Raw genomic sequence first — 52,522 nt, forward strand, 5'->3', positions numbered from 1 at the left:
TGGTGTTGATGTTGCTGTTGCTGTTGCTGTTGCTGTTGCTGTTGCTGTTGCTGTTGCTGTTGCTGTTGCTGTTGCTGTTGCTGTTGCTGTTGAGTTTGATTTTGACGTTGTTTTTGAATTTTTGCAGTTCCCATGTGTCGATGCCGTTTGTGCGGTACAGAAAATGGAAGCAGAAGAGCCGATGTCTGAGCCGAAGGCGAGTTTCGGATCTTCCCATTTTTTGTACCGCACAAACGGGCACCCCGCAGGGGCGTCGACGCCTGGGTCGCCTTCTTTTGCTTCCTTTTCTTGGCGAAGCAAGAAAAGGGAGTAGCTGCCGGGCTACCCCCGGCCTGCAATAGCAAATATCGTGTGCAAGTCAATAAAAACCAAACTTAAAAATATCGTTTCTTTTTTTATGCGTTGATCGAAGGCTGAATGTTGGGCTGGTAAAGCGCAGCCCAACCTACATTTATTTCAATGCGTCAGTCGCATGCCATTACTTAAACTGATAATTCAACGACAGCTTCACTATCCTCCCCAAAAAATTATCTTAATAATTGACCCCATAATTCCCGCGCGGATCATATTCATGCTTATGATTGACTGGTTGATACAACTGCCTATCATGCCACCCACCTGACCAAAGGTGTAGACCGGCAATTTGCTGCACAAGCCCGGATTGGCGGCACAGACTGCGGCAGCCTGGTCCTGATAGGCCATGTGCCAGCCAAAGTAAGTGTGTCATGACTGTCTCACGCATTTTCATTTTCTGTCTTTCATGTTCCTGGTCTCTGCTTGGCTGACATATCTGGAATCTGAATATGTTTTCTAATCAAAATCACTCAGGTGTCTGGCAAACTCTTGTGGAGCATGGCAGACATGATTCGACATGAAAAAGTCTAAGTCGTCTGCGAATGTCACGCCATCGACATATTTTCAACTTCACGTTTAGCTAAATTTGATGGTGATGAAAGACCTTATTTGTAACGGAGTGAATAAAGCAGGCAAGTACACAAGGGATGCTTTTTGAACTACGGTAAAATCCAGGCCTTTGATGCTTTAGTGGGCTTTCACAGTGAAAATCGGAGTGCCTGCCATGTGCGCGGCGATCATGGCAGCGTTGCAAATGCTCGCGATAGCCCCGCTATCGCTGTGCTTTGCTCCTTGCCCTGATTCGCCGGGCACATGTCCTTCACTCTCGATTTCACTGTGACAGTCCACTAGCCGTCGCCAAGCAGCCCCCCCCTCAAGTAAACTGATGACACTTTATAAAAAAAACAAACTGGCGAAGGTTCTGACTGCGACAGCCAGACATCATAAGCAAGTTCTGCGCACCCTCTTGCTGGGCACACTTTTCACCGAAGCCACGTGGGTAAATCCGGCGCTGGCACGGGCAATTGCAGCGCCAACGAAACCAGCAGCTACCAAGCCTGCGCCCGCTACGCCAGCAAAGCCCGAAATCAAGGCTGAAACCAAGCCAGCATCGCCGCCTGAAGTCGAAGCTCCAACGGTCACCGTCTCTGCCGAGCGCCCCAGCAACCGTATCGACCGCCAGGTCTATGATGTTAAATCTGATGTCAGCAGTACCAATGGTTCGGCGGCTGATGCCTTGAACAATGTGCCCTCAGTCAATGTAGACCCGGATGGCACGGTCAGCCTGCGTGGCAGCACCAAGGTGCAAATCCTGATTGATGGCAAGCCATCTGCCATGCTGCAGGGTGACAACCGCGCGGCCACACTGGCAGCCATGCCTGGGAATGATATTGAATCGGTCGAAGTCATCAATAACCCCGGTGCGCAGTTCGGCAATGAGGCAGGAGGTGGCCCCATCATCAACCTGGTCATGCGGCGCACGCGCCAGCCGGGTGGCTTCGGTGTCATCAATGCCAATGGCGGTTCTGCGGGTCGCTACAATACTGCGCTCTCTGGCAGTTATCACGAAGGTGCATGGGGCATACAGGGTGGCGTCAATTTCCGCCATGATGGTCGCAATTCTGTAGGCGATGCGGTACGTGACCGCATCGATGGCATAGGCGCGGCGACACATAACACCCAGACTTCCAGCGCAAAAGGTTTGAATAATTCTTCCGGCCTGAATGCTGCGCTGACCTACAACCTGGGTGCCAAAGACACTCTGGGAGCCAATTTTTCTTACACTGCGCGTAACAATGACCAGCAATCTGAAGATCACTACCTGACCTTTAACAAGGATAATGCCTTGTTCAGTGATTATGTACGCACCACCCAGCGCAAGGGTGACGGCACCAGCTATAGCTGGGGTGCGCGTTTTGACCACAAGGGGGACATCAGTGGCGAAAACCTGAAACTGGATTTGCGGGTATCGTCATCCGAGAATGCCAGTGTCAGCAATTATGCCAATGTGTATGCAGTCAAACCCGAATTGATGTCCGACAGGTATAACCTGCAAGACAATAGAAGCAATGTAAAGCTGGTCGACTTCACGGGTGACTATGAGCGCCCGCATGACAATGGCCTGGTCAAGCTGGGTTATAAAATCGCCGACAATAAGAGTGAATTTGATACCGGCTATTTCGATATCAACCCGGTCAGCAATGCCCGGACTGTCAACACAACCAGAACCAATCGCTACAGCCTGGATGAAGGGAATCTGGCCCTATATGGCTCATACCAGTTGCGCTTGAATGAGCAATGGGGGGTGCTGGCAGGTTTGAGGACAGAATATACCCACATCGATGTGCGGCAGCTAAGTGCCAATATTGGGGCGACAAATCATTACCTCAGCTATATCCCGAGTTTTTTTGCAAGTTACAAACTGTCGGACGATACCACCCTGCGTTTCAGTTATGCCCACCGCATACGCCGCGCCGGTGCGAATGAACTTAACCCCTTCGTCAGCTATCGCGACGAACTGAATGCCTCCAGCGGCAATCCCGGACTGAAACCTACCCAGACCGATTCTTTTGAGCTTGCGTATGAAACACGCGTTGACAAGCTCGATGTCAATCTCAGGGCCTATTATCGCAAAGAGAGCGACTCCATCATCTATCGCCGGACTTTTCTCAAAGACGGTGTCTTGCTGACCACGCCAGACAATGGTGGTGGCAGCCATACCCGTGGCCTGGAGTTCACCGTCAGCGGCAAGCTCACCCCCAAGTTTTCCATCAACACCAGTGGCAATCTCTTGTTGGGTGAACAAACCTATATCAACGCTGCCGGGCAGGATGTCCACAGGCCATCTACTTCCCTGAGCGTGCGCGGCAGGATCAATTATCAGATCACTGACGACGATCACCTGCAACTGAGCCTTAACACCCAGGGCCGCACCGTGTCGGGCGAGGGTTATCGCCAGCCCAATTCCACGGCCAATTTCAGCTATCGCCACAACATCACCAAGAGCCTGAATCTGGTCGTGAATGTGACGGACATCTTCAATTCCAACAAGACTGAAACCCAGGTCGATACTGATATTTTGAAAGAAAGTAGCATACGCCGCTATGATGGCCGCCTGATCTACGTCGGTTTTTCTTACCGTTTTGGTGGTGTCACGCCTGGTGGCAATTCGCGCCCTCCCCGAGGGTAATAGCGAGAGTGATAGCCGAGGTGACAAATCAGAAGGCAAATAAAGCGACAGCTTTGCTCTTTCGCAACGATCTTCTACAAAGCAAGCTCTGGTTTTGAGTTAAAGTTATGGAAACGCTATATCTGCTGCCACGGCGGGATGTAGTGAAAATTTGACATAGATCAAATGTTTTGTGACCGACCATGACATCTTGAAGCTGGCTGACCATGCATCTGTTTCAGTAATGACAATGCAGCATAAGCAGCACTGGATGCTATGGAGGCCATCGCCATCATAACGAGACAAACAAGATAGAAGCCACCATGCGTATTTTGCTAGCGGAAGACGATAGCGTCCTGGCCGACGGCCTCACCCGTTCGCTGCGACAATCCGGTTATGCCACAGATTGTGTCAACGACGGCGAGGCGGCCGATACTGCCCTGACTACCCAGGATTTTGATTTACTGATACTCGACCTGGGCTTGCCCAGACTCAGTGGGCTGGAAGTCTTGCGCCGCCTGCGGGCGCGCAACTCACGTCTGCCGGTGCTGATATTGACGGCGGCAGATTCGGTAGAGCAAAGGGTCAAGGGCCTGGATCTGGGGGCCGACGATTACATGGCCAAGCCCTTTGCCCTGTCCGAGCTGGAAGCACGGGTGCGTGCTTTGACGCGCCGTGGTGCTGGTGGCGGGCCTACCGTCATCAAGCATGGGCCGCTGACGTATGACCAGGTCGGGCGGATTGCCTATATCCATGAACAGATGCTGGATTTGTCGGCGCGTGAACTGGGCTTGCTGGAAGTATTGCTGCAACGCACGGGGCGGCTGGTATCCAAGGAACAATTGGTCGATCACCTCTGTGAATGGGGTGAAGAAGTCAGCAACAATGCCATCGAAGTCTATGTCCACCGCCTGCGCAAGAAAATAGAAATTGATGGCGTGCGCATCGCCACCGTGCGCGGCCTGGGTTATTGCCTGGAAAAATTCTTTGTCCCTGCTGCCCCTTCCGGCGCTGCACAAGTTGCACCAGCGACGCCAGCTACACCGGCCACTACAACTGAGCAAAAATGAGTGTCCCGCCAGGCAGTGCCGACAGCGACGCAAAAGCGCCTGACAGCACGGCAGGCAAGCAGCCGGAAGAAAAAATCCAGCGTTCATTGTTTGGCGAAATCCTCGACTGGATGCTGGCTCCGCTCCTGTTGTTATGGCCCATGAGCATCGCCATCACTTATCTGGTGGCCAAGTCCATCGCCAACCAGCCTTTTGACCGGGCGCTGGAAGACAATGTGCTGGTGCTGTCACAGCAAGTCAAGGAAATTGACGGGCAAACCATTACCCAGCTCAGCAATCCGGCCCGTGATATTTTACGTGCCGATGATCTCGACAATATCTATTTCCAGATCAAGGGCCTAAAGGGCGAAGTCGTCGATGGTGACCGCGACTTGCCTGCTCCAGCAGAAGATGACAAACCGCCCGCAGGCAGCGTGCAATTCAGGAATGCTGTCTTGCGCGGCATCGACATACGCATCGCCTATAGCTATATCGACCTCAACAGGACGGGCAAGCGTGGCCCCAACAAAGACCCGCACCTGGCCCTGGTGCAAGTGGCAGAGACCCTGGAAAAACGCAGCCTGCTGGCCAATGAAATCATCAAGGGGGTGATACTGCCGCAATTCATCATCTTGCCGATTGCCCTGGCCCTGGTCTGGTTTGCCCTGAGCCGTGGCTTGTCGCCACTGGCAGAGTTGCAGCAACGGATCAGGGCGCGCAGGCCGGATGATCTCAGCCCCATCGACTCGCGGCATGTGCCGGAAGAGATTACGCCCCTGGTCAAATCACTCAATGAAATGCTGGAGCGGCTGGCGCAAACCATCGCCATCCAGAAACGCTTCATCGCCGACGCTGCCCACCAGATGAAAACCCCGCTGGCGGGCATGCGCATGCAGTCCGAACTGGCTTTGCGTCAGACTGACCAACATGAGATACATCAGTCGCTGGCCCAGATAGCCACCAGTTCAGAAGCCGCCACCCGCCTGGTGAATCAATTGCTGACACTGGCCCGCGCAGAAAACCTCGCCCCCACCAACCAGCCACGCGAGCAAATCGATCTCAACATCCTGGCACGCAATGTGGTGCAGGAATGGATACAGACATCCTTCGCAAAAAAGATAGACCTGGGTTTCGAGCAAGACAAGAATGCCGTGCTGATCTTTGGCAGCCCGCTGATGCTGCGTGAAATGATCAGCAACCTGATCGACAATGCCTTGCGCTATACCCCGCAAGCACATAGCGTGACCGTGCGCGTACGCATAGACCATGACGAAGCATTGGCGATACTGGAAGTGGAAGACAATGGCCCTGGCATACCGCCAGCAGAGCGCGAGCGCGTGTTTGAACGCTTTTACCGCATCCTCGGCAGCAATGTGCAGGGCAGTGGCCTGGGCCTGGCTATCGTGCGCGAAATCGCCAGTCAGCATGATGCCCGCATACAGATACTGGATAATCCGCAACCGCAAGACACAGCTTATCCTGGCTGTCTGTTCCGTATTTCTTTCCAGTTGAATCCCTATGATGAAGTAGCCATGGAAGGTTTGTCATGAGCAATCAAGCAGACAACGCAGGTAGCGTCAGCAAACACTACTGGCGTCACACCAGGAGGCTGACCACAGTTTTGCTGGTGTGCTGGGGCGCATTGTGCTTTAGCGTATTATTTTTTGCGCGTGAATTATCAGCACTGACTTTCTTTGGCTGGCCTTTTTCCTTTTACATGGCAGCCCAGGGCCTGACGCTGAGTTTTGTCATGATACTGGCTATCTATTCCCTGGGTATGCACTGGATAGGCCGCAAGCAAACGGGACATTGATCACATGCCACAAAAACGCTTCACCCAAAGACTGACGCTGTACTATTTGTGGTACACCCTGCTGTTTTTCATCTTCCTGATCAGCCTGGCGATACTGGAAAAAGAAGGCGTGCCGCGTGCATGGATAGGTTATCTCTTCATGTTCGCCACCATCGTGCTGTATGCTGGCATAGGCGTAGTCAGCCGCACGTCCGACATCAGCGAATATTATGTCGCCGGGCGGCGCGTGCCTGCCGTCTTCAATGGCATGGCAACCGCCGCCGACTGGATGTCTGCCGCCAGCTTTTTAAGCCTGGCTGGTGGCCTGTATCTGCAGGGTTTTGATGGCCTGGCCTACATCATAGGCTGGACTGGCGGCTTTTGCCTGGTAGCGATGCTGATAGCCCCCTATCTGCGCAAGTTTGGGCAATACACTATCCCTGACTTTCTCGGTGCGCGCTTTGCTGGCACACCTGAAAATAATATGGTCAGGATCATCGCCGTGTTTGCCACCGTGTTCATCTCTTTCATTTATGTTGTGGCACAAATCTATGGGGTGGGCCTGATCACATCGCGCTTTACTGGTGTGGATTTTTCGGTGGGCATCTTCCTGGGTCTGGCCAGCATTTTAGTGTGCTCCTTCCTGGGTGGCATGCGTGCCGTCACCTGGACCCAGGTGGCGCAATACATCATCATCATCATCGCCTTTTTAATTCCGGTGGCCTGGCTTTCGGTCAAACACACCAATAACCCGGTTGCCCCCTTGTCATATGGCGCCGTGCTGCCAGAACTGGTCAGCAAGGAAAAGAGCTTTCAGTCAGACCCCAAGGAGCAGGAGGTGCGCGCTATCTACCGCCAGCGCGCCGATGAACTGCAAAAGAAAATACAGCGGCTGCCACTCTCCTGGGAAGAAGACCGGCTGGAACTGCAACACAAGCTGGAAGAATTAAAATCTGGCAACGCCTCGCTATTGGAGATCAAGGCCGCTGGACGGGTGCTGGCAAACTATCCAAAATCACCACAAGAAGCGCAAAGCCGCTGGAGCGATATCCGCAATAATTATCTGAACAAGGCGCAGCCCGGTTTTTCCAAATACACGCCCTATGCGGCCAAAGACAAAAACGAATCCGACAACAAGCGCAACAACTTCATGGCGCTGGTGCTATGCCTGATGATGGGCACAGCCGCCCTGCCCCATGTGCTGGTACGTTACTACACCACGCCCACCGTCAAGGAAAGCCGCGACTCGGTATTCTGGTCGCTGTTCTTCATCATGCTGCTGTACATCACCATCCCGGCCCTGGCGATTTTGGTCAAATATGACATCTACAACTCCCTGGTCGGCAGTGAATTCGCCAAACTGCCCTCCTGGGTTACTTACTGGGCCAATATAGACCGCAACAACCCGCTGGTGAATATCACCGACATCAACCGTGACGGCATTGTCCAACTGGCCGAGATCGTGCTCGATGGCGACATCGTCGTCCTGGCTACGCCAGAAATCGCTGGCCTGCCCTATGTGGTATCTGCCCTGGTCGCCGCCGGTGGCCTGGCCGCCGCACTGTCCACTGCCGACGGCTTGTTACTGACCATATCAAACTCACTGTCACACGACATCTATTACAAAATCATCGACCCACAAGCCTCCACCCAAAAGCGCGTGACCATCTCCAAATTGCTTTTGCTGGTAGTGGCGCTGGTCGCTGCTTATGTGGCCTCACTCAAACCCGCCGATATCCTGTCACTGGTGGGCGCTGCCTTTTCGGTCGCCGCATCCGCCCTGTTCCCGGCGCTGGTGCTGGGCATATTCTGGAAACGCGCCAACCGACAGGGTGCCATCTGCGGCATGATCACCGGCTTTGTCATCTGCGTGTTCTATATGCTTTACACCCACCCCCTGTTCGGCGGCAATCCCGCCAACCAGTGGTTCAACATCGCCCCGATATCGGCAGGCGTTTTCGGCGTTCCCGCAGGTTTCATCACCATGCTGGTGGTCAGCTTCTTTACGCCAAAACCAGACCAAAAGACGCTGGAACTGGTGGATTTTATACGGCAGCCTTGAGTTTGCGCGCCTCAACCCAGGACACTGAGTGCATGCACCTTTCAGTGAGCTTAGCGCATGATTTTAAAATTTTTGAATCCTTTTTCGATTTGCCGCCCTCTGTCCATTTATTCTCATTTAGATTTTTGGATACCACACATGCGCTCATCTCTGCTTGCCCTATGTATGATCCTGCCTCTCAGTGGCTGCAGCCAACTGAAAGCAGTTAAATTTCTCGCACCTCAGTCGTTTGGGTTTGTACAAGTCAGCCCGAATCTTTATGTCGAAGTGGGTACCGATCGAGCCACGCAAACCCGCTTGCAGGACGACATGCTGGTGGCGGAAAAAGCCCTGGGCACGGTGTATGGCAGCGTCTTATCCAAACCAGTGGTCCACGCCTGCATGACGGAGCAATGCTTGCGGTCATTTGGTGGCCAGGGCACGTTTGCCAAGGCATATGGAAACCGCATCCTGCTATCCCCGATAGGTCTGAACTGGCACTTTATCGCCCATGAATGGTCGCATGCAGAAATGATTAAACGCTTGGGTTTCCGTGCCTGGAAAGAAATGCCGCAATGGTTTGATGAAGGCTTGGCTGTGATGGTGAGCGAAGCGCCCGTGCATTCCGAAGCGCACTGGCAATACCTGCAAGCCCAGCATGTCGCCCACCCCAGCCGCGAAGAACTTTACAGCTTGCGCAGCCTGAGCGCCTGGAATGCGGCAGGTACGCGCTACAGCGACAATAAAAATACTGAGCGCCGTGCGCGTGGCGAAACGGAAATCCACTCCCTGTACACCACCGCTGGCCACGAAGTGCGCACCTGGTTCCAGCAGGCGGGAACCGCGAACTTGCTGATCTTGATCTCCAAACTCAATGAAGGTAATAAATTTGATGCGATTTACCATCCATGACACGATGAACTGAAACTGATTCCAGCAGCTACAGATCTGCCTGAGCATGGAATGCAACGTGATACTGAGATGTTTATCGAGTAACAGTATCTATTAGCCAGCAAGCCTGAAAATATGGACAAGTCGTATCCAAGACCTGTCCCAAAATCGTGTTGTTCTCTACAGCGGCGGCCAGGCAATGAGTCTCCAAGGGGAAATCGAATATGCTAGCCGATGAATCCGATCAATGATGATAAGATTATTGACCATTATCCGAAGAATCACGAAATGAAAACGATAGCAGAGCTTTTGCTGGCGAGTTTAGAGAGGCAAGCAAATGTAGAAAAAATAGAATACATTCCGGAATGGCCTTCACCGTGCGCAATTCTGCCAGTTGACAACGAAGGCTTAGTCGCGTGGCACCCAGTAGCGATCGAAGGCGACACCGCGTTTAGCGCCCTTGACTTAAGACCTGAAATAGCAGAGTTTTTTACCAGCTATTTTGGAAGACCCATATACGCAAATCACTCTGGCGAAGAGTGCACTATCTATGCGAGCTGGAATCAAGACGAATTAAAGTCGGCAGCAAATAATGTGCAACTCATGTTGCAAGAAGACGCGCCTATCTGCATAGCCACCACCAATTCCGACTTCTACTTCGGTGTTTGCAACACGACTGGTACGGTCTGGTTATGCGAGCCCGGCTACCCACCTATGCGCCAAGTAGCAGAATCTCTGCAGACCTTTTTATCTGAAGATTGAAACTTTATGTAGTAAGTAGAGGCGACTAGGGCGTTATCGCCCGCCGGGTTTGAAATGCATGAATGTCAGACCTGACCCCTCGCCCCATTGACCCCTCGCCCCATTGACATTTTGAGTTTTACCACTTTATTTCCCATCTGCTGCCAAACGTACACCATCGCGTGTCATGTAACAGTCAACGAAACCAGCGATCTCGCCTGGTGCATATATCGTCAAGAATGAATCATTGGTCGCCACAGTAAACGTGATGCTATTGGTGTTGTCGTCACAGATAGCGTGAACCTCGACACTCTCACCGGGTTAAATGATGAAGTATTCTGAAAGTGGCTCCAGCAACACTTTAACCGGCTGATCGATACCTGTTTTAAGGACATGTCTGTATGAGATTGTTAAATCCAACAAAAATACATTTCCATACGGAAATATTTCGCTTATTCTCTCATCTGTGCAGTACCGCTAGAACTCAAGTGGCAAATTGAAATCGAAAAAATCGCCCTCAAAGCTTGCTTGAATTTTCGCCACTCCCGTTGCCCATCCCCCGCAACGAAAAATGTAATCATCAACGGCCCAAATCCGCCGCGTTGTTAGGCCGCGTTGAAATTTGATTAGGTCACGTCCGTACCATTTTTTCGCATTTTTTACCGGCTGATAAATATAGCGAGTATCAGGTATTCTGATTACTGATATTTTGTCGAGACTCCCTATAATCTCGCCCGCATTTAATATTCTCAATTTTCCTTGATACACCTTTCAACCTATCAATATGACCCTGCAAGCGAACAGCCACATGGAAGTACTTTCGTTCACCCTTGGCGACGAAGAATACGGTACGGATCTGCAGAAGGTGCAGGAAATCCGGGGTTATGACGCCGTTACACAAATTGCCAACATGCCGGACCATTTCAAGGGCGTGATCAATCTTCGCGGTGTGATCGTACCGATCGTCGACATGCGCATTCAGTTGAATCTGGGTACGCCTACATATGACCAGTTCACGGTCGTCATTATTCTCAATTTCGGTGCGCGGATCATTGGCATGGTCGTGGATAGTGTGTCCGATGTCATAACGCTAACGCCTGATCAGATCAAGCCAGCCCCTGCGATGGGCACCAACATTAGTTGCGATTATTTGATTGGCCTTGGCACAGTGAATGAACGGATGCTCATCCTCGTCGATATTGCCCGGCTGATGTCGCAGGTTGATATAGGACTTCTCGAAGAAGTCGCAGCTTGATAATGCAATGAGCCGGTTTTTTGTATTAAAATATTAACGATTGGAAGTGACATGATGACGAATGAAGCGCGTGGTATGACGGTGAGGACACGCATCTGGGCTGGCTTTGCCTTGGTTTTATCAATGATGATCGTTCTTACGATCATCGGGATCGCGCAGGTCAACTCGATTTCCAAAGGCCTGACCACGATCGGGGATGTCAACAGCGTCAAGCAACGCTATGCGATTAACTTTCGCGGTAGCGTCCATGATCGGGCAATCGCGTTGCGCGATGTGATCTTTGTCCCAACCGAGGCCGAGCTGCAGCCTGTTCTTGAGAAAATTGCCAGCCTCTCGGCAGACTATGAAAAGTCCGCAGGGCCGTTGGACAAAATGTTTAGCGAGCGAACCGACATCAGTAGCGAGGAAAAGCAGATCCTGGCAAGCATCAAGGAAACAGAAGCACGTACGCTCCCCCTGATTAAGAAAGTCGTCGAACTGCGTCGTGCTGGCGAGAGCGAGCAAGCCAAGCAAATAATGCTAGCTGACGCACGCCCTGCTTTTGTGGAATGGCTTGGTCGCATTAACAAGCTCATCGATTTCGAAGAAAACTTGAATCGTTCCGAATCGGCGTCTGCACGGGGTACTGCCAGTGGTTTTCAAACACTAATGATGATTATGTGCTTCGGTGCGCTCATCGTGGGTGCAGTTGTCGCTACTCTCATTACCCGTAGCATCATGAAGGCGCTCGGCGGCGAACCCAGTAAAGCTAGTGCAATTGCCCGCAGCATCGCATCAGGCGACCTTAGCGTTATTATTAGCCTCGACTCTCGCGACCAGACAAGCGTATTGTCAGCAATGAAGGAAATGCGTGACAGTCTGGTGAGTATCGTGGGGCGTGTGCGCAGTGCAACCGAGTCGATTTCAACTGGCTCATCGGAAATTGCATCTGGCAACCTAGACCTGTCTCAGCGTACCGAGCAGCAGGCATCATCACTTGAGAAAACCACTACTTCCATGGAAGAGCTGACAGCGACGGTGAAACAGAATGCGGACAATGCGCGACAAGCAAATAAACTGGCTGTAACTGCATCGGGTGTAGCGGTCAAGGGTGGCGAGGTTGTGGCCCAAGTTGTTGACACGATGGGGTCGATCAACGATTCCGCCAAAAAGATCGTCGATATCATCGCGGTCATTGACGGCATCGCTTTCCAGACAAACATTCTTGCCTTGAACGCAGCTGTCGAAGCGGCGCGCGCGGGTGAGCAAGGGCGTGGTTTCGCCGTCGTCGCGAGCGAAGTGCGCAACCTTGCGCAACGCTCTGCTGCAGCTGCCAAGGAGATCAAGACCTTAATTGGCGATTCCGTGGAGAAAGTCGACGCCGGCAGCAAACTGGTGGCCGAAGCCGGCAGCACCATGGGTGAGATCGTCGGCAGTGTCAAGCGGGTGACCGATATCATGGCTGAAATCATGGCTGCCAGCCAGGAGCAGAGTGCCGGTATCGAACAGGTGAATCAAGCTATTGGCCAGATGGATCAAGTCACGCAGCAAAATGCAGCGCTGGTGGAAGAAGCGGCGGCAGCGGCCGAATCGATGCAGGAGCAGGCTGACCAATTGGCGCAAACGGTCGCGATTTTCAAGCTTGATAGCACTTCACAGTTTTCAGTCGAAGCTGCTCCGGCTCGCCCTGTAAGGTCGACTGCATCGATTCGCAAGGAAGGCCCGGTTGCCCTTCCGGCTTCGCCGACCCAAGCAGCTCGCAGGCAGGCAACAAAGAAACTCGAAGCAGTCGCGCCGGCTGGAAATGAATGGGAATCGTTTTAAAGGGTCTTGTTAAATCACAACTTGCCCGAGAACCTCATCACTAGACGAGGGCGCAAAAGCTGCAAAAGATGTGGTCTTACGTTCATACATTTTCTTGGTTTGAAATTGTCGTAATGTAAGACGTGACCCAATCTTTCTGACCCTATCTTTCTGGGGGCTAATGGGTGACCCTATCTTTTTGGACCCTATTTTTTTGCGGGTTGGGCAGCGTGCTTCCGTCGCCGAATTCCAGCGTGACGTGGTTGGTGTAGGCAAAGACGCCACAAAAACCCGTGCTAGATGCAAAGAGAACAGGCGCAGGTCTTCAAGCAGGTTCTCGACCCTGTTCATGCATCAGCCCCCCCCCTAGAAAGGCGGTGCGAAACTCCGGTGCGGGTTCCCGGTTGGAATAGATGTAGAGCATGACCCCATTTGGATCGCGCAGCGCAAAGCCGCGGTCACCCCAAGGGTGATCCTCGGGTGGAGTGTCAGGGGTGAGGCCAGTGACCAGAAGTTCGTTGTAGGTATCATCCACATCGGCAACGCAGAAATTATAGGTCAGGCCCGTGGGGTCACAAGCTGGCTGCTCGTGCTGTGGTTCCATGAATTGCAGCGACAGTCCAGGGCCGAATTCGAGGCTGATGAACCAACCGCAATCAAACACGAGGCGGGCGCCGAAATGTTTAATGTAGAACGCACGAGAGGCGGCGACATGCGGTGTGGTAATGGCGGGAGAAGCTGTTGTTGGTTGCATTGTGGCCCCCTCAGGCGATTGCTGTCATGTCGGAGCAAAGCTCGACCAGGCCGCCGCTCGGGTCTCGGACATAGCCGACGATCTGCCCCCACGGTTTGGCCGTTGGCGGCGACAGCGGACTTGCCCCGGCCGCGACCGCTCTATCCCATGACGATTGCGGATCGTCGCAGATCAACGCGATTTCCACCGCCTGGGCCAGATCACTGACACGCAGGGGGCGAATGGCCAGCCCGTTCATCTCGGCCATCTCTTCACTCGCGAAGGCCAGGGTGGTGTCGCCGGTTTCCATCTCGGCATATTGGTTACTTTCATGGAGAAACCGCAGCGGCAGGCCGAAGGCCGCCTCGTAAAAGGCGATGGTTGCCCGAACATCTGGGACATAAATAATGGTATAGCCGAATCTGACTGTCATAGGGACCTCCTTGTTCATTTCCCCAACCATACCAGCGGCGCCGCTGCCGGTCTTGTAAAAATCAGACATCAATCGCCAAGTGTGACCAGTGTCACATCCCCCATCCGGGCAGGCGAAAGCCCGCCAAAATCGCGTAAAGCGTGGGTCATATGGGCCTGATCGGCATATCCCGCCTCAAACGCCGCTTCAGATGGGCGCAGGTGATGGTCGCGAAGCAGGCGCAGTGCGCGGTGAAACTGCAAAATCCGGGCATAGGATTTGGGTGGCAGGCCCGTCGCATCGCGCACGATCCGCTGAACCGTCCGGGTGCTGATGTCCTGCATGCGCGCTATATCCTGAACCGCAAGTCGGCCACCGGAAGCATGGAGCGCGCTTAGAATGCGCAGGGTCTTTATGGGCGGAAGACTGTGCCCAAGCGCAATGCGATGTTGCACGAAAGCAACCAGCCGGCCCGGCAGATCGTCCGGTGAAGTCGCCTCTGCACATAGATCGGCAAGCTGTGGGCAGGCGCCGATCGCCGCCTCACCCATAAGGTTCCCGTCCCGCAAAAGCCCAGGGCTCAGCCCCAAAATGGGATAAAAAAAGCCCGGACGCAGTCGGATACCAGCAAAGCCCATACCCGGTTCCACCACAACATCATAATGCCGGGTCGTCGGGCCTGTCACCACAACGGTGATGCTATTGATCGGACGTACCTTGGCGCAGAACCGTAAAATGATATCACAACGCCCGTCGGGCAAAACCCGATGGGCGCGGGCCTTGTCAGCTACTGACACCCAGACCGCTTCGATCCCACGGCCAGGATCGGCTCCACTCGAAAGCTCGGTGTAGCGTGAGGGGTGCGGGCTGCATGATATCGGGGTTTGCATCAAGGCTCGGCTCCGGATGGCGTCGAAATGGACATCCTATCATTTGATTTGTGTCGATGAATGATGTCAGCGACCGTATTCTTGCTGATCCCGAGGTGACGCGCGACCTAGCGATCAAAATAGGGGCACCCATTAGCCAGCGATCAAAATAGCGTCAGGTCTCTTAAGAAACAAAATTAAGTCCTTGATTTAACTGGGTTTAAATTCGCAGTCTTCATTGCTGACGAGTTTTAAACCCAGTTTTTCGGCCTTCTTTGCCAGATGATGAAGTACACGTTCACGATAGCGTTCTTCATAATATTGCTGTCCTTGATCAGTGTACTCTTCACCTTTTGTCAGCATCATGTAGATAAGCCTTGCCAGCTTGTGTGCAACGGCAGTAATGGCTTTCGCTTTGTCCATGCGGGAGCACAAGCGGCGATAATAGGCCCCCAATGAAGACTTGCTGCTACGCAGGGGGGCTGCCGCCAGTTTCAGTGACAGACCGGCGCGATTGGCGACCCGACATTCAAGTTCCTATGATATTCATCTTTAAGAGCCAAGACTTTAAGGCGAGGTAATTTCGCTTTACAACTTTCGGACTTTCACTATGCGCTGGCAGATAAAATTCCGTTTCTGCACTGAAATCAACCAATATATTTATGACATCTTTTTTCACCCATTCAGGCAAAGAATTCCACAGATCAAAATCGATTTCCTTTTCACGACCAAAATGCAGCACAACTGCATGAACCACCTCACCCGAAGTACAAAATCCATCTAAATACAACTTCAGTATCCCCATTAATTTTTTCTCAAAATCAGTTTTTACCATGTTCGCCCCTTTTATCGTTCTTAGCGGCGCGTAATCTCCCGCAGGGCTGGAGATGTATGACCCTTGGTCTTCGCCCCGCGTCTGCTCGATAACAGCAAAAGCCTGTAATGTCTCTTTCCTGTCCATGGCGGATTTAATTCTTTCAAAAATCCAAACAGCACCTTTGTCGGTATAGGTCAAATCAATTGGTTCGTCGCCCGGCTCAAATACCCACACACAATTTGGTGTAGTTTCGCAAATATGCTTGATGACTTCGTCGAGGCGTGTGGATTTGACCTCATCTGGTTCAATCCACCCGTTAACCTCTGTTTCTAACATATTCAAGTACTCACCGTGCAAAACAAAGCAATGCCAGTCAGGCAGCCCTTCTGGGACAAATTTAGCCAACCATTTAGGAACTGGCCTTGGCTCGATAGTAATAAATCTGCCAAGTCGGTACGCGACAGGATCAACAATCCCCGCCTCCTTTAGCTGCTTTGCCCCTATAGTTTCCGTTTTGTCGAATGCCCAATTTGCAAAATTCGGCACTAGAACTGTAAGCATTGCATCCATATAGATTTTGTCCAATGTCTGTATCGCAAATGGTAGTCAGGCCTTACATTACGACAAATTCAAACTGGCCACTTTGCCGTTTTGGAAACCCCGGATGTTCACCTATAACTTGGAACAACAAGAAAATCCGAGAACTGTAGTCCCGTCTGTTAAAACGAAGGTATATGAAATCTCATTGTCATTTTCTGCGCTAAACATTGTTCCGGAAACCTCAAATGGTGGTACATCTTCCTTGCTAGACGTCACTGTCATCACAACTTCGCTCTCGTCGCTCACCTTACCCACAAATTTTGCATAGATGTCGGAGTCCTTGGTGCACACATCTCCAAGGCACATCACACCTGAGATATCAAAATTATCTTCACTCACTTCAAAGTATGCTTGGCCTCTAGTGACAAGCCAACGCCCTTTAAAATCGACACCCATAAACCAATTCCAATTAAATTCCATATCGTCCTGAACTCCGCATTCAATTAACCACGACAACCTGACACACAGCCACTATCTTTCGCCATGTCGAGTACGCTATACCATCTTAAAATTTTTTTGCTTCTTGTTCTCAACTGTCCTCTGATAGTTCTATCGAGGACGCTTGTCACTCTGTATAAAAAGGGTCATAACAATGCGAGCAAGTTAAAGACTGCAATGACTCTATTGCTTGATCACAGCTAGTCGTACTGCATTTGTGAATATTTGGATATGGCTTTTCCATCTGAGGCCACCGACACGCCACAGACTGCTTTGTCAAACATAAATCCAGGAAACAAGAAGGTGTGGCCTTTATCTTCTACTGATCCGTAATGAAGAGCACCTCTTTTACCTAATTTTTCTTCAAATTTTGTGACTGCAAGAGAAATGTCTGAGCCCGGTTCAATCGCGTCGCAGAAAGCCTGCGCCTCTCTTTCAGCAGACCAGTTTATATACCCCACCAGAGCAATCAAAATTACTGGCACTGAAATTATGGCAAAGGCGGATTTCACAAACATGGAGTAGCGCCTTCTGACCGGATCTTTTTTATTGACTATAAAGCTCATTTTTCAGCATTGACTTTCGAATCTAAGATTACGCAATCTGATCGTGGCTGTGCATTGATTCCCGAAAACCCCGATCGATTTCAAACCTATTCATGTTGTGAACATCTTGTGATTTTTTCTTCGTAGAATTCACCTTCGGACAATTTCCATATATAACTCTCTGTCCCGTCTTCATGATCTGCATGAAATATTCCTTTCAGGTAGTCGGTCGCCCTGTCTTTTGTATGAATGATTTCTTTTGAGAGTGTTTTTAGCTGATCTCTGATGTAGCTGAGGCGCTGGATTCGTATATCTGCACCATAGAAGATGTAATGCGTCCAGTTGATATGCGTGTCTGGTATTACCCAGCCCTGGTTATACATTTCTGCTCCTGTTGCATCGAATCTGTAATCCCCAGCTTTATCAATGAAGGATGAAATGACTGCCTTGATCTGTGGGATAGACTCTTCACGGTATTCTATCCAGCCTCTGACGCATATATATGTTCCCATGCTTTTTCAGTGCAGCCTTGACGAAAATGCATATTGTACTATTGTCAGTTCACCTCCCTGAAAGACAAAAAAACCACGCTGCTGCTAAGCGCAATGTGATCTGGCACGTTTCTCAATATGCTGTATTGGAACCGTAACCACGAGTTAGGACAATCTGCAATAAAAGTATCCGCCTGTTGCCGTCAAAAGTTAGGGAAAAACACCCATGAGCGGCCCTGCCTTGCCTCAATCAAATACATCAACCACAAGCTCAGGCGGACAGGTATCACTGGCTTAGAACCTATTTCCGTACATTTTGTTAAGTCTCTGCGCTGAAGCCCTGTAGGACGAAAAGCCAAAAAAGTTCTTATACAAATTAATGCTTTACTTTGATAAATCCATTGATATACTCCAATTAACATCCAAACACCATCCAATTACCATCCATGTGGATGAGAATGCAAAGTTAAAGAAAAAATATGACTGTCACCGACATACGTGCCAAGGCTAGCGATACTGAAAAAATTACCATCAATCTTGGCCTGGTCGACCTGGGTCAGGTTGATTTGCTGGTACAGGAAGGTTTCTATTCGAACCGTACTGACCTGATACGCACAGCGATACGTAATCAGTTGCTGACTCATGCTGAAGTCATACGCCAGACAGTAATACGCAAGAGCCTGGTGCTCGGTCTGCAGCATTACACGCGGGCCGATCTAGAGGCCATGCGGGATGCAGGGCAGCGTTTGCAAATACAGGTATTGGGGTTGGCCAGTATTGCAGCCGATGTCAGCCCCGAGCTTGCCGTGGCGAGTATCGAATCTATTTCTGTCCTGGGTGCATTCCAGGCCAGTAGCGCGGTAAAAGCCGCGCTGGCAGACCGCATTCTTTGAATGCACAAGTCCGCTTCATATGCACCAACATTGAAAGTAGAACATGAATTTTAATCAAGACCTGCTGGCCCGCATGCGCATGGCAGGACAATCCTGGCGCGATGCACAGGCATTTGCCGTGCCAGTTAAGGGCAGCATTAATCCAGAACAATTGCAGAAATTGACTGCCGTCACAGAACTGATACAACGTACTCTTAACGATCATTTGCCAGGACTTGCAAAAGCAGATACGCATGCAGACATACATCGCACAAGAGCAGACAATGCAAAGTGGGAGCAGTCGCTGCATGACATCAACCCACGGCCTGCAAAGAAACACGATGTTCAGGCACGAGGCGAAGCTGCGCCTCAGGCAGATGTCATTGATGTTGACACTCTACATACCAGGAAAAGTGATAAAAGTGATGCTGGCCGCTTCATCAGCGGCAGCTACGCCAACGCCCATGGCAAGCGCGGCTATAAACTGTATGTTCCCTCCAGCTATGCTGGAGATACCAGGCAGGCCCTGCCGCTGATCGTCATGCTGCATGGCTGCACGCAAGGGCCAGATGATTTTGCCACAGGCACAGGCATGAATCTGATAGCAGAGCAGCAGCAATGCATCGTTGTCTATCCGGCTCAGGACCAGGGCGCAAACACGTCGAAATGCTGGAACTGGTTCAAGGCTATGGATCAAAAACGCGACCAGGGTGAACCTGCCCTGATTGCTGGTATTACCCGTGAAATCATGGCTGATTATCATGTCGACGAGAGACGCGTGTTTATCGCTGGCATGTCTGCTGGCGGTGCTATGGCGGCCATCATGGCAGATGCCTATCCTGAGCTGTATGCCGCAGTTGGCATTCATTCTGGCCTGCCATTTGGCGCAGCAAACGATTTGCCGTCCGCCCTGGCAGCCATGCGTGGTGCTGCCAGCCAAAGCAAGAAGCCTTCTGCAGGCGCGGCAATACCTATCATCGTCTTCCATGGCGATCAGGATCACACCGTCAACAACAAGAATGCCGATCACATCATGACACGTTACCTCGACCATAGTCAGGCAAGGTCATTACAGGCACAAGAAGAGAACGGCAGCGGGAAGAACGGTCGCCGCTACACACGCACGCGCTACGCTGGCGATGTCGCATCCCAGCCAGCCCATGCTGAACAATGGGTCATCCACGGAGCTGGTCATGCCTGGTCAGGCGGTAATAGCCAAGGTAGTTATACCGACGCTTCAGGGCCAGACGCCAGCCGCGAAATGTTGCGCTTCTTTCTCTCGCAAGCGAGCAACATCAAACCCGACTGAAAAAATTATCCGCAATAGCAAAATCACTCGCCAGAAGGGATAAGAAATAAAGCCTTATGCACTGATATGCATAAGGCTTTATTTCACTATACAGTTCTACTTATTAAAGCGATGGGCGCACAAATTTTTCACGAGCCCACATGCGCGTTTTTGCTGCCGCCACAAAGTCTTTCAACTTATCCGTGGATATGACAGCAGCATCTTTATTGATGCCTGCTACATTCAGCAGGATCTCGCCACCCGCATCATAAGCAATCGCTTTCAAGTGGCTAAATGCATCCCTGACAAAGTCGCAGGCCGCCATATCCCCTACCAGTTTTTTTGCCGATTCGTCAGTGAGAACAACAACGATGGCATCAAATATCACCGACGGGCTGCCTGCCAGTTGTCCATCTATTTTGGCTTCTGTGCCATCGGACAAATGTACGCCATTGATACGAGGTGCGATGATCTTGCACTTGGCATCAGCGCTGGCCACAGCAGCTTTTACTTTTTCCAATATCTTGGCATCTGAGCCTTCGGCAATGAGTACACCGACCACACGACCTGCCAGGGTGGCTTTCATTTTATCGATCAATCGCAAGGCTGGTGATACGGGCAAATCCTGTACTGTTACCATGGTGGCAGGTGCCGCGGGTAACTCCTTGATGCCCAGGCCATGGGCCAGGCGTTGTGCCAGTTCTTCATCGATATGCCGCATATGACCGACCATCGCCAAACGTATATGCGGATGCTCGACTTTTGACAATTCAAAGACCAGTGCCGCAATAATATGTGCTTGCTCTGTTTCGTCCTGGCTGGCAAAAAATTGACGTGCCTGGCTGTAATGATCTGCAAAACTTTCAGGGCGTATCCGGCCTTTGTCACCTGCCACAGGCTCTGCCACGCTGTTAAAACCTGTCAATGGCTGTTCGCGTGGCGCGTCCTTTGCCAGCGTGTTTGGCTCATACGCAACCCTGCCTGTAGGGCGCGCCATTTGCATATGACCATCACGCTGGTGATTGGCCAATGGACACTTTGGTGCATTGACAGGAATCTGGTGAAAATTAGGTGAACCCAATCTGGACAACTGCGTATCGAGATAAGAAAATAAACGCCCCTGTAATAATGGGTCATTGGAGAAATCAATGCCGGGGACTATATGCGATGGGCAAAACGCCACTTGCTCTGTTTCTGCAAAGAAGTTATCTGGCCACCTGTCCAACACCATGCGCCCTACGACAGTCAGTGGCACCAGTTCCTCAGGTATGAGCTTAGTGGCATCGAGATGATCAAACGGGAATTGATCTGCTTCTTTTTGCGTGAATAGCTGCACCGCCAGTTCCCATTCAGGGAAGTCGCCTGCAGTAATGGCTTCAAAAAAGTCACGCCTGTGGAAGTCAGGGTCAGCACCGGCAATTTTAACTGTCTCATCCCAAATGGTGGATTGCAACCCTGCTTTTGGACGCCAGTGGAATTTCACGAAAGTGGCTTCTCCATCCGTGTTAACGAGCCGGAAAGAATGCACGCCAAAGCCCTCTATCATGCGCAATGATCTTGGCAGTGTGCGGTCTGACATGATCCACATCACCATGTGCATGGCTTCTGGCGTCAGTGAAATGAAATCCCAAAAGGTATCATGTGCAGTTGCTGCTTGCGGGAAGCCACGATCAGGTTCCATTTTTACGGCATGGATAAGATCAGGAAATTTAATGGCATCCTGGATAAAAAAAATTGGAATGTTATTGCCTACCAGATCCCAATTACCTTCGGATGTATAAAATTTGACTGCAAAGCCGCGTACATCCCTGGGTGTATCAGCAGAACCAGAGCCACCAGCTACTGTAGAAATGCGTGTAAATACCGGTGTTTTGAGGCCAACTTCAGTCAGGACTTTAGCCGTGGTATATTTTTCCAGCGAATGCGTCAACTCAAAATACCCATGCGCGCCAGTACCACGCGCATGCACGATACGCTCAGGTATACGTTCATGATCGAAATGGGTAATTTTCTCTCTTAAGATGAAATCTTCCAGCAGCGTCGGTCCTTTGACACTGGCTTTCAGGGAATTTTGATTATCTGCAATGACGAGACCTTGATTGGTCGTCAATTCTGGATCAGTTTTCCCAGCAATCTGATGTAGTTCCCCCCCATTGCCAATCAAGCTTGTCGTCAGATTTTTTGCAGCCTTGATTTCGGCTGGGGCTATGCTCGTGTTAGTTTTAGACATGATAGGCATTCTACAAAGGATCGATTTAGACGCGATGAAAATCAGGCATTGATCAGATGAACGCTTAATTTTTACTACTTTGACGATAGACCAAAATAACGTAATCATTTGTTCGGAAGCACACATACAGATCAAAGATTACATAGAAATTACGTATTATTTTCTATGATTTTTTTCGGGACTTTTCGTTTCAGGTTTAAAAAAAGCGGACTGCTTTTCGCAGTCCGCTCTTGCAATAAAAATTTCCTATTGCTCTTACAAGAAGTCAAGAAACACTTGCCTCGGATGTTGACTTGATATCCTCGGCTTCCGCTTTTTTGTAGATGTCTTTTGCGATATTGGCCTGATCAGAATTATCGGTATGAACTGAGATTAGAACATTGCCACCGCGAATCTTCCCGTCATACAGTTTTGCTTCATATTCAGGGATGCCCATACCGACCAGGCCGCCTATGATGCCCCCGGCAGCGCCCACCAATGCAGCACCACTCAAGGCGGCCATGATAGGTCCTGCAGCGATGAAAGGCCCCACGCCAGGGATTGCCAGCGTACCTATACCTGTCAACCAGCCCAATATTGCACCTACCCCCATACCAGCCGCCCCCCCAGTGGCAGCACCCTCAGGCAATTTGGTATTTTGCTCGTGTGCAAAATCACGTGTACCAGTCTGGTCAGGAAACAAGACTGAGATATCACCGCTGGGAAATCCTGCAAGTTTCAAATTATCGACAATAGTTTCTGCCTGAACACGATTTGTTGCGATACAGTAGATTGCGGTTTTCATTTGTATTCCTTAGAAAAATTTAATTGCTGGCATTACTTGCTTGGCATACTTACCCAAGCTCAGTTGGTTTTAACATCCAGTGAATTATTAATGGAACTCACACCTTTGACAGCCTGGACAATTTTTTCGACTTTCAATTTTTCATCTGCAGTTTTTACCGGGCCGCGTAAAGTAACATTGCCTGTATCCACCATAATCTTGATGTTATGCGCCATCAAAGACAGCGATTTGTCATGCACGACCGAGCGCCTGACTGCGGCAAGAAGAGTGCGATCGTCTTGCGTAGTGAATTGATCTTCTGGTGTCTTATTCCCGGCATATTTGTCACGGCTATTGATCGCCGAATTATCGACATTCGATGCGCTCTTGCCCTCAGTAACCACTGGAGGAACCGGGTCCGCTGCAAGTCCTGTAACTGGCATCGCGACAAAACACAATAGCGAGACAACCCCCATCCGATTAAGTATCCGTCCCATTCATCTCTCCTGATTAAGTCCGTTGCGGACAAGTAGCGATAGATTAAGAAAATTAGTCCGCTGCATCTGTGCGGTAGGTCACACGCAAGAAAAATCATGCACATAGAATTTGCATGCGTCAGAAAACCGACCCGAACTTCAGATATTATTGGCGCCATTCCTTGACAAAAAGATTGCCGCACGGACGCTTATTTCAAATGCCATGGGCAATGAAGCAGTCGTTCAAGTAGTGGGATGGAATGTTGCCTGAACGCTGACTGGCAGTCAGATTTCTCTTACCAATCAAGTTGCTATTGTCCGGTGTTTAATGTGCTGAATTCTATTTATTGCGACAGCTCTTCTGAACTATAGATGCCATCATTTTTCTGCACTGCTGGTGCGATTGAGAAAGTACACAAGCAGTTTGTCTTTTCAGGATAGTTATCAAGAGAAATTTTATTTGGTTTCCATTGTTCAACGAAAAATAGAAACCTGCCTGCGCTCAGCCAACAACAAGATGTTCTGTGTATTGCAGTGACGACATGCATTTAAAATATGGAAGAACACAACAAAAATTTTCGGCCCTTGTATTCTTTCAGCTAGTGGACTATCGCGAGCATTTGCAAGGCAGCCTCTGATACTTATGTATGATCCCATGCCTTTTCAGCTGAGCCTTGATGAAAATGAGTATTATACTATTGTCAATATAGCCACCTTGATGTCGCACCAAAATAGAAGACATTCATTTTCCATCGTTTGAGAACAACAAAAAAACCACGCTACGGTTAGCCACAATGTGATCTGGCACGTTTCTTGATATGCTGTATTGGAACCGTAACCAAGAGACTAGAACATGGCCAAGTTTTTCAATGAAATGCACGCCTATGATGCCGGTGCGCAGGGCGGAGAATTGACGCGGGAACATTACCGCGAGTTTTGCAACTGGCTGGCGCAGCAGCCCGCCGAGAGGTTGAAGCGCAAGCGGGCCGAGGCTGACCTGAGCTTTCGCCGGGTGGGGATTACCTTCGCCGTGTATGGCGATGATGCGGGTACGGAGCGGCTGATCCCGTTTGACATTATCCCGCGCATTATCCATGCGGGTGAGTGGGCGCAGTTGCAAAAGGGACTGGCGCAGCGGGTGCAGGCGCTGAACATGTTCATTCATGATATTTATCACGACCAGAATATCATCAAGGCGGGCATCATCCCGGCTGAGCAAATCTATAAAAATGCCCAATATCGGCCTGAAATGCAGGGTATTTCAGTCGCTTCTGACATTTATGCCCATATTGCTGGTGTGGATATTGTGCGGGCTGGCGAGGGAGAATTCTACGTGCTGGAAGACAATTTGCGTGTGCCATCTGGCGTGTCTTATATGCTGGAAGACCGCAAGATGATGATGCGGCTTTTCCCTGAGCTGTTTGCGCGTAACAAGATTGCGCCGGTTGATCATTATCCTGACATGCTGCTGGATAACCTGCGCTCAGTTGCGCCTATGGGAGTGGATAACCCTACCGTAGTCGTCATGACACCGGGCATGTATAACTCAGCCTATTTTGAGCATGCCTTCCTGGCCCAGCAAATGGGTGTGGAACTGGTCGAGGGCCAGGATTTGTTTGTGAATGACAATGCGGTCTTCATGCGCACTACGCGTGGCCCCAAGCGGGTGGATGTGATTTACCGCCGTATTGATGATGATTTTCTTGATCCGCTGGCTTTCCGCCCTGACTCTTCTCTGGGTGTGCCGGGCTTGCTGTCAGTCTATCGCGCTGGCCGCGTGACGCTGGCGAATGCGATAGGCACAGGCGTGGCAGATGATAAATCGATCTATCCATTTGTGCCGGACATGGTCAAGTTTTACCTGACGGAAGAGCCTATCTTGAATAACGTGCCGACTTACCAGTGCCGCAAGCCCGAGGACTTGTCTTATACGCTCGCGAATCTGGGTGATCTGGTGGTCAAAGAAGTGCATGGCGCTGGCGGCTATGGCATGCTGGTGGGCCCGGCTTCGACCAAGGCGCAGATAGAAGATTTTCGCCAGCGTTTGCTGGCCAAGCCCGATGGTTATATTGCCCAGCCTACCCTGGCATTGTCGGCCTGCCCGACCTTTGTTGAGAACGGCATCGCCCCGCGCCATATTGATTTGCGGCCCTTTGTCTTGTCTGGCAAGACCATCTCCATGGTGCCAGGAGGCCTGACGCGGGTGGCCTTGCAGGAGGGTTCGCTGGTGGTGAATTCTTCACAGGGTGGCGGGACGAAAGACACCTGGATATTAGAAAATTAAGTCGGGAGAGAGATATGCTAAGCCGTACCGCTGATCATTTGTTCTGGATGGCGCGCTATACCGAGCGTGCTGAAAACACTGCCCGTATGCTGGATGTGAATATCCAGACCTCAATGTTGCCACAGTCTGCTGAAGATGCTGAGCGCGGCTGGCGGGCCATGCTGGGTATCTCTGAATTGCAATCTGCCTTTGACCATCAATATGGTTTGCTGACGAAGAAGGATGTGCTGGACTTCATGGTCAGGGACCCGATGAACCCGTCCTCCATTGCCTCCTGCCTGAAAGAAGCGCGTGAGAATGCACGTGCAGTGCGCGGTACGCTGACAACCGAGGTGTGGGAAACCCAGAATGCCACCTGGCTGGACATGCAAGATAATTTGTCGCACACGATACTGGAAAACGACCCCAGCCAGTTTTTTGAATGGGTCAAGTACCGCTCGCATCTGTCACGTGGCGTTACGCTGGGCACCATGCTCAAGGACGAGGCTGTGCACTTTATCCGTCTGGGCACTTTCATCGAGCGCGCTGATAATACGGCACGGATACTGGACGTGAAGTTCCACGGTGCCAAGGAAAACGGGCGCGGCAATGACAGCCTGCAAAGGGATTTTTATTACTGGGCGGCGCTGCTGCGCTCAGTGTCCGGCTTTGAGATTTACCGCAAGGTCTACCGCGATGTCATCACGCCTGAGCGGGTGGCAGAATTGCTGATGCTGCGTGGTGATATGCCACGTTCCTTGCTGGCCTGTATGGACGAAGTGGTCGCCAACCTGAAAGAGGTACGTAATGATGTGTCTGCCGACACTGAGCGTTTTGCTGGTAAGCTGCATGCAGAATTGCAATTTGCCCGCATTGAAGAGATTTTGGCAGAAGGTTTGCATGACAATCTGACGCGCTTCCTGGAAAACATTTTTGACCTGGGTAATCGCGTCAGCCGCGATTTCCTGGTGCCGCTGGCAGCTTGAGAAAACCATATCATGCAACTTTTTATACGTCACGAGACCATCTATCGATATTCGGCCCCGGTGACTTACACCATACAGCAATTGCGCCTGACGCCGCGTGCCGAACTGCATCAACATGCGATCTCCTGGCAGATCAAGACTGCAGGGCAGCGCCATGCCTATATTGATGCCTATGGCAATCCCTCACATACGCTGACCATCACCGGCCAGCACCATGAGGTTGCGATTATTGCCGAGGGCGTGGTTGAGTTAACGAATCCTTACCAGGGACGCATCACTGACCCGGACACATTTTCACCACTGGTATTTACCGTACCAACCAGGTTGACTGAACCAGTACCAGCGATCATGGACTTTGCACTCCAGCATTTACCGGACAGCGGCAAGACCACAACGGCTGCACTATTAAACCTGGCGACGCACATTCGTGGTGCAGTCGAGTACCAGTCTGGTGCAACCATCGTCACGACCAGCGCCAGCGATGCCTTGCAACTGGGTCGCGGTGTCTGCCAGGACCATGCCCATATCATGCTGGCCTGTTGCCATGCACGCGGCATACCGGCACGTTATGTTTCTGGCTATATCGACCCTGAATCAACCGGCCACGCCGACAGCCACGCCTGGGTGGATGCCTGGGTAGAAGACAGCGACTATAGCGGCTGGGTCAGCGTCGATGCCACCCATGCCGCCTTGATGACGGATGCTTATTGCCGTTTGGCGATAGGCCGCGATTATGATTCTGCTGCGCCTGTGCGGGGAGTGCGCCGTGGCGGCGGGCTGGAGACTTTGAGTGTCACTGTGCAAGTAACGCCACGTTGAGTGACGTTGAGGCATTGCCCTGTTGGCAATCCAATATGACAAGCGTATTTCAGCGTCCCGCTTTCAGGTAGAATAAGTGTTTCGATAGATCAAGAATCCGTACTATGACTTACTGTGTTGGCATGCGCCTGGACGCCGGGCTGGTGTTTCTTTCTGATTCACGCACCAATGCAGGCGTTGATCATGTGGGTACTTTCCGCAAGATGTCGGTATTTGAAAACCCTGGCGACCGCACCATGGTGCTGATGACGGCAGGTAATTTGTCGATTTCGCAATCCATACGTCAACTGGTCTCCGATCACATAGACGCCAAAGGCAATAGCATCTGGACTGCGCCAAATATGTATGAAGCCGCCCGCATACTGGGCGAAGCTGTACGTACTATCCATCACCGCGATGCCAAGTCGCTGTCTGAGTTTGGCATCGATTTTAACGTCAGCCTGATTTTTGGTGGCCAGATCAAGGGGGAGCGTTGCCGTTTGTTCCAGATTTATTCTGCGGGCAATTTCATTGAGTCGCACAATGAAAATACTTATTTCCAGATCGGCGAAGCCAAGTATGGCAAACCCATCCTCGATCGCGTCGTCACCCCGGCCACACCACTGGATGAAGCGGCCAAATGCGCGCTGATCTCCATGGACTCTACCCTGCGTTCAAACATCTCGGTGGGTCTGCCGCTGGATTTGCTGGTGTATGAAAACAATACACTGGCCATCACCCGTTTCGTCACCATCGATGAAAAAAACCAGTATTTCCAGATGATACGCAACACCTGGGGCCAGCAATTGAAATCCGTCTTTGAAAGCATAGACGACCCGGTCTGGAACGCCAGCCCTGAGGTGCAGGGCAATGTCTTGTCAGCCACCAATATGCACAGCAAACCGGTGCGTGTAGCCGTGCCGCCAGAATTGCTGGACGCCACGATTACACCGTCGCCTTTGCAGGCTTTGGCGCAGCAGTCTGGCAATAATAAACAGGCTTAAAGCTTCATCAAGGCATAACTAAAACTTGCTTATCCAGTCAAGTACAGACACCAAACCTCCTGATACTCAACGGCAAAACGTACTCTTGTCCCGCTCAGCAATCGCTCTGTCATTGGCATCCGTCTTGGCACCGTTTCCGTGTACTGCCTTGCCGCTCAGGATGTCCTTGGCCAAGGCGCAGCGTGACACGTCGTTGTCATTGCGATAGTCGGTGGCTTCCGACTGCTTGGCTGCGCTTGCCTTGGCAGCCTTGGCAGCTTTGGCGTCTGCTTCCTGTTTTTCGATTTGTCGCTTGCGGAATTCGATTTCTTTGTCTTGCCAGTTTTGTGCCGGCGCTGCGTTCGCAGATTCAGGTGGGGGTTTTATTTTTACCTGTTCTACCTTGGCCTTGCCGGCATCATCCTTTTTTTCGGAATAATGCGTTTTACCATTGGCATCAACCCATTTATAGATTTCTGCATGGCTGGCAGAAGCGGCAAATAACAGCGCCAGGCATGCTGCCTGCAGGCTGTGTTGTAAGGTGGTACGTGTCATTTTTAAAATTTCCGCTAAAGGTGCCGAACAATATCAGAGCTGGTTTGCATCAACAACTCACTCTCATCCATGATAGGCATTATTTCTTGGTTTTGGTATGGCGCCAGGCACAATCGGCCGCGTGATCATTCACCATGCCTATGGCTTGCATATAGGCATAGATGATGGTGGAGCCAACAAATTTGAAGCCGCGTTTCAGTAAATCCTTGGAGATGCGGTCAGACAATTCCGTGGTGATAATGCGCTCGCCGCTATTGATGATGGGCTTGCCATCGACATAGGCCCACAGATAGGCGTCAAGGCTGCCTTGCTCTTCACATAGTCGCAGATAGGCTTTGGCATTGGTGATGGTTGCCGCCACCTTGAGGCGGTTTCTGACTATGCCGGGATTGGCCAGCAGGGTGGCGACTTTGGCATCGTCGTAACTGGCGATTTTTTTGGCATCCCAGCCATCAAAGGCTAATCTGTAGTTGTCACGCTTATTGAGTATGGTTTCCCAGGAGAGGCCTGCTTGTGCGCCTTCGAGGTTGAGCATTTCAAATAGTTGCACTTCATCATGGCAGGGCACGCCCCATTCATGGTCGTGATAGTGCAGATAAAGGGGATTAGAGGTATTGGCCCAGCTGCAGCGTGTCTTCATATGTAAAAAACCTGGTGGAGTAAGATATGATATGGAATAAATCAATTTTTAACAAAATTTTTCAATTCAAATTGACATTCTACTTATTTATCATAGAATCGTCGTTCGTCATCAGATAGTGGAACCATCATGTTGAGTTTTAAGCAAAGCAGCAAAAATCTGTTCGCCTTATCCGCAGTGAGTCTGATCTTGACCGCCTGTGGCGGCGGCAGTAACCAGGATGCCAGACAGGCAGCAGTGTCACCAGCCCCGCCTATGCAGGCGGCGCCTGCCAGCGACGATGTCATGAGTTTTGTCAACAAGCGTCAAAACTATATCATCTCGCGCCTGGGCTCCACTTATGTCGTGGTTGACATGTCAGGCGGCGCGGCACCTGCCAGTGTCCCGGCCAATATCAAGGTACTGCAATTTGCTGATTTCCGCGTCAATCTGACGATAGGTGACAAGGCGAAACTGCTTTCCACCACCGCCCTGAATAACCTGATTGATCTGTACGTGGCTTTTTTCAACCGCGTGCCTGATGCCGATGGCTTGTCTTACTGGATAGACCAGGTTACAGCCGGCATGACAGAAGCGCAAATTGCCGAGAGTTTTTATCTGGTGGCACTGCAGTCACCAGCGTTGACTGGCTACACCAGCAGCATGAGCAATGACGACTTTATCCGTATCATTTATAAAAACGTGCTGGGCCGTACTGGTAGCACTGCCCCCAACGCAGCAGAAATAGATTACTGGTCCAGCCAGCTCAGGAATGGCGTCCCCAAGGGCAGCATGGTCAGGGCCATCCTGGTTTCTGCGCGTGAATATGCCAATGATGCGACCTGGGGCTGGGTCACCAGCTTATTGAACAACAAGCTGGATGTGGCAAATTATTTCGCCGTACAACAGGGCCTGAGTTACCTGACGCTGAATGACAATATCAGCAAGACCGTGGCACTTGCATCTGCGGTCACCAGTACCTCCACATCACAGGCACTGGACCTGATCGGCGTCAGCGGCAATACCCTCAACCAGAATACGTCGGGCAGCAATGGCAACAACAGCAACTATGGCACGCCAGCCAGCCTTGCCAATATCTGTACCCCGAACGGTGAAAAGGACTGGGTGCGCGCGCATCTGGATGATATCTATTTATGGTATCGCGACATCATCAATGTTCCGAAAGAAAGCTACTTTAATCCCCAGGATTATTTCCAGGCCCTGATCGTCAAATCCAAAGACAGGTTCAGCTTCACTGATACGCAGGGCAGCATAGATGATTACTTCCAGACTGGTGCCGATGTCAGTTTTGGTTTTAGCCTGACACGCGACAGCGGTGGCATACGGGTGCGTTATGTACAGCCTGGCTCTCCTGCTGACCAGGCACAGATCAAACGGGGTGCCACGCTGGTCAGCGTTGATAACTCCACCATAGGTACTTACCTGAACGATACACAATACAACGCTGTGTATCCCAGCAAGGCAGAAACCCATAGTTTCCAGATCAGGGATAGTGGTTCATTCAGCAACCGTGCTGTGACGATGACTGCAACCACAGTCACGACTGCGCCAGTGCTGCAAAACCAGGTGCTGAATGTGAATGGCAAGAAAATAGGTTATATGGTCTTCACTGATCATATACGCACGGCAGAGGCACCCCTGGTCAAGACCATCACCGAGTTCAAGCAGGCAGGTGTCAGCGAGCTGGTGCTGGACTTGCGGTATAACGGTGGCGGCTACCTGTATATCGCCAATGAATTGTCCGCCATGATTGCTGGTAGCAAGGTCACTGACAAAATATTCGAGAAGCTGCAATTCAATGACAAGCATACTGACCTGACGGCAGACAATATCTCGTATTTCTACGATACCGATTCCAACAACCGTCCATTGCCGCAACTTAACCTGTCGCGTGTATTCGTGCTGACTGGCAGCAATACCTGCTCTGCCAGTGAGTCCATCATCAATGGTCTGAAACCTTTCATGCAAGTGATTTTGATCGGTGACACAACCTGCGGCAAACCCTATGGTTTCATCCAGACCAACAACTGCAAAACTGCCTATTTCGCCATACAGTTTGCAGGTGTGAATGCGCTGAACCAGGGCGATTTCACCAATGGCTTCACACCAACTTGCCAGGTATCTGACAGCTTGAATTATCAGTTGGGCGATCAAAGCGAACCACGCCTGTCAGCAGCGCTGAAATATGTCAGCACCGGTTCATGCCCGGCAGCAGGATTCAACCCTGCACCACCACCGGCAGCATTTGATCCGGTCAAGGACAGGGAACCTCGTCCATGGCGTAACAACAAGCTGTTGAAAGTTAATGCTGAATTCAGATAAAGTCAGCAACAAACAAAAAAGCACACCTCGGTGTGCTTTTTTGTTGTGTAAAGATTGTTGATTAATTCAGACAGAAAATGCATTCAATGCATCACCACCTTGCGCATTTTTTGTGAGATATACGCCAGGCTGACCAGGCTCATCAAAGCGCACACCAGGAAAGCAATGCCAACTGCCACGGTGCTCAGGGTTTCGCCTTTCAGCACCTGGTTCATCATCTGATTTTGCGAGAGTACCGGCACCCACTGGAACCAGGCCGGTTCACGACCAGGAAAAAGGATGGGGACCAGTGATACAAAGGGGATGAACATCGTCACCATCTGATTGCGGACCTGGGCTTCCTTATAGCTCTTGCAATCGAGAGAGACAGCAATTTGTATCGCTGCCATGCTGGCAGCCAGCGGCAATAGAACCAGCAGGAAACCCATGGCATCCTTGAAGTTGAACTGGAACTCGGCACGCAGGGTTTCGTTGTGGATCAGCCATTGCGAGGGGAAGAAGCTGAAGATGGTCAGCACCACCACGCCCATGCCGACAATGGCAACGGCGCCCCATTTGCCGATAGTCAGTTGCCAGCCGGTGACAGGATTCATCATCAGTGGCTCCAGCGAACCACGTTCTCGCTCACCTGCCGTCGTATCAATGGCAGCATACATGCCGCCCAGCACGATGGCCATCAAGACCATCATGGGCAGCATGGTGGTGATGGTGGCTTTGCGTTCTTCCGGTTTTTTCAGGTGACGTTCACGCACTTCTATACGCTGCAATAGCTCCATGGAGACGCCACGCATGGCGAGGCCCATGGTGGCGACTTCCTGAGAATAGCCGTCCAGCAAACGGCGCAGGGGGCGCACGCCAAATTCTGCCTGGCGGTTGGAGGTATCAAAGGCAATCTCCAGCATGCCCTTGTCCCCCGTCGCCAGCTTTTCATCAAAATTGTCAGGGATCAGCAGTACAGGTTGGTCAAGCTCCTTGCTCTGTGACTTGGCGGCGTAGTCGTCAGGCGCAGTCTTGATTTGGTAACCCTGGCGCTGGATAAAATTTTCCAGGCCACGGGCATGTTCTATGCCCTTGACCATGACGGTACGTTTTTCTTCCTGCGACTCGACTTGCGACAACACCACGGAAAAAATCAGCAACATCAAAGGCACACCCAGCAAGGAGCTGATCAATGCCACCAGCAAGGTGCGGCGGTCACGCAGGGCATCGCGCAATTCCTTGCGCAAAATAGCTAAGGTTGCTTTCATCAATTGACTCCTGTCAGGGACTTTTGTGGATGCAAAAATGCCAGCTTGACGAATGCATCTTCGAAATTTTTTTCACCGGATTGCTGTAGCAATTCATCGACCGTGCCATGGGCCACGTCCTTGCCGTCGGCGACGATGACGACCTGGTCGCACAGGCGTTCAACTTCCTGCATGATGTGGGTAGAGAAAATGATGCACTTGCTGCCACCTTCTGGCGAACGCAGGAAGCGCAGGAATTCCCTGAGGGCACGGGTGGCCACGACATCAAGACCATTGGTGGGTTCATCGAGGATGATGTTCTTGGGATCATGCACCAGGGCCCTTGCCAGCGCCGTCTTCATGCGTTCGCCCTGGCTGAAACCATCGGTGCGACGATCAAGCAGTTTGTCCATGTCCAGCCATTGCGACAATTGTCTGGTGCGTTGCTCAGCATGCTCATTGTCCATGCCATGTAGCACACCATAGTATTGAATGTTTTCCCTTGCGGTCAGGCGTGGATACAGGCCACGGGCATCCGACAACACACCCATATGGGATTGGGTGGACGAAGTGCCAGCCTTGACGGTAGCACCATCCACCTTGATCTCACCTTTGTCGGCCTGCAGCAAGGCGGCAATCATGCGCAGTGATGTGGTCTTGCCAGCGCCATTCGCACCCAGCAAGCCAGTGATGCAGGCATCCTGTGCGCTGAAGCTGACGCCATTCACTGCCTTGACGACTTCTCGGTCTTTTTTCATCAGCCCCAGAGTGCGGGCAGTCTGGACCAGGGCATTGCCTGAGGATTTTCCCAGACGCACAAATTCTTTATGCAAGTCATTGACGATAATCATGGCCTGGCCTCCTTGCCAGCTTTGTTGGCAGAGGGCGGCACAGGTGCCTGCCAGGCCAGGGCGCGCGGTATCTGGCGCACACAGGCTGTGTCCACCTTGACTGCTTCGCTATCTTCCTTGGCGTTCAAAAAACGGTGCACAACATCACGCACGCAGCCTTGCGCGAGCAGGCCGTGGCCCGTGTTTTCTATCTGCACATGACGGGCGTTCGACCCCAATGCCTTGGCGACTTCTTCACCATGTCTGATTGGGGTGACCGGGTCAAGACCACCGCTGAGCAGCAAGGCGGGTGACGCAGCTACCGGGATAGTGAAAAAAGCTGCGGGTATCTCCGCACGTGGCCAGTTTTTACAAGTCCGGGTATACATGTCTGCCATGAGCTTTTCAAAATCATCATTGGCTGGCAAAGTCGCAGACTGGGCAAAGGCTTCACCGCACCAGACCGAGAAATGCATGCCATAAGAAATACCGCCAGGACCAGGCAAGGTCGTCGCGCCGCTCATGGTAATCAGTGGTGCGTAGTTGCCCTGCTCTGCCTGCGTCAATGCATATGGCAAGGCGGCCAGTGAATTGGGGCTGTACAGGGTTTTATGCACCATGCCAAGCAAGCCATCCTTGGTCATCTCCAGTTTCATGGTTGTGCCCATGCGCGGATGCGGCAGGCTGATTTTTTGTGGCTGGCTGGCCAGTAATTTTTTCCAGCGGTTTGCCAGATCAGGATAACTGATGTTGCAGGTTTCTTCTTTTACGCAATCCTTGAACAAGGCATCGAGCGCCTTTTGCGCATCAGAACTGGCCAGGCGCATGCTGGGTGGCACCACACCGTCGAACACGACGCGACGCACGGCTTGTGGATATTGACGCAGGTATTCCAGCCCGGCACGAGTGCCGTACGAAGCACCAACCAGATTGATGCGGCCATAGCCTTGCTGCAGGCGCACGGCTTCCAGATCTTGCACTGCAATGCTGGTGCTGAAGTATTGCAACTCGCCATAAGGCAGGGTTTGCAACTGGCGCATGCAGTCATTTGTCATGTTGACTTTTTGCTCCGGCGTCAGGACTTCATCGGCTTTTTCCAGCATCGGGCATTCCAGCGGCGCGCTGCGCCCTGTGCCACGCTGATCGACAAACACGAGATCGCGGCGGCGATTGAGACGCGCCATCAGGGCCGTACCCCAATTCGATACGCTGATGGCACTTTGACCTGGCCCGCCCGCCAGCAGGAAAACGGCATCCGGCAATTTGTTGCGGTCTTGCGATGGCACCACGACATAATGGATATCGATCTGCTTGCCTTGTGGCTGCGCCGGGTTTAGCGGTCTTTGTATCTGGCCGCATTGCACTTCCTGCGGAAAGTCCGGCAAGCGGCAAGGCTTGGTGGTGGCCGGAGCGGCAGCATTGGCGTAGCCTGCCACCGCAATGCATAGTGCCAGCGCGGACATCAGCCTGAGCATGATTTTTTTATTCAAAGTGGTCTCCTGAAATGCCATTATTTTAGAACTCATTTCATCAATAGGAATGAGATGCGTTTGCCTCATAACGTGGGCTGGCAAGGCGGACGAGGCAGTTAATAGCTTTGCCTATTGACAACGAGTCCAACGCAGTCCAGCGCGCGTTATGAGGCAAACCCTCCGGGAACTGACGATTTGGGCGCATTGCAGCGTTGCGCCCCTCGCTAAGGCACCAGCCTTAGCAGCGGGTCACGCCTTGCACTGCATCCCAAATCGTCTTGTTCGCACTCATCCCTATTGATGAAATGAGTTCTATTAGCAAGCTCAGGAGTCTAAGCGTAATTGTTTAATCAGTAAATGCCAGACTTGCTTGCGCGCCAAAAGAAGTCAGCAAAGTCTTGACAGGCGCAGGCAAACCCAGTTGTGCGGCATCATCAAGTGCATGCCAGCCATGCTCACTGTCTGCGACTTCCAGATGGCGTTTTTTGAGTTGCACATGCACAGGCAGGATATGCAATTTGAAGTGGGTGAAGACATGGGCAAATACAGGCAAGACCTGAATGCTGGCGATATCGCCGAAGCGACTGGCGCGCGCGCGTACGGTCGTCATTTGTGCATCGACTGAGAAAGTATCCTCAGTAGTTTCTTGCATGCCAGCCAGCTCCGGCAGGGACAGCAAGCCACCCCAGATACCGGTGGGCGGCCTGCGTTCCAGCCAGACTTCTGCGCCGTCCTGCAACAGCAGCATGATGACCTGTTTTTCTTTTTGCGCTTTTTTTGGTTTGCGTACCGGCAGCTCAGCTGTCCTGCCTTGCGCATAGGCGACGCAACGTGGCTGGAAGGGACATTGCGGGCATTTTGGGCTGCTGCGCGTGCATACAGTAGCGCCCAGGTCCATCAAGCCCTGCGTGTAAGCGCCTATGTCCTGTGCTGGCAATAAAGCCTGGGCGCGCAACCACATATTGTCTTCAACGGGTTTGGTACCGGGATAACCATCTATACCAAACACGCGGGCGAACACGCGCTTGACGTTGCCATCCAGAATTGCCGCTACTGTGCCGTAAGAAAACGCCGTGATTGCCGCAGCAGTAGAGCGGCCTATGCCAGGCAGCTCTTGCAGCGCTGCAGGGTCCGCCGGGAATATGCCCTGGTATTTATCCACCACCTGTTTGGCACACTGATGCAAATTGCGGGCGCGGGTGTAATAGCCCAGGCCACTCCAGTGTTCCATGACTTGCTCCACCGGTGCTGCGGCCAGGTCAAACACAGTAGGAAAAGTTTCCAGAAAACGCTGGTAATAAGGGATGACTGCCGTCACCTGTGTCTGCTGCAACATGATTTCAGACAGCCAGACGCGATAGGCTTCACGGCTTTGTTGCCAGGGCAAGCCATGGCGGCCATGCTGTTTTTGCCAGGTAACAAGCGTTACAGAAAAACCGGGGTCGAAATACGGAGAGGTAGCAAACTGAGGCTGACCCTGAGGGTCAGCCTTACTGCCTGATGCTGTGGACTTCATTATTTCAGGCGGCTACCCTGAGTGCAGTCAGCTCTGCAGTCAATGCTGTTTTCAAGCCATCTTCCAGATCGGTCAAGGCCTTTTTCTGTGCATCAATATCTGCCTGCAAGCTTTCGAAGGAACCTATCTTGTCTTCCAGGCTGTCGGTAGCCACATGGATACGCTGTATCGATTGCATGCGGTTTTTCAACTGGCCCTTGTGTTCACGTATCTGTGCTTCCAGCGGCGCCATGACGACTTTTTGCCAGGCTTCCACATCGCGGTTGGCTTGCAGGAAGCTTTGCTTGACGCGGGCTGCAACAGAATCAAAGAACTTGTGCATCAGGACTACTTGCGGCGTGGTCAGCAATGTCGCCGTGCTGAACTGCTTTTGGTAAACCCCTTCGATAGCTTCGATTTCCTTGATGTATTTATCCAGCGAGAATGACATTGGTGCAGATAAGGCCAGGCCATGTTCAGTCGAAAACTTGCGGTACATGACCGTCATCATTTCCGAAATTTCATCGGTCTTTCTATTCGAGGTCTGCAGGTTCAGTTTAATCTGGGCAAAGAATTGCCTGACTGACTCACGCAAGCCGATAGAGAATTTGCTCTTCTCCATGGCGTCACGCGATTTGCGGATTTCTTCACGCAGGATATCCATGCCCAGGCTGGTATACACCTCGGTAGACAAGCGAGTGAAGACGGCGCGCGTACCCTGCATGCGCAGGAGGCTGGCATCGAATTCTTTTTTCTCGGCATCGATACGCTTCATCATGTGTTCGATGACATTCATATTCTTGCCGCGCAGGCTCTTCAATTCCATCATCTGCTCAACCATACTGCGGCTGCGGGAAGAGATAACTGCCTGTTGCGCCTGGATGATTTCATTGATTTCTGAGGTCAACTGGGCGCGGATGATGTTTTGCTTGGCTGGTATCAATTCCTTGGACAAGGCATATTCCAGCGTAGGCAGGCGGCTGCGTGCCAGCAAGGGTGCATCCTTATTGATCTTGGCAACCAGGCCTTTTTGGGCCGAGATTGGGAAAATCTGCTTTTCTTCCAGACCAAGCGTGTGGGCAACAGTGCTGACCTGACGGACGATTTGCGCTTCCACTTCTTCTGGCGTGCGCAATTCATCCCACATGCTGTCGATCTTGTTGAGCACGACCATGCGGCCAGGGCCATTGCCGATATTATTGCGCCAGACATCTATATCGCTCTTGGTCACGCCAGTGTCGGCAGCCAGGATAAACAAGACGGCATGCGCATTCGGGATCAGGTTCAGCGTCAGTTCAGGCTCAGTACCTATCGCATTCAAGCCTGGTGTGTCGACAATGATCAGACCTTCCTTCAACAAAGGATGGGGGAAATTAATAATGGCATGACGCCATTGGGAAATCTCTACCAGGCCATTTTCGTCGATTTCCAGCGGCGCATCGGGGTCGTTCTCATCGAACAGGCCATATTGCTTGGCAACTTCTATGCTGACTTTCTTGGTCAGACTGACTTGCTTGAAAGCTTCGAGCATGCCGTCGCCAGAATTGATATTCAGCGGCAGCACCGTCCAGACATGGCTTTGGCCTTTGTATTCACTGGTCGATTGCGCTTCGGCGCGGGTTTCTATCGGCAGCAGGCGTATGCAGGGCGGGATGGTGTCATCGTACAAAAGCTCGGTCGGGCACATGGTAGTGCGGCCGGCAGATGACGGTAATATGCGTTGGCCATAGTCTGCAAAGAAGATGGCGTTGATGAGTTCGGACTTGCCGCGTGAAAATTCAGCAACAAAGGCGATGGACAGTTTGTCGTCAACCAGACGCTCCATCAAGCGTGCAATACGCTGATCACTGGCGGCATCGGCCATATCCGATCCATGTATCCACGACCGGTACTGCTCCAGCGCTTTGACCACTCCTTTGCGCCAGTCGCTGTACTCCTGGAATTTCTGAACCAGATTGCTCATGTTCCCCTCAGTTAACTTTTTTGATATTCCAAGTATATATGGAAGCGTTAAAAAAATACGTCTAAATCGAATTTTGCTTACATTTCAGCCAGATTTGTGGGTTTATTTCTGACATTTTGCACAATAGAAGCTACTACGTTGTCCTTGTTTTATCTGTTTGACAGGCTCGCCACAGACCCGGCAAGGCTCGCCAGTACGGTCATACACAAAATAAGATTGCTGAAAATAGCCACTTTGTCCATCCACACCAATGAAATCCTTGAGGGTGCTGCCACCCTGCTCTATGGCAGCTGCCAGGGTTGCGCGTATGGCCGCTTCCAGTAAAGTATAGCGCTTCAGGCTGATGCGTCCAGCCTGAGTTTTAGGATTTATGCCTGCTCTGAACAGGCTTTCTGATGCATAAATATTACCAACACCGACCACGATGTCCCCGGCCAGCAAGACTTGCTTGATGGGCGCACTACGTTTTCTGGTCAATTTATACAATAATGCTGCACTAAAATCGGTTTCCAGCGGCTCTACGCCCAACTTGCGTATCAGCAGATGCTCTTCCAGGTCGCCATCGGCGGCATCATGCCAGAGCACGGCACCAAAGCGGCGCGGGTCTGTCATGCGCAAGGCGAAATCACCGACAACAATATCAATATGATCATGCTTTGCTGGCAGCACATCTTTGCCCAGCACACGCAAATGGCCTGACATACCCAAGTGAATGAGTACAGTACCGCGCTGGAAATGCAATAAAAGATATTTACCCCGCCGCCCGGTCGCCAGAATTTGCTGACCACTTAGCAAGGCAGGTAAATTTGCCGGAAAAGGCCAGCGCAAGCCGGCACGGCGCATGATCACATCGGTGACCTGCTTGCCATTCAGATGCGGCTCTACGCCGCGACGGGTCACTTCTACTTCAGGTAATTCTGGCATGGAGGGGAACTTTTACCATTACAATTTGACACAGTGTATAAGCGCTGGCGAACCTACAGTTGTTCTGCTTTAGCGTAAAATCAATTATCAACGTCAAATCCGGATTCGTTTTGAAAACACTGCCTACTTTATTATTCAAGCCTATTGTATCCGCTATTACGGCTGCCTCGCTATGGCGGCCAGCCACGATACTGTTAAGTGCGGCACTGGTCGGCGGATGCGCGACGACTGGCAAGCAGGCCAGCGAAGCTGTCGAAGACACTCACCATGTCAGCGATGCGGCCCAGGCGGCCCTGTCTGCCGAAAAAACTCTGCACGGGGTTACCAGCCTGCCCGCCTATGAAGACAAATTGCCGGAAGTGGCCCTGTCAGAAGAATTATTCTACAAAATTATTACCGCAGAAATTGCTTATCAGCGTGGTAGCTGGCAAGGTGCCTACGTAACCCTGTATTCAGTCGCCCAGCAAACCCGCGACCCCCGGCTTGCCCGGCGCGCAGCAGAAATTGCCCTGTCGGCCAAACAATCCGGCGAAGCACTGCAGGCAGTGCGTCTGTGGCGTGAACTGGCGCCCAATTCAAATGAAGCCACTCAGTATTACCTGGGTTTCATGGTAATGAATAATAATCTGGCTGAAATCCAGAGTGTCTATACTGAAAAACTGAAGTCTTCCGACCCCAAGCAACTGGGGGTGACAATGTTGCAAGCCCAGCGCCTGTTGTCGCGTGGCCGTGATAAAAATGCCGCATTCAGCACGCTTGAAACCCTGCTGGAACCGTATAAGACCAGCACAGATGCGCATATGGCACTGGCCCAGGGTGCCTATACCAAGGGCGATAACAAGCGTGCCGTTAGTGAGGCACAAGCAGTATTAAAAGCAAAGCCAGATTCGCAACTGGCGGTGCTGACGATTGCCCAGGCCTCACCACAAGCCGATGCCGCCAAGGCTTTGTCTGCTTTTTTGGTAAAAAACCCTACTGCACGTGATGTGCGCCTGGCATATGCCAGCATACTGATAGACCTGAAGCAGATCGATCAGGCTGCCCATGAATTTGAAACCCTGGCACGCGATAAACCCGATGATGTCAGCGCCATTTACACTCTGGGTGTACTGGCAATGGAGCGTAACCAGTCGCAAAAAGCTGAAAGCTATTTCCTGCAATATCTCAAAGCACTGGAAGGTAAGACAGGCGAAGAACGTGATCCGACCACGGCACTGGTGAACCTGTCGCGCATCGCCGCAGAACGCAAGGACTATAAGGCAGCGCAAGACTGGCTGGCGCAAGTTGAGTCCTATGATGGCCGCAACCCGGCCTGGTTCAATGTACAAGTACGCCGTACTTTCTTGCTGGCGAAAGAAGGCAAGTTGCTGGAAGCACGCGCCTTCATACAGCAAATCAAGGCCAGCAATGAAGCCGAACAAATCCAGTTGATACAGTCAGAAGCACAGTTATTGCGTGACGCAGGTTTGCCGGACCAGGCCAAGACTGTCCTGCAAGAAGGTATCAAGCAGGCACCGAATAACCCGGACCTGCTATATGACTTTGCCATGTTGGCCGAGTCACAAAAAGACATCGCCAGCATGGAAGCATCCTTGCGCAAGGTCATAGAACTGGCTCCAACCAGCCAGCACGCCTACAATGCTTTGGGCTACTCCTTTGCTGACCGCAATGTACAGCTTGATGAAGCTGTCACGCTGATAGAAAAAGCTAATCAACTGGCACCGGATGACCCTTTCATCCTCGACAGCCTGGGCTGGGTCAAGTTCAGATTATCCAGGTTTGATGAAGCCGAAAAAGCCTTGCGCCGTGCTTATCAAATGCGGCCTGACGCCGAGATCGCCACGCATCTGGGCGAGGTCTTGTGGACCATGGGACAAAAAGATGATGCCAGAAAAATCTGGCGCGACGCCCAGAAAAAAGACCCGGATAACACCACCCTGAAGTCGACGCTGGAAAGGTTGAAAGTCAAACCCTGATGCGAGGGCGTGTTGATATAGATACACCCTGGCGGACAGATAATGTCCGCCCTGTTATTTGTAACCACCAGGACTTACGCAAAATTGTCCCGGCAAGCCGTCAGCGACGAAGACAGTACTTTAAGTACGCGGCTCCCAGGAGAGGAGCTGCAACGCAGCTGGGGCGGTTTTGCGTAAGTCCTCACCACCATACAAGCACCATGCCATCAAATACCCGACTCAGCCTGCTTGCCCCAGCCATTTTTTGTACCTTGCTCAGTACTGGCTGTGCGAGCTTGAACAAGCAGGCGCCAGCACCTGCGACGGCTGCAACCAGTACCGCCTCAGCCAGCACCCGGCAATACCAGCAACAGATACAAATCAGCGGCAAGATTTCCATCCAGTACCAGCAAGGCGACAAACCTCAAGGCCAGCATGGCAGCTTTGAATGGGAACAGGATGCCCAGGGCATACGCATCAATTTACTGTCTCCACTGGACCAAACCGTAGCGCGCATTACCGTCAATGCGCAAGGCGCAACGCTGGAACTCGACGGCAAAGCACCGCGCACCGCCAGCGACCTTGACCAGCTCTTGCAAGAAACCCTGGGCTGGTCTTTGCCAGTAGCAGGATTGCGCGACTGGTTGCAAGGCTTTGTCACTGTCGATGGCAAACCAGCGACCACCGTCAAGGCAGAAGACCAGACCCTCACGACCCAAGGCTGGAAACTGCGCTATGCCAGCTGGCATGAACAGCCCAGCTTCCCCAAACGCATAGATCTGCAAAGATATACTGAACAAGCGGGTGATGTTTCCATCCGCATCGTGGTGAATGAATGGAAATGAAACGACTGGACAACTGCCCGGCCCCGGCCAAACTGAATCTCTTCCTGCATGTGACTGGCCGCCGGGCCGATGGCTATCACTTGCTGCAAACCGCTTTCCAACTGATAGACCGCTGCGATTACCTGGATGTGGAAGTGCGTGCCGACGGCCAGATATGCCGCACCAATGACATAGAAGGCGTGCCTGCCGACAGCGACCTCATCGTCCGTGCAGCAAGGCTATTGCAAAGCCATACTGGCTGTCCATTTGGTGCCAATCTGACATTGCGCAAGCACTTGCCCATGGGCGGCGGCGTCGGTGGGGGCTCATCCGATGCGGCAACCACCTTGCTGGCGCTTAATCAATTGTGGGAAACCGGCTTGCAGCGTGAAGAGTTGATGCGCCTGGCCCTGCAACTGGGCGCAGATGTGCCTTTCTTCCTGTTTGGTGAAAATGCCTTTGCTGAAGGTGTGGGTGAAGAATTGCAGGCATTGACGACGCCAGAGGTCTGGTTTGTGGTACTGGAACCGGGCGTACAAGTCCCCACGCCTGCAATTTTTTCGGCAAAGGAGTTGACAAGGGACACAAAGCCCGTCAGAATAGCGGACTTTCCTGGTGATGCAAAGAAAACTTGGAAAAACGATCTGCAAACAGTTGCCTGCGCATTGTTTCCGCAAGTTGATGCAGCCATTCAGTGGCTCTCACAATACGGCGATGCAAAGATGACAGGATCAGGGGCTTGCGTTTTTTGCGCTTTTGCTGAAGAATCAGCAGCTGAGCAAGTGTTAAAGCAAGTACCGGATCGCTGGGTATCATGGAAAGCAAAAGCACTGAGTCGCCATCCGATGGCGCAGAAATTGGGATCGAAAAATATTTGGCTTGAAGCCAGTTTAACGCTAAAATAGCGGCGAACTTGGAAACAGGCAAAACGGTTGTGTAGGGGAGTCGCCAAGCTGGTTAAGGCACCGGATTTTGATTCCGGCATGCGAAGGTTCGAATCCTTCTTCCCCTGCCATTAAATTAAAGCCGCCGCATAGATTGTGCGGCGGCTTTTTCAGTTTTATCAGCGGCTTTTTTTGTGTAAAACCCATGCAAAATAAGCCAGACCCACAAAAATCTCAGCCGATAGGTCCCAGCCATGGCAAATGCGCGCGCAAATGACAACATGATGGTTTTCACTGGCAACGCCAATCCTGCACTGGCTGCCGGTGTTGCCAAACAACTTGGCATTCCCCTCGGTAAAGCAGACGTTTCCAAATTCTCTGACGGCGAAGTCATGGTCGAGATCAATGAAAACGTCCGCGGTAAAGATGTCTTCGTTCTGCAATCCACTTGCGCACCCACCAACGACAACCTGATGGAAATCATGTTGATGGTCGATGCACTGAAACGTGCTTCTGCCGGTCGTATCACTGCCGCTATCCCTTATTTTGGTTATGCCCGTCAGGACCGTCGTCCACGCTCTGCGCGTGTGGCGATTTCTGCCAAGGTGGTTGCCAATATGCTGGAAGAAGCGGGTGTTGGCCGCGTCCTGATCATGGACTTGCATGCAGACCAAATCCAGGGTTTCTTTGATATCCCTGTTGATAATATTTACGCTTCGCCAATTTTGCTGGGTGACCTGGTTGCCAAGAATTACGAAGACTTGCTGGTGGTTTCCCCTGACGTAGGCGGCGTGGTACGCGCCCGCGCCTTGGCAAAACGCCTGGGTTGCGATCTGGCCATCATCGACAAACGCCGTCCAAAAGCGAATGTCTCTGAAGTCATGAACATCATTGGTGAAGTCGAAGGCCGTAACTGCGTCATCATGGATGACATGGTTGACACTGCCGGTACGCTGACAAAAGCAGCTGAAGTATTGAAAGAACGCGGCGCCAAGAAGGTATTGGCTTATTGTACTCACCCCGTCTTGTCCGGCCCTGCGATACAACGTATTTCGCAATCGCCACTGGATGAACTGGTTGTTACTGATACCATCCCGCTGTCTGAAGCTGCCCGCGCCTGCCCCAAGATCCGTCAATTGTCTTGTGACAGCCTGCTGGCCGAGACTTTCCGCCGCATTACCAAGGGCGAGTCCGTCATTTCTTTGTTTACGGACTAAATACGGACTAAATTATTTCCGGCACCATCAATTGATGGTGCTTTTTTCTGGGCCCCTGGTCGCGGGGGTTCAACACCGCAAAACAAATCAATGTTTTGCATTTTTTGGAGTAACACCATGAAAGTTATCGCATTTGCACGCAATGTACAGGGGACCGGAGCGAGCCGCCGCCTGCGCCTTGCTGGCCAAACACCTGGCATCATCTACGGTGGTACAGAAGCCCCAGTATCCATCACTCTGGATCACAATGCGCTGTACCATGCATTGAAAAAAGAAGCATTCCACTCTTCCATTCTGGACCTGGAAGTGGATGGCAAATCAGAAAAAGTATTGTTGCGCGACTTCCAGGTCCACGCCTACAAACAACTGGTTTTGCACGCTGATTTCCAACGCGTAGATCCTAACCAAAAAATCCACGTTAAAGTGCCTCTGCACTTCGTCAACGCTGACGTATCCCCAGCTGTGAAACTGTCTTCTGCAGTGATCAGCCACGTTGCTGTTGAACTGGACGTTTCTTGCTTGCCAGCAGACTTGCCAGAATTCGTTGAAGTTGACCTGTCCAAACTGGAAGCCGGCCAATCCATCCACGTATCTCAACTGACACTGCCAAAAGGCGTGACAGCTGTTGTACACGGTGGTGACGCTACTGTTGCTATCGCTGTTGTGCCAGCTGGCGCAACTTCTGCAGAAGCTGAAGCAAAATAATTTGCATTTATGCAGATTAAATGAAAAGCCGCCCTCGGGCGGCTTTTTTATTTTCTGCTTGAGGGATACTTTATCTGCGTGCCATGTCAGAAATGGTATTACTATTTCTGACATCACTGATTTTCGGAGTTAATCGCATGCCCTCCCCCTCTAGCCGCAAGCTTTGCCTGAGTCTGCTCATTCCCCTGTGCTTCGCCTTAGTCAGCCCTGCCAGCCAGGCGCAACTGGCTGCAGGTATCAAATACGATACCAGCTACCCCATCATCAGCCCGGTGTATGCCAGACAAGGCATGGTGGCGACTGAGCAGGCGCTGGCGACCCAGGTCGGTCTCGATATACTCAAGCGTGGTGGCAATGCCGTCGATGCTGCGGTGGCAGTTGGCTTTGCCCTGGCGGTGGTCTTGCCAAATGCCGGCAATATTGGTGGTGGTGGCTTCATGGTTATTCATGACAGCAAGTCAGGCAAGGATATCGCCCTGGATTTCCGTGAACTGGCACCGGAAAAAGCCACTCGCGACATGTATCTGGATGTGAATGGCAAGGTCATCTCTGGCAAGTCCCTGTATAGCCATCTGGCAGTGGGTGTGCCTGGCACGGTGGCAGGCATGGACCTGGCCTTGCGCAAATACGGCAGCATGAAATGGAAAGATGTGATTGCCCCCGCCATACGTCTGGCAGAACAAGGCTTCGACATCAGCCCACATCTGGCTGAGCTGATCGATTCAAGCAAGAAGCAATTGGGCAAATGGCCAGCCAGCAAGGCAATTTTTTTTAAGGATGGCAAACCCCTGCTGGCTGGTGAGCGCTTGCTGCAAAAAGACCTGGCACAATCGCTGCGCCTGATTGCCGAGCAAGGCCCGTCCGCATTTTATGAAGGCGCGATTGCAAAAAAAATCGTCGCAGAAATGCAGCAACATGAAGGCCTGATCTCAGCCAGTGACCTGAAGAATTACAAGGCAGTGGAACGCATACCCGTGCGCGGCAATTATCGCGGCTTTGAAGTAGTCTCCATGCCGCCTCCAAGTTCTGGCGGCGTGCACATCATCCAGATGCTGAATATGCTGGAACATTATCCGCTCAAGGAACAGGGGGCGAATAGCGCCCAGACTTTGCATCAACTCAGCGAAGTCATGAAGCTGGCTTATGCTGACCGTTCTGAATTTTTAGGTGACCCGGACTATTACAAAGTACCGACCAAGGCCCTGACTTCGCGTGCTTACGCTGACGAGCTGGTCAAGAAAATACATGCAGACCGCGCCACACCTTCCGCCGAGATCAAGCCCGGCAAACCTTTGCCCTATGAAAGCGACCAGACCACGCATTACAGCGTGGCCGACAAATTTGGTAATGTGGTCGCCACGACGTATACGCTGAACCTGAACTTTGGCAGCGGCATCGTAGCCACAGGCACGGGCATCGTCCTGAATAATGAAATGGATGATTTCTCGGTCAAGGCAGGCGTTCCGAATGCCTTTGGTTTGCTGGGGGGAGATGCCAATGCAGTACATGGCTGGAAGCGGCCTCTAAGCTCCATGTCCCCAACCATCGTGCTCAAGGATGGCAAACCCTATCTTGTCACAGGCAGCCCTGGTGGCAGCCGCATCATCACGACGACCCTGCAAACCATCTTGAATGTCATTGACCATGGCATGAACGTGGCAGAAGCCACGATCTCACCACGCATACACCAGCAATGGATGCCAGACCAGTTACGCTTTGAAAAAGGGATCAGCATCGATACCCTGCGCCTGCTGGAACAAAAAGGTCAGGTGCTGCGCCCTGCAGCCACCCTGGGCAAAACCCAGACCATACAAATTATGCCGCAGGGTTTTGCCGGTTATTCTGATCCACGCAATCCAGACGGCAGTGCGCTGGGGTTTTAGGCTTTTCAAAGAACTTTCCTATTCAACCTGAGCAGGATTCCTCCTGTTCAGGCTGCTTTACTGTTCAGCATCACACCATTTTTCCCACATGGAACGATAAGCACGTTCCACTTCGTGGGTAAAACCCACTTCATCCATCAGTGCGCTGTTTTGCATTTCCTGGCGCAAGCCAGACCTGATCTCCGCCAGGCGTGGAATGTCCTGCGCCAGTGCTACGACCTTGTCCACGTATTCCTCTTCCGTATTCGCGATCCACTCTGGACGCCCTGCCCCCACCAGGATACTGCTTCCAAGGCGCCCCACACTAGGACGCCCCGCCAAAGTGACGAAGGGCACTCCCATATACAGCGTTTCAAACAGGGTAGTGCCAGAATTATGCGGGAAACAATCCAGCCCAATATCGAGCGACCTCAAGGTATCCCAGGGTGGGCTGTGAAAACCAATATCGAGTTGCGACGCATCTATGCCATGCGCGGCAAATTTATTGATCAGAGTTTGACGCAATTCGGCGTCTTGATAATTGGCACTATCAATGACGAGCACGGCATTTTTCACTTGCTTCAAAATGGCGGCCCAGGTCCTGATGGTTTTATGGTTGACCCGTATTGATCTCGTCAAGGTACCGATCCTGATGTTTTTACTGCTCAGGGCAGGGAGAAGATTAACGTCCCCCATGCCTGCGGCCGGCCGGTAAACGATCAATGGGGTGTTGAGTCGCCACACTTGCTCTGCAAACAAGTGCTCACTACCCGGCGGTGCACTGACGTGGTCCGTCAGATAATAGTCAATCGCTGTCAGGCCCGTCGTATAGGCAAACCCCAGCCACGACACCTGCACTGGGACGGGCCGACGCGCCAATACCGAAAGGCGGTTATGGGCAGTGTGACCAGCAAGGTCAATCAAGATATCAATGCCGTCTTCCCGTATGCGCTCACTTAACTTGTCGTCGCTCAAATTTGCAGTGTCTATCCAATGATCAGCATATGTTTTGTAGCGGTCGGTAACACTATCGTGAGTATTCAATTGTGCATAGGCATACACTTCAACGGCGGCCTTATCATGATGACTCATTAAAGGTTCGAGAAAATACTGGACAGGGTGGCGACAAAAATCGGGCGAAATATAGCCAATTTTTAGACGTCGCTGACGATTTTTGTCATTCTTAAAAGGCAAGAAAGCGTTTTTGTAGCGAAGTGCATATCTCTTTTCATAGTCCTGATAGGCTGCAAAAATGTCTTCTGCACTTCGGTCAGGATGATAGTTAAGCATAAATAACAAATTGCTATACGCTTCAGAATACCCGGCATCAAGATTGACTGCGCTTCGATAACTCTTTTCAGCCTCTTCCAATTTACCTTGGACTGCGAATAATCCAGCCATATTGGAATAGGTTTCAGTTGTGCTATCACCAGATTGCAAGGCTTTCGCATAACTAGCCTCTGCCTCAGCGAAACGATTGATCATGCTGAAAGTATTGCCAAGATTATTGTAGAGCAATACCGAATGGACATCATTGGCAATGCCTTGCTGGTACACAGCAATCGCCTCGCCATAGCGCTTACTCTCATGCAAAGTGATGCCCAGATTGCAATAAGCGCCCGCCAGGCCAGGCTGCATGGCAATGGCCTGGCGATAGCTCGCTTCCGCCTCTGATAACAGGTTTTGCATCTTGTAGGCATCCCCCAGGCCGACCATGGCTTCAGCTAATCGCGGATTCAAGCTCAGTGCTTGTTGCAAATAGGTCTGCGCTTGCTCTGCCTGACCAAGCTTCAGCGCAATTAGCCCAAGACTCTGCAGAGATTCCACATGCTGGGGATGCATGCTCAGAGATTGTAAAAATCGCTCTCGCGCCAGATCAAGTTGCCCATCTTGCAGGTACAAATTGCCGAGATTGCAGCAAGCGGTGAAGTGTCCGGGGTTACTCGACAAAGTACGCAAATAATGCGACTCAGCCTCATCCGCCCTGCCCTGTTGTTGATACAAAATCGCCAGATTGTAATGCGCATGGCTAAAGCCTGACTTTATCTCCAATACCTTCAGGTAAGCCGCTTGCGCATCACTGATATGACCTAGAGATGCCAGAGTAACGCCAAGATTGAAGTAGGCAAGATGATTGTCAGACTGCGCCTGAATGACATGCTGGTAGCAAGCCAGCGCTTCTTCATAACGTCCCAGCGCATCCAGCGTCAAACCCAGATTCATTGTTGCATCAAGGTAGCCAGGATCAGATGCTAGTGCCAGACGATACTGACCTTCAGCCTGGGTATAATTTTGTTGCTCATAAAAAACATCACCCAGCTTATTAAAGAGAGTGGCCTTGCCTGGCTCTGCTGAAATAGCCAGTTGAAAATACTGCGCAGCAGCCACCAGATCACCATTCTTAAAACTGTTATCTCCTAGCTGCTCCTGATCTGCCTGGCGCTTATCCTTGACTTCCGGATCAACAATTTGAGTATCCCGCTCATTTTTTCTATTGTCGCGTGTTGTTTGATCCTTGGAAGAAAACTGTTTTTTGAACCAGCTCAGCATTCGGGAACTCTCCTAAATTTAAATAACCAAGGTCGCAAAATGGCGAACTGTACATTCATTTCTTGCATGAAAACAGTTTACTCTTTCTGCTAAAGCTTATTCGAATAAAAATGCATTTGTGCCATCTGCTTATGCTGACATATTTTTCAGTCAACGAATGGGCAGAGAACCAGGCATGATGTAGATTGCGGAATGGTTTTGGCAATGACAGACTATTCCTGGAGAGGCAGTATGATGTGAAGGCAGATGAAGTTCGACAGAATCGTCAGAAATGTTAGGTGGGCCTCTTTGGAGGCAGCCAGCTGAGCAAGTAGAGCATTGTGGCCATGGTCGAAAAAAATATCAAGGATAAACAGCCTTAGCTCAGAGTCTGTCATTCCTCAGATGCTCGCTTAATCCCTCAGCTAAGTAGCCATTCAGATAAATTGTTGCCTTAAGTATTCATTTCCCAAGGACAAGCTTAACAACACAAGGCCAATGACGCTATGGGCAACCGCCTGCCCCTGATTTCAATCCACGCTGAGCATTGCAAATAGAGTCACCTGCGCCAAAGGTCCAGGCCACATTTGCCTGGTTGCTTATTGTCGATGCCGTGAGTGTGCCAGTCAGTTGCGTCGCTGCGCCACTCACTGTTGCTGTGCTGGTGTGTGCAATGGTTCCCGCGCCCAGGATGGGCTGAGCAGCAATAAATTTTGATGTTGAAACAACGGGGATTCCATTCGATCCCGCTGCTGTGCAGTTAGTCCAGTTGGAACTATTATCCCAATAACAGAAAGTCATTGCCGTAACCAGGCTATTCAACTCAGCCCTGCTGCCTGAAGCGCGCGTACGCGATGTGTAATCAGAATACTGCGGAATTGCAATCGCTGCCAAAATACCAATGATAGCGACAACAATCATCAGCTCAATCAAGGTGAAACCACGTTGCATTTGTTGATAAGAAATTTTCATTTATATCTCCAGAAAAAATTACACCAGACCCGACGTTCAAACAGATGGTTTCTGATGAAAACCTGATCTTCCATCATGATTTAGAAGTTAATCTATTTGAACGCTATATCATTAGAAAAATACTTACCACAATGTGCTCCATACCATTCGCAGTAAGACTTGCGCCTGCTTTAACGACGCTGCAGGTTCTTAGGAGCCGTATACTAAAATACTATATTCGTCGCTGACGGCACTATCCGGTTTCCGGCAACATCGTCACTGCCAGCGCATAAACATCAGTTTTAAGAACATTTCCTACGGTGACAGTCTTGTCAAGCCAACTTCGCGCAATTCCTGCATAAATGCTACTCGGTTAAGCTAACAGCAATTTCCATACCAGACAGATTTGAGATTGCATTTCTTGAGCGTATATAAAAAAAGCCCTTCATTCTGAAGGGCTTTTTTTTAAGAACACCAAATTATGGGCAACCGCCTTGACCGGATTTCAAGCCACGTTGAGCGTTGCAGATAGAATCACCTGGAGCAAACTGCCATACCATATTTGCTTGGTTGGAAACGGTAGATGGTGTCAGAACACCAGTCAGTTCAACGCCAGCTGTAGTCGTTGCAGCAGAAGTCATTGTGACAGAACCCGCAGCAACTGTTGGCAGGGCTGGTACGAACTTGGAAGTTGCAACTACTGGAATACCATTCTGGCCTGATGTAAAGCAATCTGTACCACCAGGCTGAGTCCATGTACCGTTGTTATCCTGGAAGCAAGAAGACATGGAAGTCACCAAGCTATTCAATTCCGTTCTGCTGCCGGCTGCGCGGGTACGAGATGTGTAATCAGAATATTGTGGAATAGCGATCGCTGCCAAGATACCGATAATTGCCACAACAATCATCAATTCGATCAAAGTAAAGCCGCGTTGCAGCTGATTAGACATGGTTTTCATAGAAATACTCAAGTGAAGTTAAATAAGGAACTGCTCTTTCCATCGAGCAATAAATATATCATTTAACAACATCATTGTCAAATCACTCACCCCCCATAAACATGCATTGGCAAAGCTATTCAAATGCCAATTTTTTTTCAACGTTGATATTGTTTACGCCTCCATAATTTGTCAGCAATGTTAATAATTGCTTAAATACCCGGAATATCTTCGTTAGCACAAATAAAAAAGCCCTTCATCAATGAAGGGCTTTTTCCAGAGCGTGCTAAATTATGGGCAACCACCTTGACCGGATTTCAAGCCACGCTGAGCATTACAGATAGAATTGGCTGCGGCAAACTGCCACTTCATGTTTGCTTGGTTAGAAACGGTAGATGGAGTCAGAACACCAGTCAACTGAACGCCAGCTGTAGTTGTTGCAGCAGAAGTCATTGTGACAGAGCCAGCAGCAACTGTTGGCAGAGCTGGTACGAACTTGGAAGTTGCAACTACTGGGATACCATTTTGGCCAGATGTAAAGCAATCTGTACCACCAACTTGAGTCCATGTACCATTGTTATCTTGGAAGCAA

At 51.2% G+C, this 52,522-nt stretch carries 45 protein-coding genes, 1 tRNA gene and 1 pseudogene; 24 read left to right on the plus strand and 23 right to left on the minus strand.

Going from position 1 to position 52,522, the window contains the following annotated elements:
* The 10 genes from Q8K39_RS16060 to Q8K39_RS16105 form a co-directional block, all read left to right on the plus strand.
* Positions 1-313: hypothetical protein (locus Q8K39_RS16060; RefSeq protein WP_305261753.1), on the plus strand; the 313-nt coding region annotated here is incomplete at its 5' end.
* Positions 314-1,240: 927 nt separating this feature from the next.
* Positions 1,241-3,544 carry a TonB-dependent receptor domain-containing protein gene (locus Q8K39_RS16065; protein WP_305261754.1) on the plus strand — a complete coding sequence of 768 codons (2,304 nt, stop codon included), beginning with the start codon at positions 1,241-1,243 and terminating at the stop codon, positions 3,542-3,544.
* A gap of 302 nt (positions 3,545-3,846) precedes the next feature.
* A complete protein-coding gene (locus Q8K39_RS16070) occupies positions 3,847-4,593 on the plus strand; it encodes a response regulator transcription factor (protein WP_186953743.1) in 747 nt (248 codons plus the stop codon).
* The gene (locus tag Q8K39_RS16075) at positions 4,590-6,122 is read left to right on the plus strand and encodes a sensor histidine kinase (protein WP_305261757.1); all 1,533 of its coding nucleotides are present in this window, start codon (positions 4,590-4,592) and stop codon (positions 6,120-6,122) included. The genes Q8K39_RS16070 and Q8K39_RS16075 overlap by 4 nt, the downstream gene beginning before the upstream one ends.
* A complete protein-coding gene (locus Q8K39_RS16080) occupies positions 6,119-6,385 on the plus strand; it encodes a DUF4212 domain-containing protein (RefSeq protein ID WP_186953745.1) in 267 nt (88 codons plus the stop codon). The genes Q8K39_RS16075 and Q8K39_RS16080 overlap by 4 nt, the downstream gene beginning before the upstream one ends.
* 4 nt (positions 6,386-6,389) lie before the next feature.
* Entirely contained in the window at positions 6,390-8,426 is a 2,037-nt protein-coding gene (locus Q8K39_RS16085; protein WP_305261758.1) for a sodium:solute symporter family protein, read from the plus strand.
* 138 nt (positions 8,427-8,564) lie between these two features.
* Entirely contained in the window at positions 8,565-9,317 is a 753-nt protein-coding gene (locus Q8K39_RS16090; protein ID WP_305261759.1) for a hypothetical protein, read from the plus strand.
* Between the two features lie 213 nt (positions 9,318-9,530).
* Complete coding sequence (locus tag Q8K39_RS16095) at positions 9,531-10,058, plus strand: SecY-interacting protein Syd (RefSeq protein ID WP_305261760.1); 528 nt, start codon at positions 9,531-9,533, stop codon at positions 10,056-10,058.
* Positions 10,059-10,845: 787 nt separating this feature from the next.
* On the plus strand, positions 10,846-11,292 hold the full coding sequence (locus Q8K39_RS16100) for a chemotaxis protein CheW (protein ID WP_230413691.1): 447 nt from the start codon (positions 10,846-10,848) through the stop codon (positions 11,290-11,292).
* 54 nt (positions 11,293-11,346) lie between these two features.
* Positions 11,347-13,095 (plus strand): methyl-accepting chemotaxis protein, encoded by a 1,749-nt coding sequence (locus Q8K39_RS16105; RefSeq protein ID WP_370868622.1) that lies wholly within the window; start codon positions 11,347-11,349, stop codon positions 13,093-13,095.
* 304 nt (positions 13,096-13,399) lie between these two features.
* Here the strand turns inward: Q8K39_RS16105 and Q8K39_RS16110 are convergent, their stop codons facing one another.
* From Q8K39_RS16110 to Q8K39_RS16145, 8 genes are all read right to left on the minus strand, one after another.
* A complete protein-coding gene (locus Q8K39_RS16110; protein ID WP_305261762.1) occupies positions 13,400-13,828 on the minus strand; it encodes a VOC family protein in 429 nt (142 codons plus the stop codon).
* Positions 13,829-13,838: 10 nt separating this feature from the next.
* Positions 13,839-14,309, minus strand: a complete 471-nt coding sequence (locus Q8K39_RS16115; RefSeq protein ID WP_305261764.1) for a VOC family protein — start codon at positions 14,307-14,309, stop codon at positions 13,839-13,841.
* Positions 14,309-15,109, minus strand: a complete 801-nt coding sequence (locus Q8K39_RS16120; protein ID WP_186953779.1) for an AraC family transcriptional regulator — start codon at positions 15,107-15,109, stop codon at positions 14,309-14,311. Before Q8K39_RS16120 ends, Q8K39_RS16115 begins: the two co-directional genes overlap by 1 nt.
* A gap of 189 nt (positions 15,110-15,298) precedes the next feature.
* Positions 15,299-15,511 carry a hypothetical protein gene (locus Q8K39_RS16125; RefSeq protein WP_305261766.1) on the minus strand — a complete coding sequence of 71 codons (213 nt, stop codon included), beginning with the start codon at positions 15,509-15,511 and terminating at the stop codon, positions 15,299-15,301.
* Between the two features lie 106 nt (positions 15,512-15,617).
* Complete coding sequence (locus Q8K39_RS16130; protein ID WP_305261768.1) at positions 15,618-16,475, minus strand: hypothetical protein; 858 nt, start codon at positions 16,473-16,475, stop codon at positions 15,618-15,620.
* A 102-nt stretch (positions 16,476-16,577) separates the two neighbouring features.
* Positions 16,578-16,925: a hypothetical protein gene (locus Q8K39_RS16135; RefSeq protein WP_305261770.1), complete on the minus strand. Its 348-nt coding sequence runs from the start codon at positions 16,923-16,925 to the stop codon at positions 16,578-16,580.
* A gap of 218 nt (positions 16,926-17,143) precedes the next feature.
* Positions 17,144-17,509, minus strand: coding sequence for a hypothetical protein (locus Q8K39_RS16140; RefSeq protein ID WP_305261772.1), 366 nt, complete (start codon positions 17,507-17,509; stop codon positions 17,144-17,146).
* 86 nt (positions 17,510-17,595) lie between these two features.
* Positions 17,596-18,000, minus strand: coding sequence for a hypothetical protein (locus Q8K39_RS16145; RefSeq protein ID WP_305261774.1), 405 nt, complete (start codon positions 17,998-18,000; stop codon positions 17,596-17,598).
* A gap of 458 nt (positions 18,001-18,458) precedes the next feature.
* Between Q8K39_RS16145 and Q8K39_RS16150 the strand changes: the two genes are divergently transcribed.
* Together Q8K39_RS16150 and Q8K39_RS16155 are read left to right on the plus strand one after the other, a co-directional pair.
* Positions 18,459-18,872, plus strand: coding sequence for a CopG family transcriptional regulator (locus Q8K39_RS16150; RefSeq protein ID WP_305261775.1), 414 nt, complete (start codon positions 18,459-18,461; stop codon positions 18,870-18,872).
* Between the two features lie 43 nt (positions 18,873-18,915).
* The gene (locus tag Q8K39_RS16155; RefSeq protein ID WP_305261777.1) at positions 18,916-20,160 is read left to right on the plus strand and encodes a PHB depolymerase family esterase; all 1,245 of its coding nucleotides are present in this window, start codon (positions 18,916-18,918) and stop codon (positions 20,158-20,160) included.
* Positions 20,161-20,263: 103 nt separating this feature from the next.
* Here Q8K39_RS16155 and Q8K39_RS16160 read toward each other — a convergent pair whose 3' ends face one another.
* The 3 genes from Q8K39_RS16160 to Q8K39_RS16170 form a co-directional block, all read right to left on the minus strand.
* A complete protein-coding gene (locus Q8K39_RS16160; RefSeq protein WP_305261778.1) occupies positions 20,264-22,369 on the minus strand; it encodes a catalase in 2,106 nt (701 codons plus the stop codon).
* A 265-nt stretch (positions 22,370-22,634) separates the two neighbouring features.
* The gene (locus Q8K39_RS16165) at positions 22,635-23,153 is read right to left on the minus strand and encodes a hypothetical protein (protein ID WP_305261780.1); all 519 of its coding nucleotides are present in this window, start codon (positions 23,151-23,153) and stop codon (positions 22,635-22,637) included.
* A gap of 59 nt (positions 23,154-23,212) precedes the next feature.
* Entirely contained in the window at positions 23,213-23,629 is a 417-nt protein-coding gene (locus Q8K39_RS16170; protein WP_230413885.1) for a BON domain-containing protein, read from the minus strand.
* An 832-nt stretch (positions 23,630-24,461) separates the two neighbouring features.
* Here Q8K39_RS16170 and Q8K39_RS16175 point away from each other — a divergent pair.
* The 4 genes from Q8K39_RS16175 (at position 24,462) to Q8K39_RS16190 (ending at position 28,659) form a co-directional block, all read left to right on the plus strand.
* Complete coding sequence (locus Q8K39_RS16175; RefSeq protein WP_305261782.1) at positions 24,462-25,892, plus strand: circularly permuted type 2 ATP-grasp protein; 1,431 nt, start codon at positions 24,462-24,464, stop codon at positions 25,890-25,892.
* A gap of 14 nt (positions 25,893-25,906) precedes the next feature.
* Positions 25,907-26,857 carry an alpha-E domain-containing protein gene (locus Q8K39_RS16180; protein ID WP_305261784.1) on the plus strand — a complete coding sequence of 317 codons (951 nt, stop codon included), beginning with the start codon at positions 25,907-25,909 and terminating at the stop codon, positions 26,855-26,857.
* Positions 26,858-26,869: 12 nt separating this feature from the next.
* Positions 26,870-27,676 (plus strand): transglutaminase family protein, encoded by an 807-nt coding sequence (locus Q8K39_RS16185; RefSeq protein WP_305261786.1) that lies wholly within the window; start codon positions 26,870-26,872, stop codon positions 27,674-27,676.
* A 104-nt stretch (positions 27,677-27,780) separates the two neighbouring features.
* Positions 27,781-28,659 carry a proteasome-type protease gene (locus Q8K39_RS16190; protein ID WP_305261788.1) on the plus strand — a complete coding sequence of 293 codons (879 nt, stop codon included), beginning with the start codon at positions 27,781-27,783 and terminating at the stop codon, positions 28,657-28,659.
* A 66-nt stretch (positions 28,660-28,725) separates the two neighbouring features.
* Here Q8K39_RS16190 and Q8K39_RS16195 read toward each other — a convergent pair whose 3' ends face one another.
* Together Q8K39_RS16195 and Q8K39_RS16200 are read right to left on the minus strand one after the other, a co-directional pair.
* Positions 28,726-29,193: a DUF4124 domain-containing protein gene (locus Q8K39_RS16195; protein WP_305261789.1), complete on the minus strand. Its 468-nt coding sequence runs from the start codon at positions 29,191-29,193 to the stop codon at positions 28,726-28,728.
* Positions 29,194-29,272: 79 nt separating this feature from the next.
* Positions 29,273-29,833: a DNA-3-methyladenine glycosylase I gene (locus Q8K39_RS16200; protein ID WP_305261792.1), complete on the minus strand. Its 561-nt coding sequence runs from the start codon at positions 29,831-29,833 to the stop codon at positions 29,273-29,275.
* 129 nt (positions 29,834-29,962) lie between these two features.
* Between Q8K39_RS16200 and Q8K39_RS16205 the strand changes: the two genes are divergently transcribed.
* A complete protein-coding gene (locus Q8K39_RS16205; RefSeq protein ID WP_305261794.1) occupies positions 29,963-32,155 on the plus strand; it encodes a S41 family peptidase in 2,193 nt (730 codons plus the stop codon).
* Positions 32,156-32,238: 83 nt separating this feature from the next.
* Here Q8K39_RS16205 and Q8K39_RS16210 read toward each other — a convergent pair whose 3' ends face one another.
* The 6 genes from Q8K39_RS16210 to mutM all read right to left on the minus strand — a co-directional run bounded on the left by Q8K39_RS16210 (position 32,239) and on the right by mutM (position 40,065).
* Positions 32,239-33,402: an ABC transporter permease gene (locus Q8K39_RS16210; protein WP_305261796.1), complete on the minus strand. Its 1,164-nt coding sequence runs from the start codon at positions 33,400-33,402 to the stop codon at positions 32,239-32,241.
* Complete coding sequence (locus Q8K39_RS16215) at positions 33,402-34,232, minus strand: ATP-binding cassette domain-containing protein (protein ID WP_305261798.1); 831 nt, start codon at positions 34,230-34,232, stop codon at positions 33,402-33,404. The genes Q8K39_RS16210 and Q8K39_RS16215 overlap by 1 nt, the downstream gene beginning before the upstream one ends.
* On the minus strand, positions 34,229-35,701 hold the full coding sequence (locus tag Q8K39_RS16220) for an alpha/beta hydrolase (RefSeq protein WP_305261800.1): 1,473 nt from the start codon (positions 35,699-35,701) through the stop codon (positions 34,229-34,231). The genes Q8K39_RS16215 and Q8K39_RS16220 overlap by 4 nt, the downstream gene beginning before the upstream one ends.
* A 328-nt stretch (positions 35,702-36,029) precedes the next feature.
* Positions 36,030-37,199: an A/G-specific adenine glycosylase gene (gene mutY, locus Q8K39_RS16225; RefSeq protein WP_305261802.1), complete on the minus strand. Its 1,170-nt coding sequence runs from the start codon at positions 37,197-37,199 to the stop codon at positions 36,030-36,032.
* Between the two features lie 4 nt (positions 37,200-37,203).
* Entirely contained in the window at positions 37,204-39,141 is a 1,938-nt protein-coding gene (locus Q8K39_RS16230) for a dynamin family protein (RefSeq protein WP_186955998.1), read from the minus strand.
* A gap of 102 nt (positions 39,142-39,243) precedes the next feature.
* Positions 39,244-40,065, minus strand: coding sequence for a bifunctional DNA-formamidopyrimidine glycosylase/DNA-(apurinic or apyrimidinic site) lyase (gene mutM / locus Q8K39_RS16235; protein WP_305261805.1), 822 nt, complete (start codon positions 40,063-40,065; stop codon positions 39,244-39,246).
* 110 nt (positions 40,066-40,175) lie between these two features.
* Here mutM and Q8K39_RS16240 point away from each other — a divergent pair, with 110 nt between their 5' ends.
* The 7 genes from Q8K39_RS16240 to ggt all read left to right on the plus strand — a co-directional run bounded on the left by Q8K39_RS16240 (position 40,176) and on the right by ggt (position 47,533).
* The gene (locus Q8K39_RS16240; protein WP_305261807.1) at positions 40,176-42,041 is read left to right on the plus strand and encodes a tetratricopeptide repeat protein; all 1,866 of its coding nucleotides are present in this window, start codon (positions 40,176-40,178) and stop codon (positions 42,039-42,041) included.
* A 200-nt stretch (positions 42,042-42,241) separates the two neighbouring features.
* A complete protein-coding gene (gene lolB / locus Q8K39_RS16245) occupies positions 42,242-42,865 on the plus strand; it encodes a lipoprotein insertase outer membrane protein LolB (protein ID WP_186956000.1) in 624 nt (207 codons plus the stop codon).
* Entirely contained in the window at positions 42,862-43,749 is an 888-nt protein-coding gene (gene ispE / locus Q8K39_RS16250) for a 4-(cytidine 5'-diphospho)-2-C-methyl-D-erythritol kinase (protein ID WP_305261816.1), read from the plus strand. The genes lolB and ispE overlap by 4 nt, the downstream gene beginning before the upstream one ends.
* A gap of 33 nt (positions 43,750-43,782) precedes the next feature.
* Positions 43,783-43,859, plus strand: a tRNA-Gln gene (locus Q8K39_RS16255).
* A gap of 123 nt (positions 43,860-43,982) precedes the next feature.
* Positions 43,983-44,945 carry a ribose-phosphate pyrophosphokinase gene (locus tag Q8K39_RS16260; protein WP_186956001.1) on the plus strand — a complete coding sequence of 321 codons (963 nt, stop codon included), beginning with the start codon at positions 43,983-43,985 and terminating at the stop codon, positions 44,943-44,945.
* 117 nt (positions 44,946-45,062) lie between these two features.
* On the plus strand, positions 45,063-45,650 hold the full coding sequence (locus Q8K39_RS16265) for a 50S ribosomal protein L25/general stress protein Ctc (RefSeq protein WP_186956002.1): 588 nt from the start codon (positions 45,063-45,065) through the stop codon (positions 45,648-45,650).
* Between the two features lie 137 nt (positions 45,651-45,787).
* Positions 45,788-47,533, plus strand: a complete 1,746-nt coding sequence (gene ggt / locus Q8K39_RS16270; protein WP_305261810.1) for a gamma-glutamyltransferase — start codon at positions 45,788-45,790, stop codon at positions 47,531-47,533.
* Between the two features lie 57 nt (positions 47,534-47,590).
* Here ggt and Q8K39_RS16275 read toward each other — a convergent pair whose 3' ends face one another.
* The 4 genes and pseudogenes from Q8K39_RS16275 to Q8K39_RS16290 form a co-directional block, all read right to left on the minus strand.
* Positions 47,591-50,062: a tetratricopeptide repeat protein gene (locus tag Q8K39_RS16275; RefSeq protein WP_305261812.1), complete on the minus strand. Its 2,472-nt coding sequence runs from the start codon at positions 50,060-50,062 to the stop codon at positions 47,591-47,593.
* 483 nt (positions 50,063-50,545) lie between these two features.
* The gene (locus tag Q8K39_RS16280) at positions 50,546-51,013 is read right to left on the minus strand and encodes a prepilin-type N-terminal cleavage/methylation domain-containing protein (RefSeq protein ID WP_186956005.1); all 468 of its coding nucleotides are present in this window, start codon (positions 51,011-51,013) and stop codon (positions 50,546-50,548) included.
* 458 nt (positions 51,014-51,471) lie between these two features.
* Positions 51,472-51,942 carry a prepilin-type N-terminal cleavage/methylation domain-containing protein gene (locus Q8K39_RS16285; protein ID WP_186956006.1) on the minus strand — a complete coding sequence of 157 codons (471 nt, stop codon included), beginning with the start codon at positions 51,940-51,942 and terminating at the stop codon, positions 51,472-51,474.
* 279 nt (positions 51,943-52,221) lie between these two features.
* Positions 52,222-52,522, minus strand: a pseudogene (locus Q8K39_RS16290) (hypothetical protein); the annotation flags it as partial.

Origin of the sequence: Undibacterium sp. (assembly GCF_030683615.1) — a bacterium.
GTDB lineage: Bacteria > Pseudomonadota > Gammaproteobacteria > Burkholderiales > Burkholderiaceae_D > Undibacterium > Undibacterium umbellatum.

Bases quoted from the DNA above. Each gene is read 5' to 3' on its own strand.
- Q8K39_RS16065 (WP_305261754.1), top strand. From the start codon at position 1,241: ATGACACTTTATAAAAAAAACAAACTGGCGAAGGTTCTGACTGCGACA.
- Q8K39_RS16070 (WP_186953743.1), top strand. From the start codon at position 3,847: ATGCGTATTTTGCTAGCGGAAGACGATAGCGTCCTGGCCGACGGCCTC.
- Q8K39_RS16075 (WP_305261757.1), top strand. From the start codon at position 4,590: ATGAGTGTCCCGCCAGGCAGTGCCGACAGCGACGCAAAAGCGCCTGAC.
- Q8K39_RS16080 (WP_186953745.1), top strand. From the start codon at position 6,119: ATGAGCAATCAAGCAGACAACGCAGGTAGCGTCAGCAAACACTACTGG.
- Q8K39_RS16085 (WP_305261758.1), top strand. From the start codon at position 6,390: ATGCCACAAAAACGCTTCACCCAAAGACTGACGCTGTACTATTTGTGG.
- Q8K39_RS16090 (WP_305261759.1), top strand. From the start codon at position 8,565: ATGCGCTCATCTCTGCTTGCCCTATGTATGATCCTGCCTCTCAGTGGC.
- Q8K39_RS16095 (WP_305261760.1), top strand. From the start codon at position 9,531: ATGAATCCGATCAATGATGATAAGATTATTGACCATTATCCGAAGAAT.
- Q8K39_RS16100 (WP_230413691.1), top strand. From the start codon at position 10,846: ATGGAAGTACTTTCGTTCACCCTTGGCGACGAAGAATACGGTACGGAT.
- Q8K39_RS16105 (WP_370868622.1), top strand. From the start codon at position 11,347: ATGACGAATGAAGCGCGTGGTATGACGGTGAGGACACGCATCTGGGCT.
- Q8K39_RS16110 (WP_305261762.1), bottom strand. From the start codon at position 13,828: ATGCAACCAACAACAGCTTCTCCCGCCATTACCACACCGCATGTCGCC.
- Q8K39_RS16115 (WP_305261764.1), bottom strand. From the start codon at position 14,309: ATGTCTGATTTTTACAAGACCGGCAGCGGCGCCGCTGGTATGGTTGGG.
- Q8K39_RS16120 (WP_186953779.1), bottom strand. From the start codon at position 15,109: ATGCAAACCCCGATATCATGCAGCCCGCACCCCTCACGCTACACCGAG.
- Q8K39_RS16125 (WP_305261766.1), bottom strand. From the start codon at position 15,511: ATGGACAAAGCGAAAGCCATTACTGCCGTTGCACACAAGCTGGCAAGG.
- Q8K39_RS16130 (WP_305261768.1), bottom strand. From the start codon at position 16,475: ATGGATGCAATGCTTACAGTTCTAGTGCCGAATTTTGCAAATTGGGCA.
- Q8K39_RS16135 (WP_305261770.1), bottom strand. From the start codon at position 16,925: ATGGAATTTAATTGGAATTGGTTTATGGGTGTCGATTTTAAAGGGCGT.
- Q8K39_RS16140 (WP_305261772.1), bottom strand. From the start codon at position 17,509: ATGAGCTTTATAGTCAATAAAAAAGATCCGGTCAGAAGGCGCTACTCC.
- Q8K39_RS16145 (WP_305261774.1), bottom strand. From the start codon at position 18,000: ATGGGAACATATATATGCGTCAGAGGCTGGATAGAATACCGTGAAGAG.
- Q8K39_RS16150 (WP_305261775.1), top strand. From the start codon at position 18,459: ATGACTGTCACCGACATACGTGCCAAGGCTAGCGATACTGAAAAAATT.
- Q8K39_RS16155 (WP_305261777.1), top strand. From the start codon at position 18,916: ATGAATTTTAATCAAGACCTGCTGGCCCGCATGCGCATGGCAGGACAA.
- Q8K39_RS16160 (WP_305261778.1), bottom strand. From the start codon at position 22,369: ATGTCTAAAACTAACACGAGCATAGCCCCAGCCGAAATCAAGGCTGCA.
- Q8K39_RS16165 (WP_305261780.1), bottom strand. From the start codon at position 23,153: ATGAAAACCGCAATCTACTGTATCGCAACAAATCGTGTTCAGGCAGAA.
- Q8K39_RS16170 (WP_230413885.1), bottom strand. From the start codon at position 23,629: ATGGGACGGATACTTAATCGGATGGGGGTTGTCTCGCTATTGTGTTTT.
- Q8K39_RS16175 (WP_305261782.1), top strand. From the start codon at position 24,462: ATGGCCAAGTTTTTCAATGAAATGCACGCCTATGATGCCGGTGCGCAG.
- Q8K39_RS16180 (WP_305261784.1), top strand. From the start codon at position 25,907: ATGCTAAGCCGTACCGCTGATCATTTGTTCTGGATGGCGCGCTATACC.
- Q8K39_RS16185 (WP_305261786.1), top strand. From the start codon at position 26,870: ATGCAACTTTTTATACGTCACGAGACCATCTATCGATATTCGGCCCCG.
- Q8K39_RS16190 (WP_305261788.1), top strand. From the start codon at position 27,781: ATGACTTACTGTGTTGGCATGCGCCTGGACGCCGGGCTGGTGTTTCTT.
- Q8K39_RS16195 (WP_305261789.1), bottom strand. From the start codon at position 29,193: ATGACACGTACCACCTTACAACACAGCCTGCAGGCAGCATGCCTGGCG.
- Q8K39_RS16200 (WP_305261792.1), bottom strand. From the start codon at position 29,833: ATGAAGACACGCTGCAGCTGGGCCAATACCTCTAATCCCCTTTATCTG.
- Q8K39_RS16205 (WP_305261794.1), top strand. From the start codon at position 29,963: ATGTTGAGTTTTAAGCAAAGCAGCAAAAATCTGTTCGCCTTATCCGCA.
- Q8K39_RS16210 (WP_305261796.1), bottom strand. From the start codon at position 33,402: ATGAAAGCAACCTTAGCTATTTTGCGCAAGGAATTGCGCGATGCCCTG.
- Q8K39_RS16215 (WP_305261798.1), bottom strand. From the start codon at position 34,232: ATGATTATCGTCAATGACTTGCATAAAGAATTTGTGCGTCTGGGAAAA.
- mutY (WP_305261802.1), bottom strand. From the start codon at position 37,199: ATGAAGTCCACAGCATCAGGCAGTAAGGCTGACCCTCAGGGTCAGCCT.
- Q8K39_RS16230 (WP_186955998.1), bottom strand. From the start codon at position 39,141: ATGAGCAATCTGGTTCAGAAATTCCAGGAGTACAGCGACTGGCGCAAA.
- mutM (WP_305261805.1), bottom strand. From the start codon at position 40,065: ATGCCAGAATTACCTGAAGTAGAAGTGACCCGTCGCGGCGTAGAGCCG.
- lolB (WP_186956000.1), top strand. From the start codon at position 42,242: ATGCCATCAAATACCCGACTCAGCCTGCTTGCCCCAGCCATTTTTTGT.
- ispE (WP_305261816.1), top strand. From the start codon at position 42,862: ATGAAACGACTGGACAACTGCCCGGCCCCGGCCAAACTGAATCTCTTC.
- Q8K39_RS16260 (WP_186956001.1), top strand. From the start codon at position 43,983: ATGGCAAATGCGCGCGCAAATGACAACATGATGGTTTTCACTGGCAAC.
- Q8K39_RS16265 (WP_186956002.1), top strand. From the start codon at position 45,063: ATGAAAGTTATCGCATTTGCACGCAATGTACAGGGGACCGGAGCGAGC.
- ggt (WP_305261810.1), top strand. From the start codon at position 45,788: ATGCCCTCCCCCTCTAGCCGCAAGCTTTGCCTGAGTCTGCTCATTCCC.
- Q8K39_RS16275 (WP_305261812.1), bottom strand. From the start codon at position 50,062: ATGCTGAGCTGGTTCAAAAAACAGTTTTCTTCCAAGGATCAAACAACA.
- Q8K39_RS16280 (WP_186956005.1), bottom strand. From the start codon at position 51,013: ATGAAAATTTCTTATCAACAAATGCAACGTGGTTTCACCTTGATTGAG.
- Q8K39_RS16285 (WP_186956006.1), bottom strand. From the start codon at position 51,942: ATGTCTAATCAGCTGCAACGCGGCTTTACTTTGATCGAATTGATGATT.